This is a genomic window from Kurthia sp. Dielmo (assembly GCF_000307285.2).
Taxonomy (GTDB): Bacteria; Bacillota; Bacilli; order Bacillales_A; family Planococcaceae; genus Kurthia; species Kurthia populi.
In genome coordinates, this window is sequence record NZ_HE578957.1 from 598,362 (window position 1) to 653,976 (window position 55,615).

Here is a 55,615-nt window from a genome sequence, read left to right on the forward strand (position 1 = left end):
TTCTTTTGTTTTTATAGCGCCATTGCTGGACCAAAAAATTCAAAATGAATATTTTCTTTTGACATACCTAATGCTGTTAAGTGTTGAATCATCGCTTCCATGAAGCCAACTGGACCACATAAGTATACTTCGCCAGTTAAATCAACTTGTGCAGCTAAGAAGTCTTGGTCGATATGGCCTGATGCTGCTGTTGTTACAGGAACGTATGTCGCATTTTTACTTGGGAATGCAATGCCTAATAATTCGCGTTCGAATGGGTGTAATGGAATATGAGATGCACTATGAATGAATTTCACTTTTGCATCATTTTCTTTTACTGCAGCTTGATACATTGCTACAAGTGGTGTAGCACCAACACCTGCTGCTAAAAATGTTACAGGTGTTCCTTTTGCTGTATTGTAAATGAAATCACCTGCTGGTACAGATACCATTAATTCATCACCCACATTTAAGTTTGCGTGTAAGTAATTTGAGACGACGCCAGCTGGTGTAGCTTGTTTTTCAGCTTTTACAGAAATACGGTATTCTTGACCGTTATACGCTTGTGATAATGAATATTGGCGGTTGTGTGTATATGGATGCCCCGGAATATTTACTTGTACAGAGATGTATTGACCTGGCAAATATTCTGGTAATGCCGCGCCATCTGCTGGTACTAAGTAAAATGATGTAATTAATTCATTTTCCACCACTTTTTTCGTTACTTTAAATGGTTTGAAGCCGCGATAGCCACCATCTTTTTGCTCTGCCTCTTGATATAAGACCTCTTCTGTTTGAATGAATGCATCTGCGATTACCCCATATGCTTCGCCCCATGCGCCTAAGATTTCATCCGTTGCGGCATCACCTAAAACTTCTTTAATTGCTGCAAGTAAAAATTGTCCAACGATTGGATAATGTTCCGGTAAAATTCCTAATGAGCGGTGTTTTTGGCCGATTTGATGAACAACTGGTAGGATCGCTTCTAAGTTTTCAATATTGACTGCTGCAGCATAAACTGTATTTGCTAAAGCTGTTTGTTGACGCCCTTTTGATTGATTTGTATGGTTGAAAATATTTAATAGTTCAGGATGTGCTTCAAATAAATTTTTATAAAATGTTTTTGTAATAGTAACACCATGTACTTCTAATACTGGAGCAGTTGATTTAATAACGTTCATTGTTTGTTGTGATAACATGTTCGACACGTCCTCTCTTCTTTTAACACCTTTAATATACTCCGCTAAAATTTTAAAAGCAATATATAAAATACATCTTTAACAGAAAAGACATATTTTAAATACATCTTTAAATACAAGACTCTTTTTCATTGCTCTGTTATACTATTTATGAATAGGTGGTGAATCAAGTGCGATTAACATTGTACACAGACTATTCATTGCGAGTTCTTTTATTTCTTGGTGCTAAGGAGCCTGACGCTTTATCAACAATTAAAGAAATTTCAGATGCGTATGGTATTTCAAAAAACCATTTAATGAAAGTATCGCATGAGCTTGGTAAGATGGGCTATGTCGAAACGATTCGAGGTCGTGGCGGTGGTATTCGTCTTGCAAAACGCCCAGAAGAAATTGGAATAGGCGAAGTCGTCCGTCAAACAGAGGAAGATTTCTATTTAGTCGATTGTTTTAATCCCGAATCAATCGGGTGCGTAATCTCTCCAGTCTGTAATTTAAAAGGTGCTTTAAATAAGGCACTTCACGCATATATAACGGTACTTGACGAATATAAGCTAAGCGATTTTCTTCATAATAAACAAGAAATTGCCGCATTATTATTCAATGAGTAAATGAAAGGACTTAAGCCATGTGCTTAAGTCTTTTTTTACGCAAAAAAAGACACAATCCTAAGATTGCGTCTTTTAAAGAAGCATCGGTGCTTCTAATTATTTAGCTAATTGAGCTTTTGCAGCTTCAGCTAATTGAGCGAATGCAGCAGCATCAGATACTGCTAATTCAGCTAACATTTTACGGTTAACGTCGATGTTAGCAAGTTTTAAACCGTGCATTAAACGGCTGTAAGATAAACCGTTGATGCGTGCAGCTGCGTTGATACGAGTGATCCATAATTTACGGAAATCACGTTTCTTTTGACGACGGTCACGGTATGCATATTGACCTGACTTCATTACTGCTTGGTTAGCTACTTTGTATAATGTGTGTTTAGAACCAAAGTAACCTTTAGCTAATTTTAAAACTTTTTTGCGACGTGCGCGTGTTACTGTACCGCCTTTTACGCGTGGCATACTAATTACCTCCTGCTATTCATCTCTATGTAAGATGAATATTCTATATTTTTTATGTTGTTTGAACGATCTAAATGATTATTTGTAAGCTAATAAAGATTTGATGCGTTTGTAGTCGCCTGCTGATACGATACCAGCTTTACGTAGGTGACGTTTTTGTTTTGTAGATTTGTTTGCGAATAAGTGGCTTCCGTAAGCACGGTCAAATTTTAATTTACCGCTACCAGTTTTTTTGAAACGTTTAGCAGCGCCACGGTGAGTTTTCATTTTTGGCATTTCGAATTCCTCCTAAGCTTGTTCAACTAAAAAGTTATTTTTTTCGTTCTTAGGTTGTAATACTAAGAACATGCTGCGACCTTCCATTTTCGCACGTTGTTCAACGGTTGCTACTTCTTTACAGTCTTCAGCGAAACGGTCTAATACACGTTGACCGATTTCTTTGTGCGTAATTGCACGACCTTTAAAGCGAATAGACGCTTTAACTTTGTCTCCCTTTTCAAGGAATTTAATCCCGTTACGTAATTTTGTTTGATAATCGTGTTCATCGATAGTAGGACTTAAACGTACTTCTTTTAATACGATTACTTTTTGGTTTTTACGTACTTCGCGATCTTTCTTTTGTTGTTCGAATTTGAACTTACCATGGTCCATAATACGAGCAACCGGTGGCTTAGCTTGTGGAGCCACAAGGACTAAATCCAAGTTTGCACGTTCTGCAATTTTCAAAGCATCATTACGTGTTTTAACTCCTAGCTGTTCACCATTTTGGTCGATAACACGAAGTTCACGGGCACGGATACCGTCGTTTACATACATGTCTTTGCTAATGATAATCCACCTCCAAGTAGTGTCGCGAATACAGTGTTTGGGCTTGATTGCCCGAAAATCGGTCGGTATTTCGATGTCCACAAAAAAAGGCGGACATAGTCGAAATTCGAAATGTCCGCCCGCAATATATATGTTCATGCGAAATGCGCATGTGCGATTTGTTTTCATAACCCGCTCGTACTAATTAAAGACGAGAACTAGGTGAGAAGCGGGCAGCCTCTTCTTAACCTCAAACTATTGTATTCATTAACCTCACTTATATTATCACATAGAAAAAGGGGTGTCAAACTTATTTTCAATAAGAGTTTCACATCCCTCTTTTTCTACTATTTAATAACTAATCGTTTCCCCGCTACTAAATGATTGGTATTCGCTAAGCCGCTTCTAGCTGCAATGGTACGTTCTGGCACACCATATTTCACCGCAATACTCGATAATGTCTCACCAGCACGAACTGTATGTGTAATACGGCCTGATGTTGAAGTAGATTTCACCTTGTAGCTTACTTTCGTTGTTTTCACTTGCTTTGTATCATAACGTGTTAAGCCATATTGTGCAATAATAGCATTTAATTTCGAGCTATAATAACGATCTGTTGCATAAACCCCTTGTAGTGCACGCGTTGCTTGGCGGTAGTTTGATGTATTTGATACCCAAGCGCCGCTTAAGTGGCTGCCTTGCATCACTTTCGTGTAATCAACCATTGATGCCCATTTAGATGGATATGAACGGAAATGATCTTTAATTGTTACGAGCTTCTTCCCTTTTTGTTCCTGTGTTTTAAGCACAATTGATTTACCGCCATAACTACCTTTGACACCAAATAAATTATTTGCTGATTGCGTTAGTCCACTCGTACCGTAATTACTTTCTAAAGCCATTTGCGCAATCATAACAGATGGATATAAATTCATTTGATTCGCAAGTGTTTGGGCACTGCCAGCATATGTATAAACAAAATCTGATTTATAATCTGCATGCGCGTCCATTACTCCCGCCGATAATATTCCTGTAAAAGCCACAGCGGCAGCGGCTCGTTTCCACATTTTTTTCATAAAATCCCTCTTTCAATTAAATTCTGTACTTTATCTATATCCTTCTACATTCCTCTATTTTCACAAAAATATGCACAAACAAACCATAAATCATACATTTGTATTATTTTTTATGTAAATGTTACAAATGACATCAAAAAAAGCAGAAAAAATTGCATAAAAGAAAGAGGCTTTGAGATATATGTAAAAACAACCGCTTCTATGAGCATAAAAAAACCGGAATCGCGCTGGGGCGCGGTTCCGGTTTTTCGTTGCCAATGCTAAAAAGAAAAATGACGTGTTTTGTCACAGTCTCTTTTTATAAAATTTAGCGATTTGCTTCTGCCACTAATTTTTCTAAGAACTCAGCAAACGCTACTGTTTCAGAATCTTTAGAGCCATATTTACGTACGTTTACGCTGTCAGATTCTACTTCTTTATCCCCTAGTACTAACATGTACGGAATTTTTTTCATTTGTGCTTCACGGATTTTATAACCAAGTTTTTCTTCACGGTAATCCATTTCTACGCGAATACCAGCAGCTTGAAGTTGTTCTTCTACTTTTTTCGCGTAGTCGAAGTGAACGTCATTTGATACTGGGATTACTTGAACTTGTACAGGAGCTAACCAAGTTGGGAATGCACCTTTGTATTCTTCGATTAAGAAGGCTACGAAACGTTCCATTGTTGATACAACACCACGGTGAATAACAACTGGACGGTGTAATTCACCATCTTTACCTACATAGCCAAGGTCGAAGCGTTCTGGTAATAAGAAATCAAGTTGTACTGTAGATAATGTTTCTTGTTTACCAATAGCAGTTTTTACTTGAACGTCTAATTTTGGACCATAGAACGCTGCTTCGCCTTCAGCTTCATAGTAATCTAAGCCAAGGTCATCCATTGCTTCTTTTAACATGCTTTGTGCTTTTTCCCACATCGCATCGTCATCGAAGTATTTTTCAGTATCCTGAGGGTCACGGTAAGATAAACGGAATTCGTAGTCATTTAAATCAAAGTCTTTATAAACAGCTAAGATTAATTCAACTACTTTTTTGAATTCTTCTTTAATTTGATCCGGACGTACGAAAAGGTGGGCATCGTTTAAAGTCATCCCACGTACACGTTGTAACCCTGAGACAGCACCTGACATTTCATAACGGTGCATCATACCAAGCTCTGCGATACGAAGTGGTAAGTCACGGTATGAGCGCATTGCTGATTTGTATACCATCATATGGTGAGGGCAGTTCATTGGACGTAATACTAATGTTTCGTTATCCATTTCCATTGGTGGGAACATATCTTCTTGGTAGTGATCCCAGTGACCAGAAGTTACGTATAAATCTTTAGAGCCCATTACTGGAGTGTAAACATGTTTGTAGCCTAGTGAAACTTCTTTATCAACGATGTAGCGTTCAATTGTACGACGGATTGTTGCGCCGTTTGGTAACCATAATGGTAAACCTTGACCTACTAATTTATTTGTAGTGAATAATTCTAATTCTTTACCTAGTTTACGGTGGTCACGTTCTTTTGCTTCTTCAAGCATTTGAAGATGTGCTTTTAAATCTTTTTTATCGAAGAATGCAGTACCGTATACACGTTGTAACATTTTGTTTTTAGAATCTCCGCGCCAGTATGCACCTGCTACTGATAATAATTTGAATTCTTTAATTTTACCTGTTGATGGTACGTGGATACCGCGGCAAAGGTCGAAGAATTCGCCTTGTGAATAGATTGATACTTGTTCGTCTTCAGGAATTGCTTCAAGAAGTTCTAATTTATATTCATCATCAATTTCTTCAAATTTCGCTTGTGCGTCTGCACGAGATACGTCATGACGTACGATATCTAAGTTTTCTGCAACGATGCGTTTCATTTCTTTTTCAATTGCCGGGAAATCTTCCGCAGTAATTGGTGTTTCAGAATCAACATCATAGTAGAAACCATTTTCAATTGTTGGTCCGATACCTAATTTAATGCCAGGATATAGACGTTTTAATGCTTGCGCTAAAAGGTGCGCAGTTGAGTGACGCATAACATCAAGTGATTCGTCATCTTGCTGTGTTAAGATGGCGATTGTACCGTCTTTTTCAAGTGGTGTTTTTGTATCAACTAGTTCTCCGTTGAATTTACCAACAAGTGCTTTTTTGCGTAATCCTGGGCTAATTGCCGCTGCTACTGCATCTGTAGTGATCCCTTTTTCAAACTCTTTTACAGAGCCATCAGGGAATGTTAAGTTAATCATGTCTGCCATTTTAAAATTCTCTCCTTTGGTATGTTTCGAGCGCTCTAGGCCACAAGCTGGAGATTTTTTGCATAAAAAAAATCCCGTCCGCAAAGGGACGAGATGTATACTCGTGGTTCCACCCTTCTTCCTTCCATGTACCCACTAGTGGCGTACAAAGACGAAGCTCTCGATCGGCTAACGGGCCGCTACCGTCGACAATTACTCATACTTCACTGCCGCTGCTCCAAGGTGGTAAATCATTTGCCGTACTAAGAAGCTCGCACCTAATACTTCTCTCTCTGAAAGTCGTACAAATCATTGTTGTCCTTTTCGTTGCATTTATTCATTTTATGAAACAAATTATATACGTTTTTTTATAAAACTTCAAGAGGTGATGATTAAAAGCTACGACGATTTTCACCTGTCATATCAACAGATTTTGTAATTGTGCGAATACGCTCCATAATTCGGCCTGCTTTGACAGGGTCAATATCCCCTTTTGTTCGTGCCAAATGCTGCTCAAGCTCTTCATAATTTAAATTCGATGAAATAAATGTAGGCAGGCTCTCCGCCATACGATAATGGAGAATCGTTCCCAAAATTTCATCACGCGTCCACGCTGTTAATGTTTCCGCACCTAAATCATCTAGCATTAAAACAGGTGCTTTTTTAACGAAATCAATCTTTTCTTCTAACGAATTTTCACCAATTGCACTTTTTAGCTCACGTAAAAATTCTGGCACATACACTAAAATCGTACGTACTTGCATCGATGCAAGCTCATTTGCAATCGCTGCTAGCACAAAGGATTTTCCGACACCAAAACTCCCGTGTAAATAAAGACCAATATGTGGCAAATGCTCCGGATCTTTTTTCGTTTGGCTAATAAAGGCCATTGCTTCTTTATACGCATTAAGACGCTGTTCACTATCGACTTTAATATCTTCAAGTGTCGCCTTCATTACTTCACGAGGCATGTGCATACTCGAAATCATTGAAGCCGTTTTACGACGGTCATCCTCTATGCGTTTCGTCTCACATGGTACATACTCTAAATCGATATTGCCACGTTCTACAATTAGTTGCGGTACAAGGCCATTAATTGGATTTTTACACAGCGCCACCGACTCGCATTGACTACAGTCATGTTGTTGTGATGTGTATTCAAATAACTTATTCATACCACGTTCTATTGTTGTTTTTGATAACTGATGTTGCTGAATAAACGCCTGAATCGCTGGATGTGCCAACACACCTTGTTGCATCTTCGCTAAACGTTCTTCAAATGCGCCATCCATTTTCTTTTGGATTTGATTTTTTATCGGTTCCACGGCGTTCACCTACCCTTCATCAAGGCCGAGTTCTTCTAATATTTTCCGACGTTCCGCCTCAAAATCTTTTTCGGTCGTTTGTTCAGATTGTTCTTCCACATGTTTTTTATGCTGACCATCTTTAAACCAGCCCGGTAGTTTTGTTTCATCTACTTGTGGTTGTTTCGTATAGGATGTTTTATAATATTTCGTTGATTTTGATTGCTGGTACGCCTTTGCATAATCAAGTGCTGCTTCAGCAGTCGCAATATTTTCCTTACGCCAGCTCCCTGCAATGGCCTCTAAGAAATTCAGATTAATTGAATTCGTGCTCACAAAATAAGCGTAATGAATCAATGCATTAAACACTTCTTGCGGCATATCAAATGATTCCAACGCTTTTTGAATCACTTTTACATCATTAGAAAATGGTTCTTTACCGTCATTCAACATTTGAAGGAAGGTCATGGGCTCTGTTTGCTCGAAAAGCTCAATCGTTTTTGTTTTCAATTCCGTTTCTGAATACGCACCATCTTTTGCCACTTCGATTTGATAAAAAGCGCCCGCCGCTGCACGTAGCACTTTATATTGCTCATGCATCGCATCACTTGCTACTAATGTCTTCGGCTCTTCCTTCACTTGCTTTTTATGCTCAAAGTCACGTGCCATCTTCATCGCTTCTTCTGCTGTTTCAGCACCTGAGTAGCGCCAAGCACTCGCGATTGCATGCATATAATTTTTATTCAAGCGACCATTATTTCGTAAGCACGTATAATGAATCAATACATTCACGACAGGCATTGGCATATCATACGACATAACTAATTCTTCTACTAACTCAATATCTTTTGGAAAAGGTGGTCTATCTCCTGCAAGCGCACTTAGCGTTTCAATTGGTGACAATGCATTGAAGTTTTCAATCACGCCATCCTTTTTCGTCTTACTTTCTTTTTGTGGCTCTTCAGTTTGTATCTTTTCTTCCACCTTCACAAATTTTTTCATTGTCGGTGGCTCTGTAGAAATCGTCATCTTATAATAGCTGGATGCTGATTTTTTTAATTTTGCTTCATTAATGTGCATCGTTTCATCTAAAGCCATCATAATAATTTGCTGCATATCTTTCGGTGATAAATGATATAAAAAGGCCGTTTTTGCAATTAGCACTTTCATTTCTGGTGTCAAAACAGACTGCGGCACTAATTGCTCTGACAATCCTTGACGTAGTGCCTCAAAGTCAAAATCATGTGTATCAAATGGGATGTCTTTTGGCTTCTCTACACCTGTAGACATTTGCAAGTCATTTGGTGGCATATGTTGCTGCACCGGCTGATAGACATCCATAAATGAGCGCGACACATCACTATAACCTGCCGTTGTCGACCCTTTCACAATAAAGCGCTGTCTTAATAAACGATACGCATGCTCCCCAATCTTGCTATATAAAAACATCGATAAAATAGGGTCATCAAAAAATAATTTCGCATCAAGCGGTGGCATGACATCATAAATAAAGGATCGCATCGTATCTTCCTCACGACGCCAGCTACGTAATAATCCTATCGCTTCTAATGCAATACGTGATTCAAACACTTGTGCAATCGGCATATCAAGCGCATTCATTAAATGATAATGTGACAGATTTGTTTCGATCATATCCTCACCCTCAGCCCATAGCATAAAATATAAGCTAACAGCATCGGGACCGATTAATGGTTGATAAAGTAATGTAATTAATTTTCGTTCATAGCTTGATAATGGGAAAGGAATACGAATCGACAGTCGGTCTACTGGCTGTAATTCTCGATATAAATTTACCACTGTAATGCGCCTCCTTATTGCCCTTGTTTCCTATTCATCATTCGATTGCTCTTTTTCCTTCGTTTGCTTTTCCAGCAAATCACGCATTTCCTCCAAGAACACCGAAATATCTTTAAATTGACGATAAACAGATGCAAAACGCACATAAGATACCTCATCAATTTTTGCAAGGCGCTCCATAACCATTTCCCCAACATCTTCTGATTTTACTTCTGCATTACCTTGTCGTCGTAATTCTTTTTCAATATTAAAAACAATTTCTTCGAGTACAGACAATGCAACCGGGCGCTTCTCACACGCGCGAATTAACCCTCGTAGCACTTTTTCATGGCTAAATTCTTCACGAGAACCATCTTTTTTCACAACGATCAATGGCATTTCTTCTACTTTTTCAAATGTTGTAAAACGGAAGCCACATGATTCGCATTCACGACGGCGGCGAATTGCCTTGTTGTCATCTACAGGGCGACTATCAATTACTTTTGTTCCGTTATATTGACACGTTGGACATCTCATAGTTTTCTACTCTCCTGATATATATCTTATAGTTTACTTATTATATCAAAAAACCACATTAAAAATCGAATAGATGTCGTTATTTCTAAAGAAAAGCCTGACTTTCTTATGTTTTAAAACATAAAAAGACCGAGTGGCATTCTCGGTCTTTTTCAATACATATGAATTAGGATTTTTTTAGGGTTTAAATTAAGCGTTAACTGCTGTTGCTAAACCAGCGATTACTTTTTTCGTTAAATCAACAACACGTGAAGAATAACCCCACTCATTGTCATACCATGCAAGTACTTTTACCTTTTTATCGCCCATAACCATGGTTGTTAGGCCATCAATTGTTGCTGAGGCAGGATTTGTGTTGAAGTCGCTTGATACAAGTGGCTCTTCTGTGTAATCTAAGATACCTTTTAATGCGCCTTGAGAAGCTTTCTTGAATGCATTATTTACTTGTTCAACCGTTACTGTTTCATTTAAATCAACAACTAAATCTACTAATGACACATTCGGTGTTGGAACGCGTAAAGCCATACCATGTAATTTACCTTGTAATTCCGGTAATACAAGTGTTAATGCTTTTGCAGCGCCTGTAGAAGTTGGAATGATTGATTCTGCGCAAGAACGTGCACGACGTAAATCTTTATGTGGGTTATCGATATTTTTTTGATCATTTGTGTATGAGTGCACAGTTGTCATTAAACCGTTGTCGATACCAAATGTGTCATTTAAGACTTTTGCTACTGGCGCTAAGCAGTTTGTTGTGCATGATGCATTTGAAATGACATCATGTTTTGATAAATCTAATTTATCATCATTTACACCCATCACAATTGTTACGTCTTCATTTTTACCAGGTGCTGTTAAGATTACTTTTTTTGCACCGGCTTCTAAATGCTGTGCAGCTTTTGAACGTTCATTGAATTTACCAGTTGCTTCGATCACGATATCTACGTTCATTTCTTTCCAAGGTAATAAAAGTGGGTTACGCTCAGCTACTAATTGTATGCGCTTACCATTTACAACTAAGAAATCTTCACCGGCTTCAACAGAACCATCGAAACGACCATGTGTCGTGTCATATTTAATTAAGTGAGCTAAAGTTTCTGAAGGATAGCTAGCATTGATTGCTACAATATTTAAATCCTCTGCCATAGCCTTTCTAAATACCATACGACCGATGCGGCCAAATCCGTTAATCGCAATTGAAACTGTCATTATATAAATCCTCCTATGTGGTTGTGTTTGAATTGAACATCTTATTTGCAATTAGTATAGCACATTAAACGAAAAGGAAAACCTTTTTTCACTTAAATTTTAAAGATTTTATTTTCTGACAATTTAACAAACAAAAAAACAAGAGCTTTTTACAGCTCTTGTAGAACACCCCATTTTTTTAAAATATAATGTAATTGTTCTTTTGTTGATGCAACCGAATCATTGTTATAAATAACCGCATCTGCTCCTTTTTCTTTTACTGAAATCGGCAGTTGTGAGCTAATGCGTGCGCGTGCCTCTTGCTCGGTTAAATCATTTCGAGCCATCAAGCGTTTTAATTGATTTTCCTCTGAAACAGAAACGACAAGAATATTCTCGACATAACTTTGAAGACCACTTTCAAACAATAATGGAATATCCATAACAACGTGTGGATGCCCGTCAGACAAGTGTTTGTCGCGTTGTCGAAGCATTTCTTTTCGAATCGCCGGATGAATAATCTCATTCAATTGTTTTCGCTTTGTTGGGTCATGAAAAATCAAATCTCCTACTTTTTTACGATTCATATGGCCATCTTCTAAAATGACATCGTCGCCAAACTGAGCCGCAATTTGCTGTAATGTTTCACGACCTGGTTCGACTACAACACGTGCTACTTTATCCGCATCAACGATTGGAATCTTTAAATCCTCAAACATTTTTGCGACCGTACTTTTTCCACTTGCAATACTTCCTGTTAAACCGATAATCATTTTTCTTCCCCCTAGCGTTGACAGTTTGGACAATAAAAGGAGTTTCGTCCAGCGATAATTTGTTGCTCTGTATTAGTATGACACATTGGGCATTTTTTCATCCCATACATTTGCAAATGGTGTTGCATGCCTCCTGCTTCACCGTTAATATTTCGATAATCTGAGATAGAAGAGCCACCAAATGCGATGCTTTCTGTCAAAACTGCAAAAATTTCTTGAAATAACTGTCGTAATTGGGCTTTATCTATTTGGGACACTTTTCGTCCCGGATGTATTTTTGTTCTAAATAGTGCTTCGGTTGCGTAGATATTCCCACAGCCGCTTACGACTTGTCCGTCCATAATAACAGCTTTGATGGCTTTATTATTGTACTTTCTCTGCGTACATTTTTCTAGAAAATAATCCATTGCAACGTCGTCAAACGGTTCAGGTGCCATTGCAAGTAGCGGCGGATAATCCGCAACTTCTCGCAATAAGCGTAATTCGCCAAAGCGACGAATATCCGCATAAATTAACCATTCTTCCGCTGCTAACTGCCACATCACATGCATATGCTTGTGAAATTTCCCTTCTGTCACATCATCCGGATGTGCAACATGAAACCATGCTCCTGACATCCCTAAATGATTGACGATTAATTGTTGCCCGCCGTTTTTCGACATCGTAAAGAAAATATATTTTGCATGTCGTTCAATATGTTCAATCGTCATTCCTTCTACTGCTGCAATAAATGCTTCTGGTGTTTGGCCTTTAATAATTGCTTCTTTTCCAGCCGCTTTTGATGCGTAAATAACCGGAGACACGATGACACGTTGAATTGTTTTATGTTCAACAGCTGGTTTCAGCATACGAACAACACCTTCTACTTCTGGTAATTCAGGCAAAATCTCTCCTCCTATTTCGCGTCGTACCATGTATTACCAGATGCAGCATCGGCTTTTAATGGTACTTTTAATTTAACAGCTGCTTCCATCACAGCCGGCACAAGCTCTTCTAAAATAGCTAATTCTTCAGGTGGTGCTTCAAAAATCAACTCATCATGTACTTGTAGAAGCATTTTTGCTTGTAAATTTTTCGCTTTTAGTGCAGCCGCCATATCAATCATTGCTTTTTTTATAATATCTGCTGCTGTCCCTTGGATTGGTGTATTCATTGCTGTACGTTCTGCAAAGCTACGTACATTAAAGTTACGGCTCTTTAAATCCGGTAAATAACGACGACGATTTAGTAGCGTTGTAACATAACCGTCCTTTTTCGCTTGTTCAACAATCGAGCTCATATAGCCCTGTACGCCTGGGTAACTTTCAAAATAGCGTTCAATAAATTCGGCCGCTTCTTTACGCGTAATACCCAAGTTTTGTGATAATCCATAATCACTGATACCGTATACAATACCAAAATTTACAGCTTTTGCTTGGCGACGCATATTTGATGTCACATCTTCTTTCGCTACACCAAACACATCCATTGCTGTTTTCGTATGAATATCTAAATCATGCTTGAAAGCATCGATTAAGTTCGCTTCATCTGCCATATCCGCTAATACACGTAATTCAATTTGTGAGTAATCGGCAGAAAACAACTTCCAGCCCTCATGACTTGGTACGAATGCTTGACGAATTTTACGCCCTTCCTCTAAGCGGACTGGAATGTTTTGCAAGTTCGGGTCAATCGAGCTTAGACGCCCTGTAGCAGTTAATGCTTGCTGATAACGTGTATGAATTTTATGATCCTTTTCATGTACGACCTTTAATAAGCCTTCGATATACGTTGATTTTAACTTTCCAAGCTGACGAAACTCTAGAATGTAATCAATAATGTCATGCTCAGGTTGTAGCTTTTCAAGCACATCCGCTGCTGTTGAATAGCCGGTTTTTGTCTTTTTAATAATAGGAAGTTCCAGTTTTTCAAATAGAACAACGCCTAGTTGTTTCGGTGAATTAATATTAAATTCTGTTCCTGCTAATGCGTAGATTTTTTGCTCAATCGCATCTAATTTTAATGTAAGCTCCTCACCCATTTCGATTAGACGTTGCTCATTTACAACAACCCCAGCACATTCCATGTCACATAAAATAAGTGCTAGTGGTAACTCAATCGTTTTGTATAATTCAAATTGCTCTTTATCTTGTAATGCTTTCTCAATCGTCGGAAGCGCATGCCAAACAGCTAATGCTTTACGTGCCACATGCTCTGCTAGTACGACTTGCTCTGGTATAGCACGTTTTGCGCCCTTACCATAGACTTGCTCCGCTACTTGCACATCATAATAGCCATAGCTTTTCGCAACCGTAGCCACATCGTCTAAGTTTTGACCTGCTTCATCAATATAGGCAGCTAATAGCATATCGGCTTTGACACCATTTAATGCGATACCAAAGCGGTGAAGTGCAGCTCGTTGTGCCTTCACATCATAAACATATTTTATTTTCGTATCATCTGCTAAATATGCTTTGACCGCTTCAGATTGCTGTACCGCTTCAAATGGCATATAGTAAGAAGCTTCACCAGCCGTAAAACCAACACCTAAAATCGCACAGCTATGATAATGCTCATCCTCTAGCTCGACATGCACAGCCATTGTGTCCGTTAATTTATCCGTCATATCATCGACGATTTCCCACGCGATATCTTTTTTCTCTGTCGTTTCCTCAACAGCTAAATCACTTTTTTCAATTAATGATTTAAATGACAGCTCACGCCAAATACCAAATAACGCTTCTGTGTCTGGTGCACTCCATGCCAAATCATCAATCGATAACTCAAGTGGTACATCACGGTTAATTGTCGCAAGCTCTTTACTCATTAAAGCTTGCTCCTCATTCGCCATAAGTTTCTCTTTTAATTTTGCACCTTTGACGTCCTCAAGATGTGCATAAACTTCTTCAACGGTCGGATGCTGCGTTAATAATTTAATGGCCGTTTTTTCACCAACCCCTGGGACACCTGGAATATTATCTGATGAATCGCCCATTAAGCCTTTCATATCAATAATTTGCAGCGGTGTTAAACCGTATTTTTCCTGAATATGTGCCGGTGTATAGTGCTCAATATCGGTCATGCCTTTACGCGTAATATAAACTGTTGTATTATCCGATGCTAATTGTGTTAAATCCTTATCACCTGAAATAATAATCGTTTCAAGGCCTTGTTCATCTGCTTGACGGCTCAATGTTCCAATAATATCATCCGCCTCATACATTTCTAATTCATAGCGCTTCATATTATACGCATCTAATAATTTTCGTAAATACGGGAATTGTTCTGACAGCTCAGGCGGTGTCTTTTGACGACCTCCTTTATAGTCTTTAAATGTGCTATGGCGGAATGTCGTTTTCCCTGCATCAAAGGCGACTAAAATGCGCGTTGGATTTTCTTCTCCTAAAATCTTTTGTAGCATCGTCGTAAAGCCATATACGGCATTTGTATGAATGCCTTGCTCATTTGTTAAAAGTGGTAACGCAAAAAATGCGCGATATGCTAAACTGTTGCCATCTAATAATAGTAACTTTTCTTTTGTCATCGTTACATTCCCTTCCTAGTAAACTTATCTCTTCTATCTTACCATGCCAGCAACAAATCGTCGCACACACGTTCTTTTTAACGCAAAAAAAGACCGGTAGAAGTCTCGGTTACTTCTACCGGTCAAATGGTGAAAAAATAGCAGCCGTTCTCGTCACAGAACGCCCTCGTTTCTGTCCGTCTGCGATTTCGTCACGATTTTCGCCACACACAAGTAGCTCCAGACGCAAAATTACCAATTGGCAACAAGGGGATCGTCTGAATAAAAGGGAATTTGAAGGGGGCCTTCGCTATTTATAGTACCAATACTCTTTGAAGACTTTATAAACGAATTGTAAAGATATTGTTAAGATGGTATTTTCGGTAGCATAACACGCATCGTTGTACCCTGGCCTACTTCACTTTCAACCTGGATTTTACCGTGATGAATTTCAATTAAATGCTTCACAATCGCCAGGCCCAGACCTGTACCACCTGAATTTCGACTACGCGCACGATCAACACGATAAAAGCGTTCAAAGACGCGCGGAATTTCTTCTTTCGCAATCCCAATCCCTTCATCTTTTACTTCTAAAATGCCAAATTTCGAATTGTCACTTAGTCGCATCGTTATCGTCGTGTGCTCAGGCGAGTAGTTAATGGCATTAAATAATAAATTCACAATAACTTGCATCAAACGATTCGCATCACCTAATATAACAATGTCATCAGGTGCTTCAACCTGTAGTATCATTTCCTTTTCTTCAAGATGCTGTGCAGACATCTCTGCTGCTCGCTTCACTAAATCATTCAAACTTGTCGGCAATAAATCTAGCTGAAAGCCATGTTTTTCAAGCTTCGAAAGCTCTAGTAAATCATTTACAAGCATTTGAAGACGATTGCTTTCCTGATTCATAATCTCAAGGAATGTTAGTAATGTTTCTTCATCCTTATATGCGCCGTCAAGCAATGTTTCGGAGAAGCCTTTCATCGACGTAATCGGTGTGCGTAATTCATGCGACACGTTGGCAACAAAATCTTTACGAACCTGTTCTAGCTTTTTAAGCTCTGTAATATCATGCATGACAATGACCACACCTAGCCAGTGCCCATGCTCCCCAATTACTGGCGCACCATACACTTCCATATGACGCATTCCACCATCAAGCGGAATCTGAATTTGTTGGCGATACGCTTCTTCTGTCATAAAGACATGGTCAACAAATTCTTCGAGCTCAAGTGGCATACCTAAATCCCGGAATACATGCTCAGTCACTTCATCATATTCTTTTTCAAATAGCTTTAAAAACACACGATTGACGACAGAAATATCGCCCTCGCGTCCAATCATAATCAACGAACTGCCCATATTTTCAATCAGTGTTTTCAAACGCTCTTGTTCAATCTCACGCGTCATCATCATATCTTGTAAATTTCGGGCTAGCACATTAATGGAGCTACTTAATGAAGCAGTCGGTGCTTCTGCAGATTCATAAGCACGCGCACGGTAATTTCCTTTTGCTAATTCTAAAGCTGTATTCGTCACATGGTCGACAGAAGACGTCACATTATGCAAAATACGATTGCTAAGTAGCATTAGTACAATAAATGCCACAATGAGCGCACCAATTAACACAAGCCAAAATGATAATGCATCATGGACTTGGCGATTAGTAGCCTGTGATAGCGCATCACTTGCAGAAAGGCGCTTTTCAATTGTCGTATCAATATAAGCAGGTAATAATTGACCGATACCAAAACCTAGGCTTGCTAACACAGCTGCGTACAAGAAACCAAACGCTGTTAGTAAGCGTACTCGCATTGATTTCATTATCCTTTGGGCTCCTCAAATTTATAGCCCAACCCACGAATCGTTTTAATAAATTTAGGCTTACGGCTGTTTTCTTCAATTTGATCCCGCAAATGGCTAATATGTACATCTACAATACGTGTATCGCCCGCAAAATCATAGTGCCATACTGCACTTAGTAATTGGTCTCGCGTCAATACACGATTTTTATTATCTAACAAATAAACAAGTAACTCGAATTCTTTTGGCGTAAACTCTAATTCCTTACCATCTAATGTTGCTTCAAAGCGGTCTGGATAAACACTTAACGCACCAATATGATACGTCTTTTCACGTTCAACTTCTGTCGTTTGTTCCTGCACTTTTGAGCGACGTAGCACCGCTTTTACACGCGCTACTACTTCTCGTGGACTAAATGGCTTTGTCATATAATCATCCGCGCCTAATTCGAGTCCTAACACTTTATCAAACTCATCGTCTTTTGCTGTTAGCATAATAATAGGTGTACCAATTTTTTGAATGCGTAATTCTTTGCATACTTCCATACCATCTTTTTTAGGAAGCATTAAATCAAGCAAAATTAAATCAGGTAATTCTGCCACTGCTCTATTAAGACCCTCTTGTCCATCAAAAGCTTGAATGACTTCATAGCCTGCTTGTTTCAAGTTGTATTGTAATAATGTTGAAATTGCTAATTCGTCTTCTACTACTAAAATTTTATTTGTCATGTTTGTTTGCCTCCAAAATGTTCGTTTGAAACCCCCATCTCAAATTCACTCATTTAGGTGGTATTGCGATTACCGTTCCAGTCACAATTAATTCATCTGTCGATAGGTTACGTCCTTCAACATGAATCATAATTCCTTGAATCGATTCCCGCTTATCGATGACGTTTAAGACGATATGAATCGTTTCGTAATGATAGAGGATACCGGGAAACTGTAGTGCAAGCTCCATAATTCGCGAGCCTGGACCTGGTAAATATTTTGATATTGTTGACGTAATAATGCCATTTAATAGGACAGTCGGTACAATTGGACGTCCAAATTCCGTTCGACTTGCGTAATCATGTTGAATAAATAACGGATTGCTATCATTTGTTAATCCTAAATAGAGCAGTAATTGCTGGTCTTCAATTTTTTCTGTAATTTGAATAGAATCGCCAACCTCTACTTGCTCAAATGTTTTACCAATGCGGTTATTTTTACCTAATAACATAGTATCCAGCCTCCTCTCTCCTACTCTGTTTTTATAGTATCAGTTATAGGATGAAAAATCGAGCACAAGTGTTGCATTACTTACTTTCTAACATTTAGGCCAACAAAAAAGGTCGAGCAGGCGGCCCAACCTTTTTTGCTATTTAATCTAATGCCTGCATAACATCTTTTACTGCATCTGCTGAATAATTCAATGCCTGCTGCTCTTCATCTGTCAGTGGTAGTTCAATGATTTCTTCGATGCCTTCTGCACCTAAAATTGTCGGTACACCTAAATAAATACCTGATTGTCCATATTCACCTTCTAAATAAGCAATTGTCGGTAAAATGCGGCGTTGGTCCTTCAAAATGGCTTCTGCCATTTCTACCATCGCGGCAGCAGGTGCATAGTAAGCAGAACTATTACCTAAGAGGTTAACAATTTCACCACCACCGACGCGTGTACGTCGCACGATAGCGTCTAGTCGCTCTTTATCGATTAATAATTCCAGTGGTACACCACCGGCATAAGAATAACGAACAAGCGGTACCATCGTATCTCCGTGCCCACCTAAAACAAAGCCTGAAATATCTTTCACCGATATATTTAGCTCCTCTGCTACAAAGGTACGAAAACGAGCCGTATCTAAAATACCCGATTGTCCAATCACTCGGTTTTTAGGAAAACCAGATGCCTTATAAACCGTATAGGTCATCGCATCCACTGGATTCGTTAATACTAATAAAATGGCATTTGGCGAATAATTAGCCACTTCTTTTGCTACCGATTCCATGACACGTTGATTTGTTTTCACAAGGTCATCACGACTCATTCCCGGCTTACGAGCAATCCCTGCTGTAATGATGACAACATCTGAATCTGCTGTATCTTCATAATTAGCTGTTCCTGTTACTTGTGAATCAAAACTTAAAATTGGTGCAGCCTCTGCCATATCAAGCGCTTTTCCTTTTGTTGGATTTTCTGCTTGTGGAATATCGACTAGCACCACATCACCAAGTTCTTTTTGCGCTACTAAAAAAGCAGCTGTAGATCCGGTAAACCCGCTACCGATAATAGAAATCTTTTTACGTTTATGAGACATATTAAAATCCTCCTATTCTACAATAAAATGGTAATTGAGTATAAAAAAAGAGATGAAGCAAGCTTCACCTCTTATAACCCTTAAGGATTAAAGGTTTTTGATTAATTCGTCAGCGAATTCTGAGCATTTCACTTCAGTAGCGCCATCCATTAGACGTGCGAAGTCGTAAGTTACAACTTTAGAAGCGATTGTTTTTTCTACTGATGCTGTAATAGCGTCAGCAGCTTCTTGCCAGCCTAAGTGTTCAAGCATTAATACGCCTGAAAGTAATACTGATGATGGGTTAACTTTATCTTGACCAGCATATTTTGGAGCAGTACCGTGAGTAGCTTCAAAGATAGCGTGACCAGTTACGTAGTTAATGTTAGCGCCTGGAGCGATACCAATACCACCAACTTGTGCAGCTAATGCATCAGAGATGTAGTCGCCGTTTAAGTTCATTGTAGCTACTACGTCGAACTCTTTAGGGCGAGTTAAGATTTGTTGTAAGAAGATATCAGCGATAGAATCTTTTACGATGATTTTGCCTTCAGCTTCAGCTTTAGCTTGTGCAGCGTTTGCAGCTTCAGTACCTTCAGCTTCAACGATTGCATCATATTGAGCCCAAGTGAATACTTTATCGCCGAATTCGTTTGCAGCTAAATCGTAACCCCATTGTTTGAATCCACCTTCAGTGAATTTCATGATGTTACCTTTGTGTACTAAAGTAACAGTTGGTTTGTTGTTATCGATTGCATAGTTGATAGCAGCGCGTACTAGACGTTCTGTACCTTCTTTAGAAACTGGTTTAATACCTAAACCTGAAGTTTCTGGGAAGCGAATTTTATTAACACCTAGTTCAGTTTGTAAGAAGTTTAATAATTTCTTTTGTTCGTCTGAACCAGCTTTGTATTCGATACCAGCGTAGATATCTTCAGTGTTTTCACGGAAGATTACCATGTCAACGTCTTCTGGTTTTTTAACTGGAGAAGGAACACCTTCGAAGTGACGTACTGGACGTAAGCATACATATAAGTCAAGAGTTTGACGTAATGCTACGTTTAGTGAACGGATACCGCCACCGATTGGAGTTGTAAGAGGTCCTTTGATAGCGATTAAGTATTCGTTGATTTTGTCTAAAGTTTCTTGTGGTAACCATTCGCCTGTAGCGTTGAATGCTTTTTCACCAGCTAAAACTTCTAACCATTCGATTGATTTTTCGCCATTGTAAGCATTTTTAACAGCTGCGTCAATAACGCGTGAAGCTGCGTGCCAGATATCAGGACCGATACCGTCACCGATGATGAATGGGATTGTTGGGTTGTTCGGTACGTTTAACACACCGTTGTTTTCCATAGTAATTTTTGCCATGTAAATTGCGCCTCCTAAAGTTAATCATAATCATGGGCTTGGTCCAATAAGGAACAAGCCCACTGACTATTACATTATATCATACAGTTCTATTTGAAGCATTTCGCATTTGAGCGAAAATTCGCTAAGTTATTAGCGTTCTTCAACTGGAACGTACTTTTGTAAACCAGGTCCTACGTACTCAGCACGTGGACGGATTAAACGGTTGTTTGCATATTGTTCTAAAATATGTGCAGACCAACCAGCTGTACGTGATACAGCGAATACTGGTGTGAATAAATCATGTTCGATTTCTAATGAATCGTAAACTGATGCTGAGAAGAAGTCAACGTTTGCAGGTAAGTGTTTTTGTTCCCAGATCATGTCATGGATTTTCACTGACATATCGTAAAGTTCTGGTTTACCAGTTAATTTAGTAAGTTTTTCAGACATTTTACGTAAGTGTGGTGCACGAGGGTCACCAGAACGGTATACGCGGTGACCGAATCCCATGATTTTAACTTTGTTATCTAATTTATCTTGAATGTAAGATTCAACATTGTCTACTGAACCAATTTCAGATAACATTTTCATAACTTGCTCGTTAGCGCCACCGTGTAATGGACCTTTTAATGCGCCGATTGCAGCAGTGATACCTGAGTAAATATCAGATAAAGTAGCTACACATACGCGTGCAGTAAATGTTGACGCATTTAATTCGTGGTCAGCGTGAAGAACTAACGCTTTGTTGAATGCTTCGATTTCGACAGCTTCAGGTTCAGTACCTTTTAGCATGTATAAGAAGTTAGCTGCATAGCTAAGGTCTTTTTTAGGTGCAATTGGTTCTTGACCGTTACGCACACGTGCAAAAGTAGTAACTACTGTACCGATTTTCGCTTGTAAACGAATTGCTTTACGGTAGTTTGCTTCTGTTTCCATAACGTCTGCTTCTTTATCGAATGTTCCTAACATTGAAATCGCTGTACGTAGAGCAGCCATTGGATGCACTTGATCAAGTGGCATAGATTTGAATAAATCAACGATTGCAGTTGGGATTTCCATGTTGTCTGCTAATTGTTGTTTTAATTCTGCTAATTCTTGAGCATTTGGAAGACGAGTGTTCCAAAGTAAGAATACCACTTCTTCAAATGATGCATTTTCAGCTAAATCGTCGATGCTGTAACCAACGTATGTTAATTTATCATCAATGATTGAACTTACTTTTGTTTCTGCTGCTACGATACCTTCTAAACCTTTTGTTGATGCCATAGTAATATCGCTCCTATTCATATCATAAGTATTTGTAATAAATGTTCCCACTTATTACCCCAAAAAAATTATATGATTCTATAAGTAAATCGCTTACATGAATTATTATAATCAATTTTGACGGCTTTGTGAATTAAAACTAATCATTTAATAAATTTGGCGTTTTTAGTAGAGAAATACGATTTTTTCTAGAAAAAACCGTAAATTTCAAGATGGTTATATAAAACTTAAAAGGGTTTTAATGTAATTTTTTATATAAAAAGTAACTTTTCACACACTATATACCTTGCTTATTACGTCATCTATAAATGTTTTTATATGCTGTTATAAACATTATTGTTGCTCGATTGTCCACTTTTTTCCTAGTCGTTCTACGTTTAAAATCCAGCAAAAAAGCGAATGATCTTTTTGACCATTCGCTTTTTTATTATAATATTTTGGCTGTTATAGAATACTTGAGTACCCTTTGTAAATAACACCTGAAGTTGCATCCATAGAAATTTCTTGGCCCTGTTCAATAACAGTTGTTGCGTTCTTTACACCCACAATTACTGGTATACCTAATGATAAACCAACAACTGCTGCATGAGATGTTAAACCGCCCTCTTCTGTAATTAATCCGGCACATTTTTCAACTGCTGGCATCATTTCACGATCTGAACCAATCGTTACAATAATTCGACCAGTCGCATCTTCGGTTAAAGCTTCTACTGCGTTTTTCACTACAAGTGCTTTACCGTTTGTTGCAGCACGACCAATCCCTTGACCTTTTGTGAGTTTATCGCCAATCATATGCACTTTCATTAAGTTCGTCGTACCCGCTTCACCAACTGGTACACCTGCTGTAATAACAACTAAATCACCATATTTTACAACATCACTTTCAAGTGCTTTCTGTACAGCTAATTCTAAGACTTCATCGGTAGACGTAACTTTTGGCGCTGTTAATGGTTGTACACCCCAAACAAGTGTCAATTGACGGCTCGTCACATCAGATGAAGTTACCGCAACAACTGGCACACCAGGACGATATTTCGCGATAGCACGTGCTGTTGCACCACTTTCTGTCGGCGCTAAAATAGCTGACACTTGTAAGTTTAATGATGTATACGCAACTGATTGTGCAATTGCTTCTGTCATTGTTGCACCATTTTGTTTGCTACGCGCACGTACGATTTCTTTGTGATTTAATGTATCTTCAATACGTGATGCAATTTTATGCATTGTTTGAACAGACTCTACAGGGTATAAACCAGCAGCTGTTTCACCAGATAGCATAATTGCATCTGTCCCATCTAAAATTGCATTTGCCACATCACTTGCTTCTGCACGTGTTGGACGAGGATTGCGTTGCATTGAATCTAACATTTGTGTTGCTGTAATGACTGGTTTCCCTAGTTTATTACATTTTTGAATCAAGCTTTTTTGCACGACTGGTACTTCTTCTGCAGGAATTTCTACACCTAAGTCGCCACGTGCTACCATTAAACCATCTGAAACTTTTAAGATGCCATCAATATTATCGACACCCTCTTGGTTTTCGATTTTTGGAATGATACGAATATGTGCATCATGACGTTCTAATAATTCGCGAATTTCTAATACATCTGATGGACGACGAACGAATGAAGCTGCGATAAAATCAACGCCTTGTTCAATACCAAATTCGATGTCTGCCGCATCTTTTTCTGTAATCCCTGGAAGTTGAACAGATACACCTGGTACGTTTACACCTTTTTTGTTTTTTAATGTTCCAGCATTTTCAACTGTTGTGTGAATTAAGCCTTTTTCTTTGTCAGTTCCTGTTACGTGTAATTCGATTAAACCATCGTCTAATAGAATGACAGAACCTTCGTGAACATCCTCAATTAATTTTTCATATGTGATTGAAAATACTTCTGTTGTGCCAAGCACTTCTGTCATTGAAATATCAATTGTTTGACCTGTTACAAGTTCAATCGCGTCATTTTCCATATTATTTGTACGAATTTCTGGACCCTTCGTATCTAATAAAATACCGACAATTTTGCCTGTTTCTTTTGCGGCTTGACGAATGGCTTGAATACGTGCCGCATGCTCCTCATGAGAACCATGTGAAAAGTTTAAACGTGCAACATTCATACCTGATTCAATTAAGCTTACTAACGTTTCATGTGATTCACTTGCTGGACCGATTGTACATACAATTTTTGTTTTTCTCATTCGTTGAACACTCCCGTAAGTTAGATGGATAATTCTTTTGATAATTTAAACATTGCTTGATCTAAATGATGTTCTGTTTCAAATACTTCTTTCAAGTCATAGTCTACCACCGCTTGATTACGAATACCAACGGCACGGCCTCCGACATTATTCATTAACACTTCTACCGCATGTGCACCCATCATGCTTGCTAACACACGGTCACGCGCTGTTGGTGAACCACCTCGTTGAATATGACCCAATACAGAAACTCGCGTATCAATACCTTTATCTAATAAAATGTTTTGCAGTTCGTTCGCTGACATAACACCCTCTGCCACGATAATAATACTATGTTTTTTACCACGTTCTTTACCACGTTGCAAACGTTTGACCATTTCATCAATATTTGTCGCTTCTTCAGGAACAAGAATGGTTTCTGCACCACCTGCTAAACCTGCCCATAAGGCGATATCTCCCGCGTCACGCCCCATTACTTCAATAACAAATGTTCGATCATGTGATGTAGCCGTATCTCGGATTTTATCAATTGCTTCAATTACTGTATTTAATGCTGTATCAAAACCAATCGTATAATCCGTGCCTCGAATATCATTATCAATCGTCCCTGGCACACCTACTGTAGGGAAACCTTTTTCACTCAGTGCTAATGCCCCGCGATAAGAGCCATCTCCACCGATTACGACAAGGCCTTCCATACCTGCTGCGCGCATACGCTCAATTGCTTGCAGTTGCGCTTCGTCTTCTTTAAATTCCAATGACCTAGCAGAATGAAGCATCGTACCACCGCGTTGGATAATATCCCCAACATCACCGATTTCAAGTAGTTTAAATTCGCCTTCCATCAATCCTTGGTAGCCCTGGTAAACACCAACGACTTCCATTTCATGATAAATTGCTTTACGAACAACTGCACGTACGGCTGCATTCATACCTGGTGAATCGCCACCACTTGTTAAAACACCAATTTTCTTCATAGGATGACCTCCTAATAGTCAGTTAAAACAAAGATGGGCTGAACATAGCAGTTTGCTATGACTCAGCCGAATCATTCATCGAGATAATTAGAGCTTATACGAGAAATATCTCGTATGAGGTCTAACATCTCTCTCTATGTTCTATCATACCGATTTCTTGTCAGTTTGGAAATAATTATTGTGTAAAAATACCGATTTCTCGATATTTTTTATATCGGTCCTCAATTAATTCTTCTTTTGAAAGCGCTAACAGCTCTGTTAAGGACTTTTCGAGCGTTTCTTTCACAAATGTAGCTTGCTGTTTCGGGTCTTTTTGTGCCCCACCTAATACTTCTGGAATAATTTCATCGATAATATGCATATCTTTTAAATCGGGCGCTGTAATACGCATTGCCTCTGCGGCTTGCTGTGCCTTTGAACCATCACGCCACAAAATAGAAGCTGCCCCCTCTGGTGAAATAACAGAAAATGTTGAATTCGTCAACATATGAAGACGGTTGGCAACACCTAATGCTAGTGCGCCACCACTTCCCCCTTCACCAATGACAATACTAATTACCGGTACAGTTAAGCCCGCCATTTCGACTAAATTACGTGCAATTGCTTCACTTTGCCCACGCATTTCAGCTTGACTACCTGGATAAGCGCCTTTTGTATCAATAAAGCACACAATTGGACGATTAAATTTCTCTGCTTGTTTCATTAAGCGTAGTGCTTTGCGATAGCCTTCTGGGTGTGGCATCCCAAAGTTACGACGGACATTTTCTTTTGTATCACGGCCACGTTGATGACCAATAATTGTAACAGGCACATCGTTCAATGACGCAATCCCACTAACGATTGCTGCATCATCGCCAAACTGACGATCACCATGTAGCTCAATGAAATCATCAAATATAAATTCCACATACTCAAGCGTTGTTGGACGATCTGCCATACGTGCTACTTGCACACGGTCCCAAGGTTTTAAGTTTGTGTAAATATTTTTCTCAAGAACGCTGAAGCGCTGTTCTAGCTGTGCAATCTCTTCGCTAAAATCTAGCGCTTCTGTTGTCGTTAATTTTTTTAATTCATCAATTTTGGCGCGAAGCTCAATTAATGGTTTTTCAAATGATAGTGGTTGCTTAGCCATGATGTGCTGCCCCTTTCGTATGTAATTTCACAAATGTGCTTAATGTTTGACGCATATTTTTACGTTCGATAATGGCATCTAGTTGGCCATGCTCTAATAAAAACTCTGCTGTTTGGAAATCATCTGGCAGTTTCTCGCGTACCGTTTGTTCAATCACTCGACGACCTGCAAAGCCAATTAAAGCTTGTGGTTCTGCTAAATTGATATCTCCTACTGATGCAAAACTTGCTGACACACCACCTGTTGTTGGATGCGTCATTACTGAAATAAATAATAACCCTTTATCCGCATGACGTTTAAGCGCAACACTTGTTTTTGCCATTTGCATTAATGACAATACCCCTTCTTGCATACGTGCGCCACCACTTGCTGTGAAAATAATAAACGGTACCCCAAGTTCCGTTGCTGTTTCCACTGCACGTGTAATTTTCTCCCCTACAACTGATCCCATCGATCCCATGCGAAAATGAGCATCCATTACAGCAACGACTACTTGTTCGCCGCCAATTTTACCTTTTCCTGTAACAATCGCTTCTGTTAAGCCTGTTTTTTGTTGATCAGCTTTTACTTTTTCAAGATAACCCGGAAATTCTAATGGATTGGCTGAATCTAACGAAGCATCTAACTCCACAAATGAGCCTTCATCTAGCGTAATTGCCAAGCGATCTTGTGCATGCATTTTATGATGATGGCCACAACGGTCACATACCCCAAATACTTCCGTAAAATCTGCTTTTTTCATTACATGATTACATTTTTCACAGTTTAACAAATCTTCCGTTAAACGCGCGTCATCATGCGGCATTGCAAAATGTTTTTTCTTTTTGCCTTTTTTAAAAATCTCTCGAATATTCATAAACTATCGCTCCTTCGCTAATGTGTCTACCCATTCCTCATACGCTTCAAGCGCTAAGGCAGGTTGGCCCATTCGTAAATTGCTTAAAAATCGCTCTAAATGAACTTTTTCGTTCTCCGTCGTAGTACCTTGATACGGACGAAGTGCATATTGATTTAGCAATAACCAAATTTTATAAACAAGACGATTGTTCGTCGCCACAATCATTTCGCGAATAATATCTTCACGCATGACCGTTTGACCTTCGATTACATTATGTAAAAGACTTTCCCATACCGGCGATTTACATAGGTTTTCATCCAGCGCTACCATACAAATAGCATCACGCTCTAAAATGCGCTGTGTTGAAAAAACATAACCACTTTCAGCTTCATCTGGCAAAATAAACTGTGCAAGCACTTCAACAAGTTGGTGATTACGATAATCCGATAAATAGGTGCCTCCACCCTGGCGCGTTTGAATTAAGCCAAGTAATTCCATACTACGCAGTGCCTCACGAACCGACGAACGCCCCACGCCTAGTCGTTCCGCTAACACACGCTCTGAAGGTAATTTATCACCTGGTTTAATTCCTTCTTCTTGAATAATTCCTTTTAAGTCATTCACTGTTTCAATAAACACTTTTGATTTTGATTGATTTTCTGTCATCCCGATCTCTCCTTAGCAAATAGCTAACAAAAGTGGTCTGACCACTTTTTATTAGCATACCGAAAAATATTCCATTCGTAAAGAAAAAACTGTGCCAAAAGCACAGTTTTTAATACCTAGTAGTAATTTAAACTTCTAAAATACGTTCAATTTGTTTGATAATGAGTTGGCTCTTACCATTACGTCGTTCTACTTTACCACGTACAATAACCGTCATCTCTTCTTCAACCCACGACATCACCGCTGCATAATCGCGTGGGAATAGTGTTGATGAGATACTTCCTTCTTCATCTTCTAATTGCAAAAAGGCCATTGGCTCTCCTTTTTTTGTACGAATCTGTTTTTTACTTTGTATAAGTGCAATCAATTGAACATGAGAATCTGCATTTGCATAACTAATATCTTTTGTCGTTACACTATCAATACTAAGCGATTTTTTTAACGACATAATAGGATGTGGTGATAAATAAAACCCGAGCACTTCTTTTTCGTATTCTAGCTTTTGTTTTTCTGTCATGGCCTCTGCTTTTGCGTACTTAGGTGTTCCAAATAAAGCAATATCTTGAAAATCTTCACTCTCATCTGCTAAATCTGACTGTAAAGTAGCTTGTGCAATGGCCCCTTTAATCGATGCTAAAAGTACGGCGCGGTCTTTTCCAAATTCATCGAATGCGCCCGCTTTAATTAATGGCTCAAGCGCTGCCTCTTTAAATTGTTTTGCTGGAAAATCTGCAGCCATCGCATATAAATTGGTCCATGTAGCACGCTCGTTTTTCCGCAAATAATTTAGTTCCTCTAAAAATGTATTAGGCACGCCCCGTATCGCGCCTAATGCAAAGCGAACATCCCCATTTTCAACATGGAATCCCTTGCCACTTTTCGTAATCGATGGTGGTAATAGCTTAATGCCACGCTCCTTCATCTCTTGCATAAAAGCTGTTGTTTTGTCTTTATCTCCAAGAACCGAAGACAGTAAGGCTGCATAAAAGTATGGTGCAAAATTCGCTTTCAAATAGGCCATTTGATATGTGATTACACTATAGGCAGCAGAATGGGATTTTGGGAACCCATAATCCGCAAAACGAACGATTAAATCATAGATATTATTTGCAATATCTTGATCAAAGCCTTGCTTTAAAGCTCCTTTAACGAAATGTGCACGCTCTTGATCTAATGTTTCACGTTTCTTCTTACTAACTGCTCGGCGTAATAAATCCGCTTCGCCCATGGTAAAACCAGCAAAGCGGCTGGCAATTTGTAAAATTTGCTCCTGATATACGATGACACCATACGTTTCAGCTAAAATAGGACGCAATGCTTCATGTGGCATTTCGGCCGTTTCTATACCATGCTTACGACGTGCATAAACCGGAATAAAATCCATTGGCCCTGGACGATATAATGCATTGATTGCAATAATATCTGTAAACTGCGTTGGTGCGATTTCCCGTAATGCCTCTCGCATACCAGTCGACTCTAACTGGAATACACCTAATGTGTCGCCACGACGTAGCAATTCAAATGTTTTAGCATCATGTAATGGGATTTTTTCGAATTTTAATGTTTTCCTAGTGTCCGCAAAAATCATATTTCGAATCATTTCAAGGGTTGTTAAATTACGCAAGCCTAAAAAGTCCATTTTTAATAAGCCTACTTGCTCTACTTCTTGCATTGGCCACTGCGTCAAATACAATCCTTCATGCCCTTTTTCAATTGGCACTGTTTCAACAAGTGGCTCCGGTGACAATACGACACCTGCCGCATGAGTAGAAGCATTTCGTGGTAGTCCCTCTAAACGAAGTGCTACCGAAACGATGCTGTCATGCTGTGGACTTTGCTCACGCCACTGTCTAAGACCGCCTTCTGCTAATGCCTGTTGAAGGGTAGAACCTGACTTAGATGGTACAAGAGAAGATAAGTGTGATAATTCTTCCATTGTTAAGCCAAACATCCGCCCTACATCACGTAACACTGCTTTTGCAGACAATGTACCAAATGTAATGATTTGCGATACATAATTTGCGCCATATTTTTCAGCTACATAGTGAATCACTTCTTGTCGACGATGATCGGCGAAATCGACATCAATATCCGGTAGCGTCACACGCTCTGGATTTAAAAATCGCTCAAATAATAAGCCATATTTTAATGGATCAATATCTGTAATTCGCATTGCATACGCAACAAGGGAGCTTGCTGATGACCCACGACCGGGTCCTGTTAAAATCCCGCGCTTTCTCGCATACTCAATATAATCAGCCACAATTAAAAAGTAATCTGCATAGCCCATTTTATTAATAATTGATAATTCATAGCGTAGTCGCTCCGCATAATCCGCTGTAATTTGTCCAAAGCGTTTGACAAGGCCCGCTTCACATTGCTGTTTTAAGCGACTTTCCGCGGTTTCCGCTTCAGCTAATGGGAATTTAGGCATATGAAATGTCACAGCCGGCAACTCTAATTGGCAATCTGCTAAAAAATCATACATTTGGGTTTGCCACATGGGGCGATCTATAAACCATTCCGTTAGTTGCTGCGCCGTTGGTACATATTGATAACGAGCGGTTTCTTCCAATGCTTCTCGCTCATTTAACTTTTGACCACTTTCAATTGCCTGCGCAATTTCAAATGCCAATACATCTTCTTGTTCTAAAAATGTGCTTCTATGTGTCGCACCTATCGGTAAATTCAAATTACTACAAAGTTCCTCGTAATACGTTTCTTCTATCGATTTATGCCCCCCAGGACGCGCGACTCCAGCAATGCAATCTTCTAGCCATAAAGCTTTTAACGTTGCTAAATCTTCTTTCGGGTCACTTAACCATGTTGCATCGCATAATGGTATCATTGCTTTTAATCCTACTCGGTAGCCTTGTAGCCATTTAAGTGGAATATCTCCATGTTCACGTAACGAACTAGCAGATGATAATTTTAATAATTGCCCATAACCTTGGACATCTTTCGCATAAACAATGAGCTGTCTTCTATGTTGTGACACTGTTACATGCAATGTTAAGCCAATAACTGGCGACAAACCTGCATTTTTTAACGCATGCCAAAAAGGCAGCACACCATAAAGCTTTGAATTGGTGATTGCTGCCAATTGGACCTGTTGCTGTGTCATTTTTTGTGTCAATTCATCGATACGAATCGTACTTTGTAACATATCCGCGGCCGTAACTATTTCTGTATAGACGACGTTCATCGTATCAACCTCTTTTCTTTTACTGCTGTTTACATAACGCTTCAATCGCTTGAATAACATCATCCGCTTCTGACCAATCATAAATCGTCGCTCCCGCTGCTACAGGGTGACCACCTCCGCGGAACTGTTTCGCAATTGTGTTGATTACTGGGCCTTTTGAACGTAAACGAATACGAATTTGATCGTCCTCCTCTACAAACATTGCCCATGCAACAATACCTTTTGCATTTCCTAGTGAAGGGACAAGATTATTGGTTTCCTCAACCGTTACATCAAACTGCGCTAATAGCTCCTTCGTTAGCTTAATATATCCTGCACCATTGTCGTCCATTGAAAAGTTTTGATAAATATAACCTTGTAGTTGTAATACATTGCATGATACTTCATACATGCCATTAAATAATGCCGAGCGGTCAAAATCATAGTCAATTAATTCTGCAACTGTATTAAATGTTAATTCAGTTGTACTTGGATATTGGAAACGCCCTGTATCCCCTACAATTCCGGCGAATAAATAACGTGCTGATTCAGCGGTTAATGTCCATTCAGCTGTTTTAGCCAAATCAAAAATCATTTCTGAACATGAGCTCGCATCCGTATTCACCCAGCGCATATCACCATACTTATCTTCATTTGGATGATGATCAATCTTAATTAAATAAGCACCCGTTGTATAACGGTGATCGTCTACACGGTCTGTATTCGCTGTATCCGTTACGATAACTAATGCTCCCTCATATGCCGCATCATCTACGCCTGTTGGTTTCCCTAAATAATCAAGCGGTGCACTATGTAAGCCTGTCGTATAAATCATTTTATGTGGATAGTTCGTGCGTAATAATGATGCTAATCCTAATTGTGAGCCATATGCATCTTCATCTGGACGTACATGACGATGAATAATAATCGTATCATATTGTTCAATTTTCTCGATAATCTCTTGCTTCATAAAATCATCTCCCTAACATCTTTTTCTTTCATTTTAAAGGAAAACCTTGGTATTAAAAAGTAGGCAACCTCGATAAAATCGAAATTGCCTACCTTTTTATGTTTTAGCGTTCTAACAATTGGAATGTAATCATTGCTTTTGCGACAAGTACATCATCAGAAAATGCTTCAAAATCCATTTTAACCACTTTACGGCTCAAATTCAGAATACGTGGTACGACACGTACTTGTTTTTCCATTTGAACAGGTTTCATGAAGTAAATCGTCATATTTTCAACGAGACTTTCACCACGCTTCGTTTTTTTCAACGCCTGCGCACCTGCTTCTACTAATAGTGTTGTAAATGCACCATTTGAAATGGCACCAAACTGATTCGTCATTTGTGGTGTCACCGTAAAATCAACAACTGTATCCATGAAATCTTCAGACATTTGAATTTCATTTTTCACTAAATCATCGATTGTTTCACCATGTTGTGGCTGACGCTGTGCCATTTGCAATGCTTTTAAAACATCTTGACGGCTGACAACACCTTGTAAAACACCATGCTCATCTGCAACTGGTAATAAATCAATGCCTTCCCAAATCATACGGTGACCAGCTGTTGCGACACTTGTTTTCATTGTAACTGTAATCGGATTACGCGTCATTAAACGGTCAATTGATTCATTTTCTTGCTTACCAATTACGTCTTTTGACGTCACAATCCCCACGATTTTTTGATGCTTATCAACGACTGGATAACCACCATGCGTTGTTTGTGAATTCAATTCATTGAAATCTTCAACCGTCGCATTTACCTTTAAATAAGAGGTGTCTTGAATGGCTACGACAATATCTTCAATTAACAGAATTTCTTTTTTGATTAATTGATCATAGATGGCTCGATTAATCATTGTAGCAACTGTAAACGTGTCATAACTTGATGAAATAATCGGTAATTCTAATTCATCTGCTAATTGTTTTGTACTTTCCGATGCATCAAAGCCACCTGTAATTAATACAGCTGCGCCAGCTTTTAATGCCGCTTCATGCGTATCACTACGGTTACCGACAATTAATAAACTCCCGGCATCTGTATAACGCATCATATCGTCCATTTTCATGGCACCAATAACGAATTTCGTTAATGTTTTGTGTAAACCACCCTTGCCACCAAGAACTTGTCCATCCACAATATTAACAATTTCCGCCATCGTTAACCGTTCAATATTTTCTTTTTTCTTCTTTTCAATACGAATCGTTCCTACACGCTCAATCGTACTAACAAGTCTTCTATTTTCCGCCTCTTTGATCGCGCGATATGCTGTTCCTTCGCTTACAGCCATGTCTTTTGCGATTTGACGTACTGAAATCTTGTCACCTACTGGTAGAGATTCGATGTACTGAATAATTTTCTCATGTTTTGTAACCAAAAAATCACCTAATTTCCAACGTCTTTCTACCTTTTAGTGTACCATAACTTAACAACAATCACGTAGTTTTGGCAGCGAAAAAGCTGTAATTCCGCTGATTTTCTGTTATAGTTCTACTTCATCTCCAGCTGAAAGCACTTTCACTTCCGAAGAATGAACTAACTCTACAAATTGTTGTGGATCTTGTTTAATATATGGGAACGTATTGTAGTGAATTGGCACAACTGTTTTTGGTTTCAAAAATTCAACCGCTGTCGCCGCATCTTCAGGTCCCATTGTAAAATTATCCCCAATCGGTAAAAAAGCTAAATCGATTGGATGACGTTCTCCAATTAACTTCATATCGCTAAATAAAGCCGTATCGCCTGCATGATAAATCGTTTTATCTTCAATAAATAATAAAATCCCTGCTGGCATCCCTGTGTAAACAATTTGCTGATCTTCTGTTGTATAAGAGGAGCCATGGAATGCCTGTGTCAGCTTCACTTTACCAAAATCAAATTGCGCGGCGCCACCAATATGTAGCGGATGTGTTTTTAAGCCTTTCCAAGATAAAAATGTACATAATTCATCTGGTGCAATAATAAGTGAATCATTCGCTTTTGCAATTTCAACCGTATCGCCAACATGATCATTATGGCCATGAGATAAAATAATAACGTCCGGTTTTTGATCACCCACCTTTAAATCGGTTAGATCATTGCCGTTAATAAATGGGTCAATTAAAATTGTCTTGCCATTTGTCTCAATTTTCACTACTGAATGTCCATGATAACTTACTTTCATTTTTATGCCTCCTAGTAAAACTTTTTTTAATACCTTCATTACTATATTTAATTCGTTGCCGTTATTCATTTTTCCTTTTTTTTGATACACTATGAAGTGAGCATTTTGTATATAACATAAAAGGTCAGAACAAAACGGTCCTTTTACCTTATACCCATTATGTGTGAGGACAACTCAATTTTCATAAGGAGGTTTTTTCATTGGCTACTAAAGTAGAAATGATTCAAACTTATTTAAAAGAACAAAATATCGATGCAGCATTCATCACAACACCAGATAACGTATTTTATTTATCAGGCTTTAAAAGCGATCCACATGAGCGCTTACTTGGTGTAATGGTGTTTAAAGATGCAGATCCATTTATGATTTGCCCTAAAATGGAAGTACCTGATGCATTAGCAGCTGGTTGGAACTTTAAAGCGGTAGGTCATGATGACAAAGAAAATGCTTGGGAAATCTTAAAAAATACAGCAGCCCAATACGCAACAGTTCAAACTTTAGCAATTGAGAAATCACACGTAACTGTAGAACGTTTAGAATTATTAGAAGCGATTTTCTCTGGCGTAACAATTAGCGGTTTAGATGCCAAAATTGCAGGTATGCGCCTTGTAAAATCTGCTGACGAACTTGAAAAAATGCGTGAAGCTGCCAAATTAGCAGACTATGCCATTCAAGTTGGTTGTGATGAATTAGCAGAAGGTAAAACAGAAATCGAAGTTTTATCTGCAATCGAAACAGCAATTTTGAAAAAAGGCTACTACATGTCATTTGATACAATGGTATTAACAGGTCTTAATGCTGCTTCTCCACATGGCACACCAGGTAATACAAAAATCCAAAAAGGTGATTTAGTATTATTTGATTTAGGTGTTATCTATGAAGGATATTGTTCTGATATCACGCGTACAGTCGCATTTGGCGAACCACGTAATGATGAACAACGCGCAATTTATGAAGCAGTACGTGCCTCAAATGAAGCAGCAATCAATGCGGTTAAACCAGGTGTTCGCGCAATGGATTTAGATAAAACGTCTCGCGATGTTATCGAAAATGCTGGTTACGGCGAATATTATACACACCGTATGGGCCATGGCTTAGGTATTAGCGTACATGAAGAACCCTCAATGCACGGTGCAAATGAAAAAGAGGTTGTTGAAGGCATGGTCTTCACAATCGAACCAGGCATTTACAAAGGCGATGCAGCTGGCGTACGTATTGAAGATGACGTTTATGTAACAGCTGATGGTGTAGACGTATTAACATCATTCCCGAAAGAATTACAAATCATCGAACCAAAATAATGAAATAAACACCTGACCTTACTTCCATTATTATTTTCCAACAAAAAGAAGGACTTGCCCCAACGCGCAAGTCCTTCTTTTTTTATAATTATTCTTTTATATTAATGGTTTAATACAACATCTGCTGAAATATAATCATAGCCAAGTGCTTCTGCTACCGCTTCAAACGTTACATAACCATTTGCTATGTTTAAGCCCTTTTTCAATGCTTCATTATCAAGCAGTGCTTGTTCATATCCTTTATTCGCAATTTGCACCGCATACGGTATTGTATCATTTGTTAATGCAATTGTTGATGTACGAGGTACTGCACCTGGCATATTCGCTACCGCATAATGAACAACCCCATGTTTTACATACGTAGGGTCATCATGTGTTGTCACACGATCTGTTGTCGCAAAAATACCACCTTGATCAATCGCAATATCGACAATAACTGAGCCTGGTGTCATCGCTTGAATCATTTCTTCACTTACAAGCGTTGGTGCTTTTGCGCCAGGAATTAATACAGCACCAACAACTAAATCAGCTTGTGCTACAGATTGTGCAATATTAAATGGATTGGACATTAATGTTTGTACATCACTACCAAAAATTAAATCTAATTCGCGTAAACGAGCTGGATTAATGTCTAAGATTGTTACCTTAGCCCCCATACCTACAGCAATTTTCGCCGCATTTTCACCAGCTTGACCGCCACCAATAATTGTTACTTTTCCACGTTCAACACCCGGGACACCGCTTAATAAAATCCCTTTACCACCATGAATTTTTTCTAAATACTGAGCACCAATTTGTGTTGCCATACGACCAGCCACTTCACTCATTGGTGTTAATAGTGGTAGTGAGCCATCCGCTAACTGCACTGTTTCGTATGCAATGGCTGTCACTTTACTATCAACTAATGCTTTTGTTAACTCAGGTTCTGGAGCTAAATGTAAATACGTAAATAAAATTAATCCTTCGCTAAAGAAACCAAACTCTTGCTCAATCGGTTCTTTTACTTTCATGACCATATCAACATTCCATGCATCTGCTGCCGTATCAACAATACGTGCCCCTGCTGCTACATACTCTTCATCTGTAAACGCTGAGCCAGCACCGGCATTTGTTTCCACGACAACCTCATGTCCGAATGTTGTTAAGTGAACTACCCCCGCAGGCGTCATTGCTACACGATTTTCGTTGTTTTTAACTTCTTTAGGTACACCAATAATCATTTGCGTCAAGCCTCCAATAATTTCTTTAGTAAGCGCTTCCATAGTGGTTAAGCAATTCCATTGTAACATGTGGTGTTTTTTTGTACATCCTTTTTAATCAACTATTTCAAAATAATGGTTGAAAGAAGTTTTCGTTATTTCTATTTCCTATTTACTATAGCATTAAAATATTATCACCAATAAAGTTCAATATTCCTTCAATTATCTGTTAATTTTTAGCCTATCTTTTACAAAAGAAAATGTTATAATGTGGATATAACGAGTAGGGAGGAATTTAGTTATGGCAACTTATAATAATATCGTAGTAGCAGTAGATGGTTCAGATGAAGCGAAATATGCATTTCACAAAGCAGTGGAAGTAGCAAAACGTAATGATGCAACATTACACTTAGTAAACATCATTGATACACGTTCATTCGCTGCAATCGAAGCATACGACCGTTCAATCCAAGAACGTGCGAAAGAATTTGCTGAAGAAAAATTAAGCGAATACAAAGCTGAAGCAGAACAAGCTGGTGTTAAAGCTGAAGCTGTAATCGAATACGGTTCTCCTAAAACAATGATCACAAAAGAAATCTCTCAAAAAACAGAAGCAGATTTAATCATTTGTGGTGCAACTGGTCTTAACGCAGTAGAACGTTTCCTAATCGGTTCTGTATCAGCTAACATCGTACGCTCAGCAAAATGCGACGTATTAGTTGTTCGTACACCAAGCGAATTAGACGCTTAATAATTGCCTTAAAGCTACAAAAAAGAGGATGCCGGGGATGGCATCCTCTTTTATTATTTTTCTTCATCCTTTTTCCACTGACGCACACGAGCGAAAAATTGCTCTAATGCTTGTGGGTTTGATAGGCTCGGCACTTTTGCTAATAACACATCTTTTACAGGTTTTTCTGTAGCTGATTTCTTCTGTACAACAAAAATACTTTTTGCCATTTGTTCTTTTTTAAATAATGTGCTAGGTAACTGAATAACCGCTTGAATCCACGTATTTGTTTTAATATACGTAAATAGCTGACGTGCTTGCTCAGATTCAAAAATCATACTTGGCACTAAGAAGAATGCATAGCCGCCGTCACGTAATTGATTGATTGATTTTTCAATGAATAAATGATGCGCATACGTCATACCTTCTTCTGCATGAATTGTATAATTCGCGTTTGCATACTCTTCGTCTGGATAGTAACCAACCGGCACGTCACAAACAACTGCATCTACTGGGTCAATTAATAAGGGCATTAAAGCATTTTGATGGTACAACGCCACTGGCTGCTGTTGTAAATCTGCAGAAGCTGCTGCAAGTTGAATCAATAAATCATCTAATTCGATACCCGCCCCTGTTACTTGATCACCAATTAAATTCATAACCGTTAGTAATAAGTTCCCTGTCCCAACAGCTGGGTCAAGCATTGTAATTGTTTCTTTTTTCGTTAATTGTTCTTCAAAGAATTGTTCCACTAAATAACCTACTAGTAATCCTAGAGAATCCGGTGTCATTTGATGATTGACTTGCGCACTTTCTCGCATACCTTTTAATAAGGCTAATTGAATTCCTTTACGAATGTCATTGCGTTCCCATTCGCCTTCTGGTACGTTTTCACCATCTAACCAGCCATTTAATGCGGCTAATACACCTTCTAAATAAGATACATTTTTAGCCTCTTGTACACTCCCTGCTGTGTTATCGATAAACGTAAATAATTGTTCTATTTTTTCCATTTTTAAGTAAGTTCTCCTTTAAACGTGAAAAAGATGTCCTCATCCAAAAATGCAAGAGGACATCTCGTTCAAAACGTAAGTAATAACGATTAAAGTGCTTTTAATGCTTCTAACGCTTTATCGTAATCTGGGTGGTTTGTACCTTCAGATACATATTCCACATATGTCACTTCGCCTGCTTCGTTAATTACGAAGATTGAGCGAGCTAGTAAGCGGTGTTCTTTCATGTGTACGCCATATGCATCACCAAATGATACTGCATAATGGTCTGATAATGTTTCAACGTTTTCAACGCCTGCATTACCGCACCAACGTTTTTGAGCGAATGGTAGGTCTACAGAAACTGTTAAAACTTTGTAGTCTTCACCTAGTTCACTAGCAGCTTCGTTAAATTTACGTGTTTGTTGATCACAAACGCCTGTGTCTAATGAAGGCACTACGCTAATTAAAAGTTTTTTACCTGCGTAATCTGCTAATGTTTTTTCAGCACGCGCATTATCAAGCACTTTAAAATCAGGTGCTTTGTCGCCTACTTTAATTTCTTGTCCAACTAGAGTGACTGGGTTATTACCGAATGTTACTTGTACCATGTTCACAACGCCTCCTAAATAATCTATCCCAATTTTACTAAACTTGCCCTTCACCTTGCAACTCTTTCACTTCAGTAAATGGAGGAAGTTGCTTCTTTTTCACTAATTTAAATGTATTTTCATGAACAACATGCGTATCAGCTAAATAATCATGCACTGCTTTATGCTGTGGTGTGATAGCCACAATGAGATAAAGTAGCTGAATGGTGGCTGAAATATAGCGGCCAAACCATTCTCGTACAATAACAGTCGTCCAAGTTAATGGTGTCCCCATATCCGTAACAACCTTTAACCCAAATATCATTTTTCCAAGTGTTTGACCGTTTATTTTTGTCATGATGACAAAATATAAATAAAATAACAGACCTGCTACAATATCTTCTAACTGAAATACCCACACTGTGACACTATCAAGACCTGTGATACTAAATAAATTGTGTACGATTAATAGTTTCAACACAGCCCAAACAATTAAAATGTCCACAAGATATGCACAAAAACGAATCCAAAACCCCGCTACCTTCGCTTCATAGGTTGTATCGTAAGTTTGCTCCATGATTCGCCCTCCTACTCTTCACCATATAAGTACATCATACGTGGTGCACTGTTGTAGTTTGCTAATAATTTCCCGATTATTTGCGAATCAGCTGAACCTGATAAAATGGAGTTTACTTTCACTGCAAACATCGATGTCCAATCTGAGTTCGCTGTGTATTCAAATACTTCTGCATTTTTTAAATCATAGTCTTTTTTCATTGAAGCAATCGCATCTTCCTCATAGCCTAACTCATCTACTAAACCTACTTTTTTAGCTTGTGAACCACTATAAATACGACCGTCTGCCAATTTTTTCACATCTGCTTTTGACATATCACGGCCATCTGCAATGACATTTAAGAAACGGTTGTATGATTCATTGACCATATCTTGTAAAATTTTACGTTCATCCTTTGTCATTTCACGTGAGCCACTCATAATATCTTTATATGGACCTGTTTTAATTGTTTCAAATTCAATACCATATTTTTCGGCTAATTTTGAATAATTAACACCTTGCATAATAACTCCAATTGAACCGGTCATTGTTTCTTCATCTGCAAAGATTTTATCTGCAGGTGCTGAAATATAATAACCGCCAGACGCAGCCATTGAGCCCATTGAAGAATACACAGGGATTTTACGATCTTTTTGAATTGCTTTAATTGCTTCATAAATTTGCTTTGATTCGATGACTCCACCACCTGGTGAATTAACCTTTAAAATAATACCTTTTACAGTTTCGTCATCTTTCACTTGTTGAAGTTGCTCTAAAAATGCTTGATGGTTATATGTTTCTGAAGATAAAAGAGATGCAGAATCTCCTGTATCTTGAATTGTACCGTCTACTGTTAATACAGCAATACGAGAATCTAAATTACCCGATGCTACTGTTTTTTCTTCAAATAATGTTTCCTCTTCTGATTCATCTAACAATGATGTCAACTGCCCACTAAAATCTTGAGCCATAAGTGATTTCATCGCTGTAATACCAGTTGAAGCAACAAATAGGAAAATTGCAATCCCGATTGCCCACCAACGTTTTGCATTCATATTCAATAAACCCCTCTCAATTAATGATGCTTCCGTACCTCTACAATTGTTGATACAGAGAAAATAATTAACGCTAGCCATATAAAGCCAAATGACAGCATCTCTACAGAACCAAATGATTCACCATATACAAAGACGCCTAATAACAACGTCATGGTAGGTGCGACATATTGAATAAACCCAACAAGATAAAGCGGGATTTTTTGTGCACCCACTGCAAATAAAATAAGTGGAATAGCTGTTACAGCGCCTCCGCCAATTAAAAGTACAGTTGTATTTAAGTCTACCATACCAAATGACATTTTTCCTTCAATTGCTAAATAAGCATAATACAGTAATGCGATAGGTAACACAAATGCTGTTTCAATAACTAAACCACGTGTAGCATCTAATTGGATACGCTTTTTCAATAAGCCATAAAAACCAAATGATAGCGCCAAACCAAATGAAACATATGGGATTGTACCATAATTAATAATCATAATAGCAACACCAATAACGGCTATTATAACACCAACCAATTGTGCTTTTGCTAAACGCTCCTTTAAGAAAATGATGCCTAGTAATATAGAAACAATTGGGTTTAAATAATAGCCTAGGCTTGTTTCCAAAATGTGATTATGATTGACTGCCCAAATGTATAAAAACCAATTCAATGTTACTAAATAAGCTGCTACAGCCAATGTCCAAAATGTTTTTTGATGCTGCCATAGCTCCTTCACATCACGAATTAACTGATGGCCTTTTCGTAAAATCACAACAAAAATAAGCGTTAGAATAAAACTCCAAATAACGCGACTCGCTAAAATTTCTGCACTATCTACATACGTTAATGCTTTCCAATACAGTGGGAATAGCCCCCATAAAACATACGCAATAAATGCCGCAATCATTCCTTGTTTATCATATTGCATTCAAGCATCCCCTTTTTAAATCAATGTGTTTATTATAGGGAGTTGGTTTCACAAAAGTAAATAGCAAAAAGCAGGTTTATGTGTGAGAGAACACAAACCTGCTTTTTTAGTTGTTACTATTTTTGATATTCCGCTTCACGCAATTCAATACGACGAATTTTACCAGATGCTGTCTTTGGTAATTCATCTAAAAATTCAATAGCGCGAGGATATTTATATGGTGCTGTATGCTCTTTAACAAAGTTTTGTAGTTCTTTAACAAACGTGGGGTCTTCGCGGCGAGCTGTATCTTTTAATACAACAAATGCTTTTACAATCGCACCACGTAATTCATGTGGACTTGCGACAACTGCACATTCTGAGATAGAAGGGTGTTTTATAAGCGCATCTTCCACTTCAAATGGTCCAATCGTATAACCAGAACTAATGATGATATCATCACGTCTACCTTCAAACCAGAAATAACCATCCTCATCTTTACGTGCACGGTCACCCGTAATGTAGTAATCACCGATATATTGTTTAGCTGTACGCTCTGGGTCTTCAAAGTATTCTTTAAATAATGCTGGTGTCGTTTTATGGACAGCAATATTCCCAACAACGCCTGGTAAACAAGGTTCACCGTCTTCATTAATAATATCAACAATATTCCCAGGAGTCGGACGTCCCATTGAGCCCGGACGAGGCTCCATACCTAACATTGTTCCAACTAGTAATGTATTTTCTGTTTGACCATAGCCATCACGTACAAGTAGATTAAATTCACGTAAGAATGTATCTACTACTTCAATATTTAGTGGTTCACCTGCTGAAACAGCACTTTGAAGCTGACTTAAATCATAGTCACCTAAATTTTCGATTTTTGACATAATACGATATTCCGTTGGTGTGCAGCATAATGCTTCGACTTTATAATCTTGTAGTAGTTGTAAATATTTATTCGGCTCAAAATGACCATTATAAATAAAGCCAATTGCACCTGTTCCTAATACAGATAAGAAGGGGCTCCAAATCCATTTTTGCCAGCCTGGACTTGCTGTTGCCCAAACAACACGACCTTCTTCGGCACCTAACCACGCACGTGATGCTGTACGTAAATGCGCGTATGCCCATGAATGTGTGTGAACTGCTGCCTTAGGGTTACCAGTTGTTCCACTTGTGTAAGAAAGAAAGACTGTATCTTTGCTATTTGTGTCTGCCACATCAAAGTCTTCGCTAAAGTCATCGGCAAACGTTGAAAGATTTATCCATCCTTCTGCTTCACCAATCGTGAATTTTTTTAAGCCTTCCACATGCTCAGCGTATTCAAACTCATCAATTAATGGCGCATACGCAACCACTGCTTTTGCATGGCTATGTGTAATGCGATAATCAATGTCTTTTGCACGAAGCATTTCAGAGCTTGGAATTACAACAATGCCTGCTTGAATGGCAGCTAGGTAAATTGTATATGCCTGAATCAATCTTGGTACCATAACAAGCATGACATCACCTTTTTGTAACCCCTGTGCTTGTAATGCATGTGATACCTTGTTAGCGCGTTTTACTAAATCATCATATGAAATCTGATTTTTGTTGCCCGCTTCATCTTCATAAATTAGTGCCGTACGGTTTTCCCCAGTTGCAAATCGACGAATTTCCTCCGCTAAATTATAGCGTTGTGGTGCGATAAGATCTTTTTGTTCCATATGAACTCCCCCTAATAAATAACTCGATTCGTTTATCAATTAACCACATACTAACACTAAACATTAGTACCTTGTACTAACATTTGTCATATAAAAATCATTGGAATTTTTATACATTTATATTTTACATTTATTTTCTCGAAAAAGGAATATTTTTCTGTTTAAAACACAAAAAATCTCTCGAAAAAATTCGAGAGATTCCGGAAAAGTTTTTTTCTTATAGTAAATCATCAAAGTCTGCTTTGACTTCTTTCTTAGGGAAATCATGTATTTCACGATTACGCACCGCTTTTGCAATCATTTCATCAAAATCTGTAAAGCTTTCGTAGTATTCCAATTTTTCTATACGAGGTTTTGTTTTTGGATTCGCCGGCGTAAATACTGTACAGCAATCTTCAAATGGAATAATCGACGTTTCATACGTACCAATTTTTTGCGCAATATCGATAATTTCTAATTTATCATACGTAATCAATGGACGTAGAATCGGTGTATTTGTTACTGCGTTAATCGCTGCTAAGCTATCCAACGTCTGTGAAGCTACTTGACCTAAATTTTCACCTGTAACAAGCGCTTTACATTTTGTCTCTTCCCGTACTAAATCTGCTACTTGCATCATCAGTCGGCGTGTTGTAGTCATTGTGACATTTTTAGGTACCGCTTGTTGAATCGTTTGTTGAATTTCTGTAAAAGGAATAACATGCAAACGAATTTTACCCCCAAATTTACTTACAATTTGAGATAATTCTTTTACTTTCCCTAACGATTGATCACTTGTAAACGGTGGACTAAAGAAGTGAATCGCTTCTACTGTTACGCCACGTTTCATCATTAAATAAGCTGCTACTGGGCTATCAATACCACCAGATAATAGTAATAAGGCTTTACCATTTGAACCTACAGGTAAGCCAGCAGCGCCAGGAATCACATCTACTGACATATATGTGGCTTCTTCACGTACTTCTACACGTAATTCGATATCTGGATTTTTCATTTCAACAGTCATACCTGGTAATTCACTTAATACATGGCTTGCGATTACACGATTTAATTCATATGTTTCTAATTCAAATTTTTTATATGAGCGCTTCACATTCACTTTGAATGATTTTCCTTTATAATTTAAACCTGCAACGATTTCTTTACCTAATGCTTTCATTGCTTCTAAATCCGTTGCACATTCTGCTACGGGGCTAAATGATTGAATACCGAACACATCTGGTAAGCGTTCAATTAATGCATTCATATCGTCATCTGATGGACTGCTAATATACATACGATCTCGCTCTAAACGAATTTTCATACCTTCTAAATCTTTGAACGTGCTTTTTAAATTATCGCGTAGACGATTAATAAATTGATTACGGTTACGCCCTTTCGTCGTAATTTCACCGTAACGTACTAAAATCTCATGCCATTTCATGGGTTTTAATCTCTCCTCTTACTTGTTTCACGACATTTGAAAATGTCTCTTTAAATTTTTCAATATCTGCGTCTGTTAAACCTTGCCCAAAGCTTATACGAATAACACCACGTGCAAATCCGTCTGGAACCCCGACGGCTTGTACAACATGGCTAATTTGATTGTCTTTTGAGTGACAAGCGCTTGAAGTTGAAACAATCACGCCTTGACGTTGCATTGCATTCACAATTACTTCACCTTTAATACCACGAATTGAACATGATACGATATGCGGTGCTCCTTCATTTGAAGAAAGCACATACACATCTTCCATAGGCTCTAAAAATGTGTGGATTGCATTGCGCCATTTTATATACTGTTGCACATTTTCAGTGCGATGCTGCTCCGCCAAACGAGCTGCTTTTGCGATTGCAACATCTTGTGGTACAGCCACCGTACCGCTACGAAGGCCCATTTCTTGACCTCCTCCGTGAATAATTGCTTCGATTGTTGTACGTTTTCTAAGTGCTGCAATCCCCGTTCCTTTTAACCCATTAATTTTATGGCCAGAAACAGAAATCGCATCTGGACCTAATTCACCGTTAAAGTAAACTGGCAATTTACCAAAGCTTTGTACAGCATCTACATGATAAAATGCACGACTGCCCTCATGAACAATTTTTGCAATTTCTTCAATTGGTTGAATAGCACCTATCTCATTATTAACATGCATAATACTTACGACAACTGTATCTTTTGTTAATTTTGCTTTTAAATCATTTAGATCAACAACACCGTGCTTATCGACATCAACATAATCAACATGAAATCCTTCTTTTTCTAATGCACGAGCTGTTTCTAAAACAGAAGCATGCTCGATACTTGAAACGATAATATGTTTTCCGCGATGTGTATTTGCGCGTGCAATTCCTTTAATTAAAAAATTATTTGATTCTGAGCCACCTGATGTAAAAATAACATGTTCAGGTTCTGTATGAATAAGCCCTGCTATTTGTTCACGAGAACGATTTAGTAATACATTCACTTCAACGCCCATTTCATGAAGAGACGCAGGATTGGCATAATAGCGTTCATTTGCTTGTACGAATGCTTTCATGACATCAGCGCTTGGCTTCGTTGTTGCACTGTGATCAAGATAAATCATTGTGTCAATTCCTTCCTTCTAACAAAAACATATGTCTTTTGCTAAGTACATATTATATAACAAAAAATGTGCTTTAACAGGAATTTGAACCAATAAAAAAAGTGCATCAGATATTTTTTATTCTGATGCACTAATTAATGGTTATTTACTTAATACTTCATCAACTAACTCTTCCATCTTTTTAAGCGCCCCTGGTTCTGCTTTCTCAACCGCTTTCGCAACAATTTCAAGCGCCTTTGAATAACGCATATTATTGAATGCATCCTCTGCTTCAACTAGGCTATCATTCATACCAGGCTTTGTTGTACGGTAGCGATTACCATATTGAATCAGTAGCTCTACTAACTTCACATCTTCAATCATGCTATCTACATGCTTTGTCGTTTCTGTAACAGCTAATTCTGCAGTTTTTACTGCTTCAAAAACTTCTGGCATATCAAGTGGTACAGCTTTCAATTTTTGATCTGCAACAAACAATTGTTCATCTGCTTCTGACAAACGAGACTCGATGTCATCTGGAATACCTGGAATATTTGCCTTATGTAATCGACGTTCCGTCTCTCGCAGTGTTGCGGTTAATTGCTTCAACGTATCAGACGCATTATTTTCGTCAATACGTAAATTTTTTAAACGATCCGAAAATGCATCTTGCTCTTCAAAAATACGCTCTGCATCATTTGCAATTTCTTTTAGTTCGCCTTCTACCATTGTATAAGCCGCTTGATGCTCCTCTAATTCATGTACAATTGTCTCATAGCGCTGTTGTACGGTTACAAGTTCTTGCTTACAATTCAATGGTGTCGCAATTTCGTCACCCGTTAAATGATAGCCCTTTTGTACTTCTTCTGTTTCACGAGCAGTAGCTAATGTGTACGATAGCACTTCATGTAAACGTGTACCTACAGGTGTTACATACTGATCAACATATTTTTTCGAGTTATATTCTGCTTCGAGACAATCAAAATAATGTTCGATGTCTTCACGAATTTCTTGAACGCGAAGCTCTGCCGTACCAATATCTAACTCCGCAATTTTATCTTTTAGCTCTGTTAATTCTAGCTCGGTCGCTTGAATCCATTCTAAAATTTCCAAATGTTTAAGAAAGAACCCTGTCTCTTCCATTTCATTATGACCTAAACGCAACTCCTGTAAATCTGATGGAATTTGTTTTTGGATTTCTCTAAGTAACCCTGGAATTGTTGAAATTAATTTAAAAATTTCTTGCCCTTCACGATTCAAATGTTCCACAATTTCACGTGCCTTCAAATAATCTCCGGCATCTGTTAACTGGTGATAATCTTCAAATTGTGGATTAAATAATTCTAGACGTTCTTCAAGTGGACGTGCCGCTGGTCCAAATGAATACTGATGTGCTAGTAGCGTTTTTCTTGATGTTTTATATTGCTCTTGAAGTTGTTCAATTTCAATGCTACTTTGTTTTTCGCTGTTTAATAAATGATCTAACTCTTCTAAAATTTGATCAATTATTTTATCTGCCCCATGAATATGTGATTCAATTTCTTGTTCTACAATCGTTGCTTTCCCAAATTGGAAACGATCAACATTACCACGTAATGCATGTAACAAGTTGTCGATTTTAGGGAACTCTTGATCATCTAAATTTTCCCACTTGTTTTTCCAGCTCTCAAACATTGCTTCTGTTTGACCATTCATATTTAAGCCTTTGACTTTCGCTAGTTCTTCTTGTACTGGTTTTTTCTGAAGATCATCTTTTAGCGCTTGCAGTCGGCGCATCTCTGTTAGATGCTTGTTACGAAAAACAAAGATGACTGCTATAATTACGATTAGTACGATGATGATTGGAATAATATATTTGATCATCGTAAGTCCCCCTTGTCCTTGTACTATTTACTTTTCTTATTCTATATTATGTTTAATAGTACCATGTTTTTATTACTTTTGTTTATCGATTTCTATACATTTTCATCATTTTTCCACTAAATTGGAGGGAGTTCTATGAAACGAGATGGCCATATTCACTCACCATATTGCCCACACGGTTCAACTGATACACTAATTAGCTATATTGAAAAAGCAATTAACGAAGGATTCGGTGACATTACTTTTACTGAGCATGCACCCATTCCAAATGGATTTATCGACCCCACACCTGATCAGGATAGCTTTATGACGAAAAAAGCCTTTTATCAATACGTTTCCGAAATTCAAAAACTTCAAACGGATTATGCAAATAAAATTAAAATTCGTTTAGGAGTAGAGTTAGATTACATAGTCGGATTCGAAAAACAAACAACCGATTTTTTAAATGAATTTGGCTATCTATTTGATGATGCTATCTTATCCGTTCATTTTTTAAAACATCAAGGACAGTACACGTGTATCGATTTTTCAACTGAAGTATTTAATAACTTTGCAGCTGAGGTAGGTTCTGTTGCTGCAGTTTATAAATTGTATTACGATACAGTTATGCAATCGATTAAAGCGGATCTAGGACGCTTTAAACCAAAAAGAATCGGTCACCCTACACTTATTCATAAATTCCAACTCGCACATGGCCAAACAATTAATGATGAGGCACATATACATCATATTTTAGATACGATGCTTGAAGATGGCTATGAATTGGATGTGAATAGTGCCGGCCTTTCTAAGAAATATTGTAAGGAACCCTATCCACCTAAACCATATATTACTTACGCAAAAAATATTGGCTTACCACTGATATTTGGCTCCGATGCGCATCAAGTAGCAGATTTACACAAATATTATACTGACATTATAAAATAATTGGAGGAACAATTATGTTCGAAAAAAAAGCATACGATGGCGATTTAATTGCCCAATATACACTATTATCAAAACAATTATCCGCACTATTAGAAGGAGAAAAAGATCAAATCGCTATTTTAAGCAATGCTTCTGCATTACTTAATCAGTTTTTAGACGATGTCAACTGGTGTGGTTTCTACCTTTATAAAGAAGACGAATTATTACTTGGTCCGTTCCAAGGCTTACCTGCTTGTGTACACATCGCAATTGGACGAGGTGTTTGTGGTACAGCCGCAAAAACAATGGAAACACAGCTAGTAACAGATGTACATGACTTCCCTGGTCATATCGCCTGTGATGCCGCTACGAATTCTGAAGTCGTCGTTCCGCTTTCTAAAAATGGCTCTTTATACGGTGTATTAGATATTGATAGCCCTACAGTTTCTCGTTTTTCAGAAATAGATAAAGAAGGCATTGAGTTATTTGCTCGCACACTTGAAAAATACTTATAGTATATAGCATCTTTTGTTTTACGCTTGACTTTATACTATCTCTTCCCGTACAATAGCTCTTGTGTAAAATAAACGCAGCGGTTGTATGGTATAGCTGTTCAGTTTGTTCCTCTAGTTTTTAACTAGATGGTGTATAAGTAATTCGTCGGCTGCATGAACGAACATACATGAAAGCAAAATGTCAGTTATAACTAAATACGACTGATTTTTGTTTTATACCAAATAAAAATCATAGGAGGGACTTTAAATGTCTCGATATACAGGTCCATCTTGGAAACTATCTCGTCGTTTAGGCATTTCTTTAAGCGGTACTGGTAAAGAAATCGAAAAACGTCCATACGCTCCAGGTCAACACGGCCCTACTCAACGCAAAAAAATCTCTGAGTACGGTTTACAATTACAAGAAAAACAAAAATTACGCCACATGTATGGTATGACTGAACGTCAATTCCACAACGTATTCGTTAAAGCTGGCAAACAACAAGGTGTACACGGTGAAAACTTCATGATCTTACTTGAAACTCGCCTTGACAACTTAGTTTACCGTTTAGGTTTAGCTCGCACTCGTCGTGCAGCTCGCCAATTAGTAAACCATGGCCACGTAACAGTTGATGGTAAACGCGTTGATATCCCATCTTACAGCGTAAAACCAGGTCAAGTTATTTCTCTTCGTGAAAAATCTCTTAACCTTACTGCTGTAAACGAAGCTATCGAAGTTAACACATTCGTTCCTGAATACTTAACTTTCGACGCTGACAAAAAAGAAGGTACTTTCGTACGTTTACCAGAACGTTCTGAATTATCTTCTGAAATCAACGAAGCGTACATCGTAGAGTTCTACTCTCGCTAGTAGCGTATTTAAAAAAGCAGATTGCCAAAAGGCAATCTGCTTTTTTTATTTATTACGACCCAAAACCAATTAACAGTAAAATACTCGCAACGATAAATACAATGAAGAAAACTAGAATAATACCAAAAATAATCATAACGATAATAACACCGATTGAACGTCCAATAGATAATTTTTCTACCTCTGAAATAACAATAACTTCTAAGACGAGTGTCACAATCCCAATAACAACAATTAATAAACTCATAAATAAAACAAAATATTCTAAGTTAAACGCTGCTACTTTTGATAAAATCACATAAATCAATGCTACTGGTGTAGCAATGACATAAGGTAAAAGCGATACATAATAACCTTTTCGCATTTCTTTAAATGTCCCTGTTCCTTTGAAAAACCACTTTGCAATAAAGTGAGTAAAGAAACCGGCAATAATCGCGCCTAGCCAGACACTTGGAATGGCTAAAATGACTGACACTAATACTTGTAACCAAGTAATTTCAAATGTTTTGTCGTCAATATTACTAAAAATAACATTACCAAAACCTGCTAAAAATAGTACAAACCAATATTTTGAGAAATTATTTTTATTCACATAATGAATTGCTTCTCTGGGACTTTTCCAAGCTAACTTGAATAATTCTAAATTCATTTATTTCCCTCCACTTCTAGTAATGTTAATGGACCTAACCAGCCAAGCATACCATCACTTAAATTTGTCGTTTCAAACCCCATACTTTCCATATATGTAGCTGCATTATAGCTACGTACACCTGCTTTGCAAACAAAAATATACGGAACTCTTTGGTCAAGCTCTGATATACGATATGGTAACTCTCCTAGAGGTATATGAATAGCTTCCGGAATCATCCCATGTGCTACTTCAAAATCCTCCCTAACATCAACTACATGCAAGGTTTCTCCTTCTTCTAGCAAGTGTTGTACTTTTTCTGCTGTAATATGTTGCATACTGTACCTCCCTTGAGTATTTTAAAAATATTCGCTATAGTTAGCTTAACATGAAAGGACATGTGATGAAATGAAAGCAACTATTTATTCGACGCCCAACTGTGGTTACTGTACATTAATGAAAAAATTTTTACTGGAACAACAAATTGAATTTGAAACAATTTTAATTGATGGACCTGAAATTTCTCAATATTTAATGGCGCAAACAGGACGTTTAGGGGCACCTCAAACACTTCTTGAAGGGCACTGGATTTTAGGTTATGATCCTAATCAAGCAACTAAAATTATTCAGCATCTTAGCAAATAAAAAAGAGTTTCTCCCATTATTAGAGAGAAACTCTTTTTTTAGTTATGCAAATTTCACCATAAAGTATTTTTCTTGCCACGACGAATAATTGTAAAGGCATCTTCTAAACGGTCTTTTGTATCAACTGTATAGTCTAATTCTTTTACTTTCTCACCATTCACAGAAATTGCACCATTTGTTACATCTTCACGTGCTTGACGTTTTGATGATGAAATTTTTGCTTCTACTAATAAATCAACAATATTAGCATCTTCTTTTGCTACTTCTACTGAAGGAACCCCTGAAAATGCTACTTTCATTTCTTCTACTGATAATGCTTTTAAATCACCTGAGAATAAAGCAGCTGTAATTTTAAGTGCTTGTTCTAAACCTTCTTCGCCGTGAATTAATTTTGTCATTTCAGATGCTAATGTTTTTTGCGCTTCACGTAAATGTGCTTCTGTTGCTACTTTTTCTTCTAATGCTTCAATCGTTTCACGAGATAAGAATGTGAAAATTTTCAAGTATTTTACAACATCAGCATCGCCCGTATTTAACCAGAACTGGTAGAATTCATATGGAGATGTTTTTTCTGCATCTAACCATACTGCGCCACCTGCTGTTTTACCGAATTTTGTACCATCAGCTTTTGTTACTAGTGGAATTGTGAAGCCATATGCTTTTGCTTCTTCATCATGTGTTTTACGAATAACTTCAAGACCAGTGGTAATGTTACCCCATTGATCTGAACCTCCTACTTGAATACGTACATTGTGGTGATTGTATAAATGATTGAAGTCCATACCTTGAATTAATGTGTATGTGAATTCTGTGAATGATAGACCTGATTCTAAACGAGAAGAAATGGTATCTTTACCAAGCATGTAATTGATGTTAATCAATTTACCGAAATCGCGTAAAAATTCGATTGTTGTCATATTACCAAACCAGTCGTAATTATTTACTAATTGCGCGCCGTTTGCTTCATTATTAAAATCAAAAATGCGTCGAAGTTGACCTTTAATACAATTCACATTATGTTCAATTTGTTCTCCAGTTAAAAGGTTACGTTCCGTTGAACGACCTGAAGGATCTCCAATCATACCCGTAGCTCCACCAACTAAAAGAATTGGTTGGTGCCCTGCTTGTTGAAAACGACGTAGTGTTAACATTGGCACAATATGACCGATATGCATAGAATCCGCTGTTGGGTCTACGCCAACATATAATGCTACTTTTTCATCGTCTAATAACTTTGCCATACCTTCCTCGTCTGTTTGTTGGTACAATAGGCCGCGCCATTTTAAATCTTCAATTAAAGCATTTGTCATTGTTATTCCTCCTAAAATTTAAGCGTCTTTTTTTGGGAACAAAACTACGTACGATCCGTTCCTCTTCATATGACGTATAAAATAAAAACGTCCCTGCCATCAATAAAAATTGATGCAGGGACGTTAGGGACGTATAACGCGGTACCACCCGGCTTGGAGATAAAAAATCTCCCGCTTCTTTTCGCCTTATCGCAGCGTATACGTCTCCCTCAGAATGTGTAATTCATCAATGCATTATGACTAGCTTCCACCAACCGCTAGATCTCTATACAGGGAATCCACTGATTACTTCGCATTCATCACCGTTCGAATCATATATAGGCTATTATCACTGTTCCAAAATCAATTGTCAATAAAAGAACGTGAATATGGTATAATAGACGAGATTTTAGTGAAATAAAACACTAATAGGTGCCAATTATTTTTGAGTGGCATATTAATGACGTATTAGGGTAAGATGTAGTGTATGAATCAGTAAATGATACATAATACATTTTGACAACAACATTCAAAACTATGTTAGCCGTTGCACTAATGTAGTCCCTTAATTTAGAACATAAAGGAGGAAGGCGTTCAGAAAGTAGCAACATCACGCCTTGGTGAGCTTTTTGCAACGTCATGTGAGTGAATAAAATCAAACAATGGGTCGACCAATTTGATGCACGAATCGATGAATTATCGAATAAAACTTGGATGAAATATTTCCGTATTACGACAAGCGTTGTGCGAAATCTTCTGCTACTATTCGCTCTTATCATCGCTCTTGGTATCGTATTTGTCGGGTCGATTGGCGCAGGTTATTTTGCCTCACTCGTAAAAGAAGAACCACTTGTTTCAAAACAAGAAATGGTTTCTACCGTTCACAATTATGAAGAAACGAGTAAACTATACTTTGCGGGCAATCAATACTTAGGGAAAATGCGTACAGATTTGGAACGTACAGAAATTACACTAAATAAAGTATCACCAGATCTTATTAATGCTGTAATCGCAACTGAGGATGAAAACTTTGAAAATCACGATGGTATCGTGCCAAAAGCGGTATTACGTGGTTTATTCCAAGATATTTCAAATTCAGACTCTCAAACAGGGGGTTCTACGCTAACACAGCAATTAATTAAAAACCAAATCTTAACGAATGAAGTATCTTACGAACGTAAAGCAAAAGAATTATTACTTGCAAAGCGTTTGGAAAAATTCATGACAAAAGATGAAATTTTAGAGGCCTACTTAAATGTTATCCCTTATGGTCGTAACTCTACGGGCACAAACATCGCTGGGGTCGAGACGGCAGCAGAAGGTATTTTTAACGTCAAAGCAAAAGATTTAAACCTAGCACAAGCTGCATATATTGCTGGTATTCCGCAATCTCCATATGCTTATACACCTTATACGCAATCAGGTGCTTTAAAAGATAATAAGCAATTAAAAATTGGTATTAACCGTATGAAAACTGTGTTATATCGTATGCATGAAACTGATAAAATCACAACAAAACAATATAAAAAAGCATTAAAATATAACATAAAAAAAGATTTCCGTGAACGCGAACCTCGCGCAACGGAAAAATACCCTTATGTAACAACTGAAATTGAAAAACGTGCAACAGAAGAAATGGCTAAAATCCTTGCAAAAAAAGATGGTATTGATACAAATCGTCTTGATGAAGAAGCACGCCTTCGTGAAAAATATGAAATTTTAGCTGACCGTGAATTACGTACAAAAGGTTATAAAATTTATTCGACTGTTGATAAAAAGATGTATGATGCGATGAATAATGTTAAAACGAATTTCTCAAGTTATGGCACAACATTATCAACACAAACAACCGATAAAGAAACCGGCGAAACAAAAACAGTTGAGGCCCCTGTGCAAGTAGGTGCAATGGCAATTGAAAATGCTACTGGTAAAATCAAAAGTTTCATTGGTGGTCGCGACTATGATTTAGAAAATTTAAATCATGCAACGTCGTCTAAGCGTCAGCCTGGTTCTACTATTAAACCATTGCTTGTTTATGGACCAGCAATTGAAAAAGGAATTATTAGCGCCGGTAGTGCCCTGCCAGATGTTGAAGTAACATCTCATGGTTGGTCAACTGCTAAGCCTCTTGAAAACTATGGCGGTGCTACACCAAAAGGGATTGTTTCTGCACGTTACGCATTGAAAAACTCATTAAACTTACCCGCTGTACGTTTATATGGTTTAAACTTTGCTAATAAACCTATGAATTACTTAGATAAACTAGGTTTTGAATACATCACAGAAACAGACCGTACAACTTATTCTGCTGCACTAGGCGGCTTGCAAGTTGGTTCTACTGTAGAGGAAAACACCAATGCATTTGCAACGTTTGCTAATGGTGGTAAATATGTTGATGCTTATATGATTACTAAAATTGTTGACAAAGATGGCAAAACAATCTATAAACATAAATCAAAATCTAAAAAAGTATTCTCCCAAGCTACATCTTATATTATTAATGATATGCTACGAGATGTTTTAGATTCTGGAACAGGTAAAAAAGCAAATGGCACATTAAAGTTCAATGCGGACTTTGCTGCTAAAACTGGTACAACACAAAACTATAACGATGTATGGTTTATGGGTTATAACAAAGACATTTCATTAGGAGTTTGGTTAGGCTATGATATGCCTAAAACATTAGATTATGGTTCAGGCTATTACGGTAAACCATCTGAACGTGTAAACCGCCTATGGGGTCAATTGATGAACTCAATCTACGATACAAATCCAGATCTAGCAACGGCTAATGGCGACTATTTCAGTCGTCCATCAGATGTCGTAACACGTTCAACTTGTTCAATTCAAGGTTATAGTTGCTCAAGCGATCTTGTAAATGCAAACCTATCATTAAATACGTACTCACCAACAAGTATTTTACAGCCTTTCGGTGGCAATCCAGAGGCCTTAAATGGACCTAAAAAAGAAAGCGAAGAAACAAATACTACTGGTACAAACGGTACTACTGGTACAAACGGTACTACTGG

48 protein-coding genes, 1 pseudogene and 2 other annotated features are annotated in these 55,615 nt (G+C 38.0%); of the genes and pseudogenes, 8 read left to right on the forward strand and 41 right to left on the reverse strand.

From position 1 onward, the window contains the following. Positions 1–11: 11 nt before the first annotated feature. Positions 12–1,178, reverse strand: a complete 1,167-nt coding sequence (gene hmpA / locus KTHG_RS07860) for an NO-inducible flavohemoprotein (RefSeq protein WP_139992601.1) — start codon at positions 1,176–1,178, stop codon at positions 12–14. A gap of 170 nt (positions 1,179–1,348) precedes the next feature. Between hmpA and KTHG_RS07865 the strand changes: the two genes are divergently transcribed. After that, the gene (locus tag KTHG_RS07865; protein WP_126989237.1) at positions 1,349–1,786 is read left to right on the forward strand and encodes an Rrf2 family transcriptional regulator; all 438 of its coding nucleotides are present in this window, start codon (positions 1,349–1,351) and stop codon (positions 1,784–1,786) included. 96 nt (positions 1,787–1,882) lie between these two features. On the opposite strand, the gene rplT is transcribed toward KTHG_RS07865, so the two are convergent. From rplT to KTHG_RS08000, 27 genes are all read right to left on the reverse strand, one after another. Next, entirely contained in the window at positions 1,883–2,242 is a 360-nt protein-coding gene (rplT, locus tag KTHG_RS07870; protein WP_126989236.1) for a 50S ribosomal protein L20, read from the reverse strand. A gap of 78 nt (positions 2,243–2,320) precedes the next feature. Beyond that, a complete protein-coding gene (rpmI, locus tag KTHG_RS07875) occupies positions 2,321–2,518 on the reverse strand; it encodes a 50S ribosomal protein L35 (protein WP_010288254.1) in 198 nt (65 codons plus the stop codon). A gap of 12 nt (positions 2,519–2,530) precedes the next feature. After that, a complete protein-coding gene (gene infC / locus KTHG_RS07880; RefSeq protein WP_139992603.1) occupies positions 2,531–3,058 on the reverse strand; it encodes a translation initiation factor IF-3 in 528 nt (175 codons plus the stop codon). 338 nt (positions 3,059–3,396) lie between these two features. Then, on the reverse strand, positions 3,397–4,125 hold the full coding sequence (locus KTHG_RS07885) for a glucosaminidase domain-containing protein (protein WP_139992605.1): 729 nt from the start codon (positions 4,123–4,125) through the stop codon (positions 3,397–3,399). 307 nt (positions 4,126–4,432) lie between these two features. Then, positions 4,433–6,364: a threonine--tRNA ligase gene (gene thrS / locus KTHG_RS07890; RefSeq protein WP_139992607.1), complete on the reverse strand. Its 1,932-nt coding sequence runs from the start codon at positions 6,362–6,364 to the stop codon at positions 4,433–4,435. Positions 6,365–6,445: 81 nt separating this feature from the next. Next, positions 6,446–6,680: a binding site (T-box leader), on the reverse strand. A 55-nt stretch (positions 6,681–6,735) separates the two neighbouring features. Next, positions 6,736–7,668, reverse strand: coding sequence for a primosomal protein DnaI (gene dnaI / locus KTHG_RS07895; RefSeq protein ID WP_126989232.1), 933 nt, complete (start codon positions 7,666–7,668; stop codon positions 6,736–6,738). A 9-nt stretch (positions 7,669–7,677) separates the two neighbouring features. Further along, positions 7,678–9,465: a DnaD domain protein gene (locus KTHG_RS07900; protein ID WP_126989231.1), complete on the reverse strand. Its 1,788-nt coding sequence runs from the start codon at positions 9,463–9,465 to the stop codon at positions 7,678–7,680. Positions 9,466–9,495: 30 nt separating this feature from the next. Next, positions 9,496–9,981, reverse strand: a complete 486-nt coding sequence (gene nrdR, locus KTHG_RS07905; RefSeq protein WP_126989230.1) for a transcriptional regulator NrdR — start codon at positions 9,979–9,981, stop codon at positions 9,496–9,498. Positions 9,982–10,170: 189 nt separating this feature from the next. Continuing rightward, positions 10,171–11,190: a glyceraldehyde-3-phosphate dehydrogenase gene (locus KTHG_RS07910; protein WP_126989229.1), complete on the reverse strand. Its 1,020-nt coding sequence runs from the start codon at positions 11,188–11,190 to the stop codon at positions 10,171–10,173. A 149-nt stretch (positions 11,191–11,339) separates the two neighbouring features. Continuing rightward, positions 11,340–11,942 carry a dephospho-CoA kinase gene (gene coaE / locus KTHG_RS07915; protein ID WP_126989228.1) on the reverse strand — a complete coding sequence of 201 codons (603 nt, stop codon included), beginning with the start codon at positions 11,940–11,942 and terminating at the stop codon, positions 11,340–11,342. 11 nt (positions 11,943–11,953) lie between these two features. Further along, positions 11,954–12,826 (reverse strand): bifunctional DNA-formamidopyrimidine glycosylase/DNA-(apurinic or apyrimidinic site) lyase, encoded by an 873-nt coding sequence (gene mutM, locus KTHG_RS07920; protein ID WP_139992609.1) that lies wholly within the window; start codon positions 12,824–12,826, stop codon positions 11,954–11,956. A gap of 11 nt (positions 12,827–12,837) precedes the next feature. Further along, a complete protein-coding gene (polA, locus tag KTHG_RS07925; protein ID WP_139992611.1) occupies positions 12,838–15,465 on the reverse strand; it encodes a DNA polymerase I in 2,628 nt (875 codons plus the stop codon). Between the two features lie 345 nt (positions 15,466–15,810). Continuing rightward, on the reverse strand, positions 15,811–17,274 hold the full coding sequence (pnpS, locus tag KTHG_RS07930) for a two-component system histidine kinase PnpS (protein ID WP_126989225.1): 1,464 nt from the start codon (positions 17,272–17,274) through the stop codon (positions 15,811–15,813). Next, positions 17,274–17,981, reverse strand: coding sequence for a response regulator transcription factor (locus KTHG_RS07935; RefSeq protein WP_139992613.1), 708 nt, complete (start codon positions 17,979–17,981; stop codon positions 17,274–17,276). The genes pnpS and KTHG_RS07935 overlap by 1 nt, the downstream gene beginning before the upstream one ends. A 49-nt stretch (positions 17,982–18,030) precedes the next feature. Next, positions 18,031–18,471: a MaoC family dehydratase gene (locus tag KTHG_RS07940; RefSeq protein WP_126989223.1), complete on the reverse strand. Its 441-nt coding sequence runs from the start codon at positions 18,469–18,471 to the stop codon at positions 18,031–18,033. Positions 18,472–18,613: 142 nt separating this feature from the next. Further along, positions 18,614–19,552: a malate dehydrogenase gene (mdh, locus tag KTHG_RS07945; protein WP_139992615.1), complete on the reverse strand. Its 939-nt coding sequence runs from the start codon at positions 19,550–19,552 to the stop codon at positions 18,614–18,616. 87 nt (positions 19,553–19,639) lie between these two features. After that, on the reverse strand, positions 19,640–20,902 hold the full coding sequence (icd, locus tag KTHG_RS07950) for an NADP-dependent isocitrate dehydrogenase (RefSeq protein WP_029499445.1): 1,263 nt from the start codon (positions 20,900–20,902) through the stop codon (positions 19,640–19,642). A 132-nt stretch (positions 20,903–21,034) separates the two neighbouring features. Further along, a complete protein-coding gene (gene citZ, locus KTHG_RS07955) occupies positions 21,035–22,150 on the reverse strand; it encodes a citrate synthase (RefSeq protein ID WP_139992617.1) in 1,116 nt (371 codons plus the stop codon). A 444-nt stretch (positions 22,151–22,594) separates the two neighbouring features. Further along, positions 22,595–24,352 carry a pyruvate kinase gene (pyk, locus tag KTHG_RS07960; RefSeq protein WP_139992619.1) on the reverse strand — a complete coding sequence of 586 codons (1,758 nt, stop codon included), beginning with the start codon at positions 24,350–24,352 and terminating at the stop codon, positions 22,595–22,597. 20 nt (positions 24,353–24,372) lie between these two features. Continuing rightward, positions 24,373–25,329 carry a 6-phosphofructokinase gene (gene pfkA / locus KTHG_RS07965; protein ID WP_139992621.1) on the reverse strand — a complete coding sequence of 319 codons (957 nt, stop codon included), beginning with the start codon at positions 25,327–25,329 and terminating at the stop codon, positions 24,373–24,375. Between the two features lie 175 nt (positions 25,330–25,504). Next, positions 25,505–26,461 carry an acetyl-CoA carboxylase carboxyl transferase subunit alpha gene (accA, locus tag KTHG_RS07970; protein ID WP_139992623.1) on the reverse strand — a complete coding sequence of 319 codons (957 nt, stop codon included), beginning with the start codon at positions 26,459–26,461 and terminating at the stop codon, positions 25,505–25,507. Then, complete coding sequence (gene accD / locus KTHG_RS07975) at positions 26,454–27,317, reverse strand: acetyl-CoA carboxylase, carboxyltransferase subunit beta (protein WP_139992625.1); 864 nt, start codon at positions 27,315–27,317, stop codon at positions 26,454–26,456. Before accD ends, accA begins: the two co-directional genes overlap by 8 nt. 3 nt (positions 27,318–27,320) lie before the next feature. Further along, complete coding sequence (locus KTHG_RS07980; RefSeq protein WP_139992627.1) at positions 27,321–27,965, reverse strand: FadR/GntR family transcriptional regulator; 645 nt, start codon at positions 27,963–27,965, stop codon at positions 27,321–27,323. A gap of 127 nt (positions 27,966–28,092) precedes the next feature. Continuing rightward, positions 28,093–31,251, reverse strand: a complete 3,159-nt coding sequence (dnaE, locus tag KTHG_RS07985; protein ID WP_370362752.1) for a DNA polymerase III subunit alpha — start codon at positions 31,249–31,251, stop codon at positions 28,093–28,095. Further along, complete coding sequence (locus KTHG_RS07990; protein WP_139992629.1) at positions 31,190–32,119, reverse strand: DHH family phosphoesterase; 930 nt, start codon at positions 32,117–32,119, stop codon at positions 31,190–31,192. Before KTHG_RS07990 ends, dnaE begins: the two co-directional genes overlap by 62 nt. Positions 32,120–32,222: 103 nt before the next feature. After that, the gene (locus KTHG_RS07995) at positions 32,223–33,533 is read right to left on the reverse strand and encodes a DRTGG domain-containing protein (protein ID WP_139992631.1); all 1,311 of its coding nucleotides are present in this window, start codon (positions 33,531–33,533) and stop codon (positions 32,223–32,225) included. A 105-nt stretch (positions 33,534–33,638) separates the two neighbouring features. Next, entirely contained in the window at positions 33,639–34,319 is a 681-nt protein-coding gene (locus tag KTHG_RS08000) for a metal-dependent hydrolase (RefSeq protein WP_139992633.1), read from the reverse strand. Between the two features lie 218 nt (positions 34,320–34,537). Here KTHG_RS08000 and KTHG_RS08005 point away from each other — a divergent pair, with 218 nt between their 5' ends. Beyond that, on the forward strand, positions 34,538–35,620 hold the full coding sequence (locus tag KTHG_RS08005) for a M24 family metallopeptidase (RefSeq protein WP_139992776.1): 1,083 nt from the start codon (positions 34,538–34,540) through the stop codon (positions 35,618–35,620). 101 nt (positions 35,621–35,721) lie between these two features. On the opposite strand, the gene ald is transcribed toward KTHG_RS08005, so the two are convergent. Further along, positions 35,722–36,840, reverse strand: coding sequence for an alanine dehydrogenase (gene ald / locus KTHG_RS08010; protein ID WP_139992635.1), 1,119 nt, complete (start codon positions 36,838–36,840; stop codon positions 35,722–35,724). Between the two features lie 280 nt (positions 36,841–37,120). On the opposite strand from ald, the gene KTHG_RS08015 reads away from it, so the two are divergent. Further along, positions 37,121–37,570: a universal stress protein gene (locus tag KTHG_RS08015; RefSeq protein WP_029499460.1), complete on the forward strand. Its 450-nt coding sequence runs from the start codon at positions 37,121–37,123 to the stop codon at positions 37,568–37,570. Between the two features lie 53 nt (positions 37,571–37,623). Here the strand turns inward: KTHG_RS08015 and KTHG_RS08020 are convergent, their stop codons facing one another. The 9 genes from KTHG_RS08020 to KTHG_RS08060 all read right to left on the reverse strand — a co-directional run bounded on the left by KTHG_RS08020 (position 37,624) and on the right by KTHG_RS08060 (position 47,753). Next, a complete protein-coding gene (locus KTHG_RS08020) occupies positions 37,624–38,562 on the reverse strand; it encodes a class I SAM-dependent methyltransferase (protein ID WP_139992637.1) in 939 nt (312 codons plus the stop codon). Positions 38,563–38,651: 89 nt separating this feature from the next. Continuing rightward, on the reverse strand, positions 38,652–39,152 hold the full coding sequence (tpx, locus tag KTHG_RS08025; RefSeq protein WP_126989209.1) for a thiol peroxidase: 501 nt from the start codon (positions 39,150–39,152) through the stop codon (positions 38,652–38,654). 37 nt (positions 39,153–39,189) lie between these two features. Continuing rightward, on the reverse strand, positions 39,190–39,708 hold the full coding sequence (locus tag KTHG_RS08030) for an RDD family protein (protein WP_139992639.1): 519 nt from the start codon (positions 39,706–39,708) through the stop codon (positions 39,190–39,192). Positions 39,709–39,719: 11 nt separating this feature from the next. Next, complete coding sequence (sppA, locus tag KTHG_RS08035; RefSeq protein ID WP_139992641.1) at positions 39,720–40,742, reverse strand: signal peptide peptidase SppA; 1,023 nt, start codon at positions 40,740–40,742, stop codon at positions 39,720–39,722. A gap of 20 nt (positions 40,743–40,762) precedes the next feature. Beyond that, the gene (rarD, locus tag KTHG_RS08040; protein WP_126989206.1) at positions 40,763–41,656 is read right to left on the reverse strand and encodes an EamA family transporter RarD; all 894 of its coding nucleotides are present in this window, start codon (positions 41,654–41,656) and stop codon (positions 40,763–40,765) included. A gap of 116 nt (positions 41,657–41,772) precedes the next feature. Next, positions 41,773–43,344 (reverse strand): acyl-CoA synthetase MbcS, encoded by a 1,572-nt coding sequence (gene mbcS, locus KTHG_RS08045; protein ID WP_139992643.1) that lies wholly within the window; start codon positions 43,342–43,344, stop codon positions 41,773–41,775. A 217-nt stretch (positions 43,345–43,561) separates the two neighbouring features. Continuing rightward, entirely contained in the window at positions 43,562–44,767 is a 1,206-nt protein-coding gene (thiI, locus tag KTHG_RS08050) for a tRNA uracil 4-sulfurtransferase ThiI (protein WP_139992645.1), read from the reverse strand. Then, the gene (locus KTHG_RS08055) at positions 44,754–45,911 is read right to left on the reverse strand and encodes a cysteine desulfurase family protein (protein WP_139992647.1); all 1,158 of its coding nucleotides are present in this window, start codon (positions 45,909–45,911) and stop codon (positions 44,754–44,756) included. The genes thiI and KTHG_RS08055 overlap by 14 nt, the downstream gene beginning before the upstream one ends. A 141-nt stretch (positions 45,912–46,052) precedes the next feature. Beyond that, positions 46,053–47,753, reverse strand: a complete 1,701-nt coding sequence (locus tag KTHG_RS08060) for a septation ring formation regulator EzrA (protein ID WP_126989202.1) — start codon at positions 47,751–47,753, stop codon at positions 46,053–46,055. A gap of 135 nt (positions 47,754–47,888) precedes the next feature. Here KTHG_RS08060 and hisJ point away from each other — a divergent pair, with 135 nt between their 5' ends. From hisJ to rpsD, 3 genes are all read left to right on the forward strand, one after another. Next, the gene (hisJ, locus tag KTHG_RS08065) at positions 47,889–48,680 is read left to right on the forward strand and encodes a histidinol-phosphatase HisJ (protein WP_139992649.1); all 792 of its coding nucleotides are present in this window, start codon (positions 47,889–47,891) and stop codon (positions 48,678–48,680) included. Positions 48,681–48,694: 14 nt separating this feature from the next. Continuing rightward, entirely contained in the window at positions 48,695–49,174 is a 480-nt protein-coding gene (locus KTHG_RS08070) for a GAF domain-containing protein (RefSeq protein ID WP_126989200.1), read from the forward strand. Between the two features lie 247 nt (positions 49,175–49,421). Continuing rightward, positions 49,422–50,024, forward strand: a complete 603-nt coding sequence (gene rpsD, locus KTHG_RS08075) for a 30S ribosomal protein S4 (RefSeq protein ID WP_126989199.1) — start codon at positions 49,422–49,424, stop codon at positions 50,022–50,024. A gap of 52 nt (positions 50,025–50,076) precedes the next feature. Here the strand turns inward: rpsD and KTHG_RS08080 are convergent, their stop codons facing one another. Together KTHG_RS08080 and KTHG_RS08085 are read right to left on the reverse strand one after the other, a co-directional pair. Further along, entirely contained in the window at positions 50,077–50,673 is a 597-nt protein-coding gene (locus KTHG_RS08080; RefSeq protein ID WP_139992651.1) for a YIP1 family protein, read from the reverse strand. Next, entirely contained in the window at positions 50,670–50,990 is a 321-nt protein-coding gene (locus KTHG_RS08085) for a rhodanese-like domain-containing protein (RefSeq protein WP_126989197.1), read from the reverse strand. The genes KTHG_RS08080 and KTHG_RS08085 overlap by 4 nt, the downstream gene beginning before the upstream one ends. A gap of 70 nt (positions 50,991–51,060) precedes the next feature. Here KTHG_RS08085 and KTHG_RS08090 point away from each other — a divergent pair, with 70 nt between their 5' ends. Beyond that, a complete protein-coding gene (locus KTHG_RS08090; protein ID WP_126989196.1) occupies positions 51,061–51,297 on the forward strand; it encodes a glutaredoxin family protein in 237 nt (78 codons plus the stop codon). A 42-nt stretch (positions 51,298–51,339) separates the two neighbouring features. Here the strand turns inward: KTHG_RS08090 and tyrS are convergent. Beyond that, positions 51,340–52,607: pseudogene (tyrS, locus tag KTHG_RS08095) on the reverse strand (tyrosine--tRNA ligase). Between the two features lie 122 nt (positions 52,608–52,729). Beyond that, positions 52,730–52,919, reverse strand: a binding site (T-box leader). Positions 52,920–53,231: 312 nt separating this feature from the next. On the opposite strand from tyrS, the gene KTHG_RS08100 reads away from it, so the two are divergent. Further along, the coding region (locus tag KTHG_RS08100) for a transglycosylase domain-containing protein (RefSeq protein ID WP_139992778.1) at positions 53,232–55,615 on the forward strand (2,384 nt) is incomplete at its 3' end.

Coding starts and splice junctions, on each gene's coding strand:
- hmpA (WP_139992601.1), bottom strand. CDS start 1,178: ATGTTATCACAACAAACAATGAACGTTATTAAATCAACTGCTCCAGTA.
- rplT (WP_126989236.1), bottom strand. CDS start 2,242: ATGCCACGCGTAAAAGGCGGTACAGTAACACGCGCACGTCGCAAAAAA.
- rpmI (WP_010288254.1), bottom strand. CDS start 2,518: ATGCCAAAAATGAAAACTCACCGTGGCGCTGCTAAACGTTTCAAAAAA.
- infC (WP_139992603.1), bottom strand. CDS start 3,058: ATGTATGTAAACGACGGTATCCGTGCCCGTGAACTTCGTGTTATCGAC.
- KTHG_RS07885 (WP_139992605.1), bottom strand. CDS start 4,125: ATGAAAAAAATGTGGAAACGAGCCGCTGCCGCTGTGGCTTTTACAGGA.
- thrS (WP_139992607.1), bottom strand. CDS start 6,364: ATGGCAGACATGATTAACTTAACATTCCCTGATGGCTCTGTAAAAGAG.
- nrdR (WP_126989230.1), bottom strand. CDS start 9,981: ATGAGATGTCCAACGTGTCAATATAACGGAACAAAAGTAATTGATAGT.
- KTHG_RS07910 (WP_126989229.1), bottom strand. CDS start 11,190: ATGACAGTTTCAATTGCGATTAACGGATTTGGCCGCATCGGTCGTATG.
- coaE (WP_126989228.1), bottom strand. CDS start 11,942: ATGATTATCGGTTTAACAGGAAGTATTGCAAGTGGAAAAAGTACGGTC.
- polA (WP_139992611.1), bottom strand. CDS start 15,465: ATGACAAAAGAAAAGTTACTATTATTAGATGGCAACAGTTTAGCATAT.
- pnpS (WP_126989225.1), bottom strand. CDS start 17,274: ATGAAATCAATGCGAGTACGCTTACTAACAGCGTTTGGTTTCTTGTAC.
- KTHG_RS07935 (WP_139992613.1), bottom strand. CDS start 17,981: ATGACAAATAAAATTTTAGTAGTAGAAGACGAATTAGCAATTTCAACA.
- KTHG_RS07940 (WP_126989223.1), bottom strand. CDS start 18,471: ATGTTATTAGGTAAAAATAACCGCATTGGTAAAACATTTGAGCAAGTA.
- mdh (WP_139992615.1), bottom strand. CDS start 19,552: ATGTCTCATAAACGTAAAAAGATTTCTATTATCGGTAGCGGGTTTACC.
- icd (WP_029499445.1), bottom strand. CDS start 20,902: ATGGCAAAAATTACTATGGAAAACAACGGTGTGTTAAACGTACCGAAC.
- citZ (WP_139992617.1), bottom strand. CDS start 22,150: ATGGCATCAACAAAAGGTTTAGAAGGTATCGTAGCAGCAGAAACAAAA.
- pyk (WP_139992619.1), bottom strand. CDS start 24,352: ATGAGAAAAACAAAAATTGTATGTACAATCGGTCCAGCAAGTGAATCA.
- pfkA (WP_139992621.1), bottom strand. CDS start 25,329: ATGAAGAAAATTGGTGTTTTAACAAGTGGTGGCGATTCACCAGGTATG.
- accA (WP_139992623.1), bottom strand. CDS start 26,461: ATGGCTAAGCAACCACTATCATTTGAAAAACCATTAATTGAGCTTCGC.
- accD (WP_139992625.1), bottom strand. CDS start 27,317: ATGAATATTCGAGAGATTTTTAAAAAAGGCAAAAAGAAAAAACATTTT.
- KTHG_RS07980 (WP_139992627.1), bottom strand. CDS start 27,965: ATGACAGAAAATCAATCAAAATCAAAAGTGTTTATTGAAACAGTGAAT.
- dnaE (WP_370362752.1), bottom strand. CDS start 31,251: ATGATTGGTCAGAAGCGGATGATGTTATTCAAGCGATTGAAGCGTTAT.
- KTHG_RS07990 (WP_139992629.1), bottom strand. CDS start 32,119: ATGAAGCAAGAGATTATCGAGAAAATTGAACAATATGATACGATTATT.
- KTHG_RS08000 (WP_139992633.1), bottom strand. CDS start 34,319: ATGAAAGTAAGTTATCATGGACATTCAGTAGTGAAAATTGAGACAAAT.
- KTHG_RS08005 (WP_139992776.1), top strand. CDS start 34,538: ATGATTCAAACTTATTTAAAAGAACAAAATATCGATGCAGCATTCATC.
- ald (WP_139992635.1), bottom strand. CDS start 36,840: ATGATTATTGGTGTACCTAAAGAAGTTAAAAACAACGAAAATCGTGTA.
- KTHG_RS08015 (WP_029499460.1), top strand. CDS start 37,121: ATGGCAACTTATAATAATATCGTAGTAGCAGTAGATGGTTCAGATGAA.
- KTHG_RS08020 (WP_139992637.1), bottom strand. CDS start 38,562: ATGGAAAAAATAGAACAATTATTTACGTTTATCGATAACACAGCAGGG.
- tpx (WP_126989209.1), bottom strand. CDS start 39,152: ATGGTACAAGTAACATTCGGTAATAACCCAGTCACTCTAGTTGGACAA.
- KTHG_RS08030 (WP_139992639.1), bottom strand. CDS start 39,708: ATGGAGCAAACTTACGATACAACCTATGAAGCGAAGGTAGCGGGGTTT.
- sppA (WP_139992641.1), bottom strand. CDS start 40,742: ATGAATGCAAAACGTTGGTGGGCAATCGGGATTGCAATTTTCCTATTT.
- rarD (WP_126989206.1), bottom strand. CDS start 41,656: ATGCAATATGATAAACAAGGAATGATTGCGGCATTTATTGCGTATGTT.
- mbcS (WP_139992643.1), bottom strand. CDS start 43,344: ATGGAACAAAAAGATCTTATCGCACCACAACGCTATAATTTAGCGGAG.
- thiI (WP_139992645.1), bottom strand. CDS start 44,767: ATGAAATGGCATGAGATTTTAGTACGTTACGGTGAAATTACGACGAAA.
- KTHG_RS08055 (WP_139992647.1), bottom strand. CDS start 45,911: ATGATTTATCTTGATCACAGTGCAACAACGAAGCCAAGCGCTGATGTC.
- KTHG_RS08060 (WP_126989202.1), bottom strand. CDS start 47,753: ATGATCAAATATATTATTCCAATCATCATCGTACTAATCGTAATTATA.
- hisJ (WP_139992649.1), top strand. CDS start 47,889: ATGAAACGAGATGGCCATATTCACTCACCATATTGCCCACACGGTTCA.
- KTHG_RS08070 (WP_126989200.1), top strand. CDS start 48,695: ATGTTCGAAAAAAAAGCATACGATGGCGATTTAATTGCCCAATATACA.
- rpsD (WP_126989199.1), top strand. CDS start 49,422: ATGTCTCGATATACAGGTCCATCTTGGAAACTATCTCGTCGTTTAGGC.
- KTHG_RS08080 (WP_139992651.1), bottom strand. CDS start 50,673: ATGAATTTAGAATTATTCAAGTTAGCTTGGAAAAGTCCCAGAGAAGCA.
- KTHG_RS08085 (WP_126989197.1), bottom strand. CDS start 50,990: ATGCAACATATTACAGCAGAAAAAGTACAACACTTGCTAGAAGAAGGA.
- KTHG_RS08090 (WP_126989196.1), top strand. CDS start 51,061: ATGAAAGCAACTATTTATTCGACGCCCAACTGTGGTTACTGTACATTA.